Origin of the sequence: Saccharopolyspora sp. ASAGF58 (assembly GCF_012277335.1) — a bacterium.
Taxonomy (GTDB): domain Bacteria; phylum Actinomycetota; class Actinomycetes; order Mycobacteriales; family Pseudonocardiaceae; genus Saccharopolyspora; species Saccharopolyspora hattusasensis.
The window spans coordinates 7681666-7739336 of the sequence record NZ_CP040605.1 but is presented as its reverse complement, the minus strand read 5'-3'; the positions used below and the strand labels follow the sequence as shown (position 1 = coordinate 7739336).

Annotated in this window: 47 protein-coding genes (1 of these 47 running past the window's edge); 35 read left to right on the top strand and 12 right to left on the bottom strand. The window is 68.7% G+C overall.

Annotated features, from left to right (window positions below):
- Window positions 1-148: 148 nt before the first annotated feature.
- The gene (locus tag FDZ84_RS36245; protein WP_168589506.1) at window positions 149-766 is read right to left on the bottom strand and encodes a TetR/AcrR family transcriptional regulator; all 618 of its coding nucleotides are present in this window, start codon (window positions 764-766) and stop codon (window positions 149-151) included.
- A 480-nt stretch (window positions 767-1246) separates the two neighbouring features.
- Here FDZ84_RS36245 and FDZ84_RS36240 point away from each other — a divergent pair, with 480 nt between their 5' ends.
- Both FDZ84_RS36240 and FDZ84_RS36235 read left to right on the top strand, forming a co-directional pair.
- On the top strand, window positions 1247-1441 hold the full coding sequence (locus tag FDZ84_RS36240) for a hypothetical protein (protein WP_246868676.1): 195 nt from the start codon (window positions 1247-1249) through the stop codon (window positions 1439-1441).
- A gap of 79 nt (window positions 1442-1520) precedes the next feature.
- Window positions 1521-2756: a PAS domain S-box protein gene (locus FDZ84_RS36235; RefSeq protein ID WP_168589505.1), complete on the top strand. Its 1236-nt coding sequence runs from the start codon at window positions 1521-1523 to the stop codon at window positions 2754-2756.
- An 8-nt stretch (window positions 2757-2764) separates the two neighbouring features.
- On the opposite strand, the gene FDZ84_RS36230 is transcribed toward FDZ84_RS36235, so the two are convergent.
- The gene (locus FDZ84_RS36230) at window positions 2765-4132 is read right to left on the bottom strand and encodes an NAD(P)/FAD-dependent oxidoreductase (protein ID WP_168589504.1); all 1368 of its coding nucleotides are present in this window, start codon (window positions 4130-4132) and stop codon (window positions 2765-2767) included.
- Window positions 4133-4436: 304 nt separating this feature from the next.
- Window positions 4437-5384 carry an alpha/beta hydrolase gene (locus FDZ84_RS36225; RefSeq protein WP_168589503.1) on the bottom strand — a complete coding sequence of 316 codons (948 nt, stop codon included), beginning with the start codon at window positions 5382-5384 and terminating at the stop codon, window positions 4437-4439.
- Window positions 5385-5785: 401 nt separating this feature from the next.
- Between FDZ84_RS36225 and FDZ84_RS36220 the strand changes: the two genes are divergently transcribed.
- From FDZ84_RS36220 to FDZ84_RS36210, 3 genes are all read left to right on the top strand, one after another.
- The gene (locus tag FDZ84_RS36220) at window positions 5786-7663 is read left to right on the top strand and encodes a 2-oxoacid:acceptor oxidoreductase subunit alpha (protein ID WP_168589502.1); all 1878 of its coding nucleotides are present in this window, start codon (window positions 5786-5788) and stop codon (window positions 7661-7663) included.
- Complete coding sequence (locus FDZ84_RS36215) at window positions 7660-8721, top strand: 2-oxoacid:ferredoxin oxidoreductase subunit beta (RefSeq protein ID WP_168589501.1); 1062 nt, start codon at window positions 7660-7662, stop codon at window positions 8719-8721. The genes FDZ84_RS36220 and FDZ84_RS36215 overlap by 4 nt, the downstream gene beginning before the upstream one ends.
- 203 nt (window positions 8722-8924) lie before the next feature.
- Window positions 8925-9827 carry an endo alpha-1,4 polygalactosaminidase gene (locus FDZ84_RS36210; protein WP_246868675.1) on the top strand — a complete coding sequence of 301 codons (903 nt, stop codon included), beginning with the start codon at window positions 8925-8927 and terminating at the stop codon, window positions 9825-9827.
- Between the two features lie 107 nt (window positions 9828-9934).
- Here FDZ84_RS36210 and FDZ84_RS36205 read toward each other — a convergent pair whose 3' ends face one another.
- Together FDZ84_RS36205 and FDZ84_RS36200 are read right to left on the bottom strand one after the other, a co-directional pair.
- Window positions 9935-10207 (bottom strand): DUF397 domain-containing protein, encoded by a 273-nt coding sequence (locus tag FDZ84_RS36205; RefSeq protein ID WP_168589500.1) that lies wholly within the window; start codon window positions 10205-10207, stop codon window positions 9935-9937.
- A gap of 17 nt (window positions 10208-10224) precedes the next feature.
- Window positions 10225-11079, bottom strand: coding sequence for a helix-turn-helix transcriptional regulator (locus tag FDZ84_RS36200; protein ID WP_168589499.1), 855 nt, complete (start codon window positions 11077-11079; stop codon window positions 10225-10227).
- Between the two features lie 150 nt (window positions 11080-11229).
- Here FDZ84_RS36200 and FDZ84_RS36195 point away from each other — a divergent pair, with 150 nt between their 5' ends.
- The 17 genes from FDZ84_RS36195 to FDZ84_RS36110 all read left to right on the top strand — a co-directional run bounded on the left by FDZ84_RS36195 (window position 11230) and on the right by FDZ84_RS36110 (window position 30947).
- Window positions 11230-11532: a hypothetical protein gene (locus tag FDZ84_RS36195; RefSeq protein WP_168589498.1), complete on the top strand. Its 303-nt coding sequence runs from the start codon at window positions 11230-11232 to the stop codon at window positions 11530-11532.
- Between the two features lie 188 nt (window positions 11533-11720).
- On the top strand, window positions 11721-12929 hold the full coding sequence (locus tag FDZ84_RS36190) for a cytochrome P450 (RefSeq protein WP_168589497.1): 1209 nt from the start codon (window positions 11721-11723) through the stop codon (window positions 12927-12929).
- A 180-nt stretch (window positions 12930-13109) separates the two neighbouring features.
- On the top strand, window positions 13110-14834 hold the full coding sequence (locus FDZ84_RS36185; RefSeq protein WP_210435343.1) for an amidohydrolase: 1725 nt from the start codon (window positions 13110-13112) through the stop codon (window positions 14832-14834).
- 269 nt (window positions 14835-15103) lie between these two features.
- Window positions 15104-15844, top strand: coding sequence for a polysaccharide deacetylase family protein (locus tag FDZ84_RS36180; RefSeq protein WP_168589496.1), 741 nt, complete (start codon window positions 15104-15106; stop codon window positions 15842-15844).
- Between the two features lie 218 nt (window positions 15845-16062).
- Complete coding sequence (locus FDZ84_RS36175) at window positions 16063-17409, top strand: nucleotide sugar dehydrogenase (protein ID WP_168589495.1); 1347 nt, start codon at window positions 16063-16065, stop codon at window positions 17407-17409.
- A gap of 14 nt (window positions 17410-17423) precedes the next feature.
- Window positions 17424-18746, top strand: coding sequence for a carboxylate--amine ligase (locus FDZ84_RS36170; protein ID WP_168589494.1), 1323 nt, complete (start codon window positions 17424-17426; stop codon window positions 18744-18746).
- On the top strand, window positions 18743-19966 hold the full coding sequence (locus tag FDZ84_RS36165) for an NAD(P)-binding domain-containing protein (protein ID WP_210435342.1): 1224 nt from the start codon (window positions 18743-18745) through the stop codon (window positions 19964-19966). The genes FDZ84_RS36170 and FDZ84_RS36165 overlap by 4 nt, the downstream gene beginning before the upstream one ends.
- On the top strand, window positions 19963-21297 hold the full coding sequence (locus FDZ84_RS36160) for a sugar transferase (RefSeq protein WP_246868674.1): 1335 nt from the start codon (window positions 19963-19965) through the stop codon (window positions 21295-21297). The genes FDZ84_RS36165 and FDZ84_RS36160 overlap by 4 nt, the downstream gene beginning before the upstream one ends.
- Before the next feature lie 26 nt (window positions 21298-21323).
- Window positions 21324-22436, top strand: coding sequence for a glycosyltransferase (locus FDZ84_RS36155; protein ID WP_168589492.1), 1113 nt, complete (start codon window positions 21324-21326; stop codon window positions 22434-22436).
- Window positions 22436-23410, top strand: a complete 975-nt coding sequence (locus FDZ84_RS36150) for an NAD-dependent epimerase/dehydratase family protein (RefSeq protein ID WP_168589491.1) — start codon at window positions 22436-22438, stop codon at window positions 23408-23410. Before FDZ84_RS36155 ends, FDZ84_RS36150 begins: the two co-directional genes overlap by 1 nt.
- 15 nt (window positions 23411-23425) lie before the next feature.
- Entirely contained in the window at window positions 23426-24634 is a 1209-nt protein-coding gene (locus tag FDZ84_RS36145; protein ID WP_168589490.1) for a glycosyl hydrolase family 18 protein, read from the top strand.
- A gap of 34 nt (window positions 24635-24668) precedes the next feature.
- Window positions 24669-26024: a glycosyltransferase family 2 protein gene (locus tag FDZ84_RS36140; RefSeq protein ID WP_168589489.1), complete on the top strand. Its 1356-nt coding sequence runs from the start codon at window positions 24669-24671 to the stop codon at window positions 26022-26024.
- Between the two features lie 142 nt (window positions 26025-26166).
- Window positions 26167-26925 (top strand): response regulator transcription factor, encoded by a 759-nt coding sequence (locus FDZ84_RS36135; protein WP_246868673.1) that lies wholly within the window; start codon window positions 26167-26169, stop codon window positions 26923-26925.
- Between the two features lie 26 nt (window positions 26926-26951).
- Complete coding sequence (locus FDZ84_RS36130) at window positions 26952-28097, top strand: glycosyltransferase (protein WP_168589488.1); 1146 nt, start codon at window positions 26952-26954, stop codon at window positions 28095-28097.
- Window positions 28098-28335: 238 nt separating this feature from the next.
- Window positions 28336-28914, top strand: a complete 579-nt coding sequence (locus tag FDZ84_RS36125) for a HAMP domain-containing sensor histidine kinase (protein WP_168589487.1) — start codon at window positions 28336-28338, stop codon at window positions 28912-28914.
- A 17-nt stretch (window positions 28915-28931) separates the two neighbouring features.
- Window positions 28932-29582, top strand: a complete 651-nt coding sequence (locus FDZ84_RS36120) for a response regulator transcription factor (protein WP_168589486.1) — start codon at window positions 28932-28934, stop codon at window positions 29580-29582.
- A 432-nt stretch (window positions 29583-30014) separates the two neighbouring features.
- Window positions 30015-30947, top strand: a complete 933-nt coding sequence (locus FDZ84_RS36110; RefSeq protein WP_246868672.1) for an alpha/beta hydrolase-fold protein — start codon at window positions 30015-30017, stop codon at window positions 30945-30947.
- Between the two features lie 73 nt (window positions 30948-31020).
- On the opposite strand, the gene FDZ84_RS36105 is transcribed toward FDZ84_RS36110, so the two are convergent.
- The 3 genes from FDZ84_RS36105 to FDZ84_RS36095 form a co-directional block, all read right to left on the bottom strand.
- Window positions 31021-31860, bottom strand: coding sequence for an alpha/beta fold hydrolase (locus tag FDZ84_RS36105; RefSeq protein ID WP_168589485.1), 840 nt, complete (start codon window positions 31858-31860; stop codon window positions 31021-31023).
- 66 nt (window positions 31861-31926) lie between these two features.
- Entirely contained in the window at window positions 31927-32178 is a 252-nt protein-coding gene (locus tag FDZ84_RS36100; RefSeq protein ID WP_168589484.1) for a DUF397 domain-containing protein, read from the bottom strand.
- Window positions 32179-32195: 17 nt separating this feature from the next.
- A complete protein-coding gene (locus tag FDZ84_RS36095) occupies window positions 32196-33041 on the bottom strand; it encodes a helix-turn-helix transcriptional regulator (RefSeq protein ID WP_168589483.1) in 846 nt (281 codons plus the stop codon).
- Window positions 33042-33208: 167 nt separating this feature from the next.
- On the opposite strand from FDZ84_RS36095, the gene FDZ84_RS36090 reads away from it, so the two are divergent.
- A complete protein-coding gene (locus FDZ84_RS36090) occupies window positions 33209-33478 on the top strand; it encodes a hypothetical protein (protein ID WP_168589482.1) in 270 nt (89 codons plus the stop codon).
- Window positions 33479-33526: 48 nt separating this feature from the next.
- Here FDZ84_RS36090 and FDZ84_RS36085 read toward each other — a convergent pair whose 3' ends face one another.
- Together FDZ84_RS36085 and FDZ84_RS36080 are read right to left on the bottom strand one after the other, a co-directional pair.
- Complete coding sequence (locus FDZ84_RS36085; protein ID WP_168589481.1) at window positions 33527-34555, bottom strand: aldose 1-epimerase family protein; 1029 nt, start codon at window positions 34553-34555, stop codon at window positions 33527-33529.
- Window positions 34556-34719: 164 nt separating this feature from the next.
- The gene (locus tag FDZ84_RS36080) at window positions 34720-36546 is read right to left on the bottom strand and encodes a glycoside hydrolase family 2 protein (RefSeq protein WP_210435340.1); all 1827 of its coding nucleotides are present in this window, start codon (window positions 36544-36546) and stop codon (window positions 34720-34722) included.
- A 987-nt stretch (window positions 36547-37533) separates the two neighbouring features.
- Between FDZ84_RS36080 and FDZ84_RS36075 the strand changes: the two genes are divergently transcribed.
- The 12 genes from FDZ84_RS36075 (at window position 37534) to FDZ84_RS40400 (ending at window position 55016) form a co-directional block, all read left to right on the top strand.
- A complete protein-coding gene (locus tag FDZ84_RS36075) occupies window positions 37534-39237 on the top strand; it encodes a class I SAM-dependent methyltransferase (protein ID WP_168589480.1) in 1704 nt (567 codons plus the stop codon).
- A gap of 182 nt (window positions 39238-39419) precedes the next feature.
- Window positions 39420-40622 carry a methionine adenosyltransferase gene (gene metK, locus FDZ84_RS36070; RefSeq protein WP_168589479.1) on the top strand — a complete coding sequence of 401 codons (1203 nt, stop codon included), beginning with the start codon at window positions 39420-39422 and terminating at the stop codon, window positions 40620-40622.
- A 135-nt stretch (window positions 40623-40757) separates the two neighbouring features.
- Window positions 40758-41732, top strand: a complete 975-nt coding sequence (locus tag FDZ84_RS36065) for a carbohydrate kinase family protein (RefSeq protein WP_168589478.1) — start codon at window positions 40758-40760, stop codon at window positions 41730-41732.
- Between the two features lie 19 nt (window positions 41733-41751).
- Window positions 41752-45318 carry a methionine synthase gene (gene metH, locus FDZ84_RS36060; RefSeq protein ID WP_168589477.1) on the top strand — a complete coding sequence of 1189 codons (3567 nt, stop codon included), beginning with the start codon at window positions 41752-41754 and terminating at the stop codon, window positions 45316-45318.
- Between the two features lie 39 nt (window positions 45319-45357).
- Window positions 45358-46818 (top strand): adenosylhomocysteinase, encoded by a 1461-nt coding sequence (gene ahcY, locus FDZ84_RS36055; RefSeq protein WP_168589476.1) that lies wholly within the window; start codon window positions 45358-45360, stop codon window positions 46816-46818.
- Window positions 46819-47202: 384 nt separating this feature from the next.
- Complete coding sequence (locus FDZ84_RS36050) at window positions 47203-48081, top strand: mycobacterial-type methylenetetrahydrofolate reductase (RefSeq protein WP_168589475.1); 879 nt, start codon at window positions 47203-47205, stop codon at window positions 48079-48081.
- A gap of 782 nt (window positions 48082-48863) precedes the next feature.
- Window positions 48864-50186, top strand: coding sequence for a wax ester/triacylglycerol synthase family O-acyltransferase (locus tag FDZ84_RS36045; protein ID WP_168589474.1), 1323 nt, complete (start codon window positions 48864-48866; stop codon window positions 50184-50186).
- A gap of 70 nt (window positions 50187-50256) precedes the next feature.
- Window positions 50257-51696, top strand: coding sequence for a carboxylesterase/lipase family protein (locus tag FDZ84_RS36040; RefSeq protein WP_246868671.1), 1440 nt, complete (start codon window positions 50257-50259; stop codon window positions 51694-51696).
- Between the two features lie 813 nt (window positions 51697-52509).
- The gene (locus FDZ84_RS36035; protein WP_168589472.1) at window positions 52510-53289 is read left to right on the top strand and encodes an MBL fold metallo-hydrolase; all 780 of its coding nucleotides are present in this window, start codon (window positions 52510-52512) and stop codon (window positions 53287-53289) included.
- 111 nt (window positions 53290-53400) lie between these two features.
- Complete coding sequence (locus tag FDZ84_RS36030) at window positions 53401-54627, top strand: RNA-guided endonuclease TnpB family protein (protein ID WP_210435339.1); 1227 nt, start codon at window positions 53401-53403, stop codon at window positions 54625-54627.
- Between the two features lie 23 nt (window positions 54628-54650).
- Window positions 54651-54869, top strand: coding sequence for a hypothetical protein (locus tag FDZ84_RS38360; protein ID WP_210435338.1), 219 nt, complete (start codon window positions 54651-54653; stop codon window positions 54867-54869).
- Between the two features lie 27 nt (window positions 54870-54896).
- A complete protein-coding gene (locus tag FDZ84_RS40400; protein WP_210435337.1) occupies window positions 54897-55016 on the top strand; it encodes an FAD-binding oxidoreductase in 120 nt (39 codons plus the stop codon).
- 84 nt (window positions 55017-55100) lie between these two features.
- Here the strand turns inward: FDZ84_RS40400 and FDZ84_RS36020 are convergent, their stop codons facing one another.
- A complete protein-coding gene (locus FDZ84_RS36020) occupies window positions 55101-57284 on the bottom strand; it encodes a thiamine pyrophosphate-dependent enzyme (protein WP_168589470.1) in 2184 nt (727 codons plus the stop codon).
- 98 nt (window positions 57285-57382) lie between these two features.
- A protein-coding gene (locus FDZ84_RS36015; protein ID WP_168589469.1) for a LysR family transcriptional regulator crosses the window boundary here: on the bottom strand, window positions 57383-57671 show its end. Its footprint extends 635 nt past the window's final position; the window shows 289 of its 924 coding nt (coding positions 636-924); its start codon lies off the right edge, out of view; its stop codon occupies window positions 57383-57385.

Sequence of the window (57671 nt, the reverse complement as noted above, 5' to 3'; positions counted from 1 at the left end):
TGCTGGTAGAGGTGTTGAGGATGCGGCCAGCCCGGACATCCCGGCGCGGCGCGAGCTCGCGGGCGGCTGCCAGCTGCTCGTCGCCGAGCGGGCCCTGCGGGCTGAAGCAGTCCGAAGAACGGTCAGGTTTCGCCGTCCCGCGCCGGAGCTAGGCGCCCACGATGCGCAACGCGATGGTGACGTAGCGGTCGGCCAGTTCGGCCGGTCCCACATCGCTTTCCGGGTCATACCACTGCGGGATCGCGTTGCAGGCGGCCTGGATCGCGAGGCGGGCCTCGACGGGGTGCTCGCAGGAGAAGGCCCCGCGCCGCACGCCATCGTCGATGATGTCCTGGAACAGCCGGGTCGCCGACTCGCGCAGCGCTGCGAGCCGCCGCGCGTGCTCGTGCTCCAGGTTCCGGATCTCCCGCACCGCGATGGTGCTTTCCACCCGCCGCCGCACCCGGTAGTCCACCGTGGCGCGCACGATCGCGCGTAGCCGCTCGACCGGATCGTCGCCGCAGTCGCGAAGAGCCGCGTCGCAGGCCTGCACGTAATCGTTGACGCTGTCCTCGAGCAGCCCGGCGAACAGCTCCTGCTTGCTGGAATGCCAGTAGTACAGCGCGGACAGGCTCAATCCGGCCCGCTTGGCGATGTCGCGGATGGATGCGCCGTGGTATCCGCGCTCGGCGAAGATCTCGCGCGCCGCGACGGAGAGCGCGTCGCCGCCCTGGCCGCGCGGAATGGCGGAGCCGTTGTGGGCCGAGGATTCGGATGCCGCCGTCACACCGACAGAATACGGGGTGCTGCCGGGGATCGGGCATGGTGCGGGGAACGGGATGTGGCTGGCACGGTACGTGCCAGTGATTCTGCCACCGCGTCTACCCGTCCGGCCTCGCATCGCGACGACGGCACTGTGCCCGCGCCGTCCGTCCACAGTGGTCGCCGACCCCGGAATTCGGGCTTGCGCTTCTCGCGGAAGGCCTGCATGGCATCGGCGGGCCAAGAACAGCCGTGAGTGTTTTTGGGTGCTATGGCACCCACAAACGCTCACGGGGGACACCCGGGCAACACCAGCACGACTGTTCGGGAGATCACCGGATCAGTCCGGCTTCGAGGGCGTCATGCGGCTGGGCCGCGCGCTGGTCGGCCTGCTGGAGGAGGCCGACCAGGTGCGCATCACCGCCGCAAACGGCACCGATCCTTCGCCGCGCGGCACGAGGCCATCTACTGCCAGGGCGCCGCGTCGCAGTGGTCCGCCCACCGGGTGCGCGCGGAGTTCGACGAGTTCGACTGGACCCGGTCCGGGCGGGTCAACTTCACCGGCGAGATGATCTACCCCTGGCTGTTCGAACACGACCCGTCGCTGGTGCGGCTGCGGGAGGCCGCCGAGCTGCTGGCGAGTACGAGCACGACGGCGTCAAGGCCTCGCCGGCGGTGCTGGACCGGCTGCTGGCGATGAACCGCGGCGACGCCTGACACGCGAGGCGGACCACCGGGCCGATGCGTGCCGGGGTCCGGCCCGCTATGGTTCGGTTCTCATGTCCCCCTCGGAGCCGAACTTCGCCGCTGGCGTGCCCTGGCTGCGCGTCTTCGACCAGGCGGCGTCTGCGATGGCGATCCTCGACTTGCAGGGCCACTACCGGTACGTCAACGAAGCCATGTGCCGGATGCTCGGCTACCGCAGGGAGGATCTGGAGGGCCTGGACTACCGGGCCGTCACGCACCCCGACGACATCGACCCGGAGGGGCCGGTGGAGTCCCCGGACCTTCTGGAGAAGCGCTACATCCGCTCCGATGGCAGCGTCATCTGGGCGTCGGTGGCGCGGTCGTTCATCCGGGACAGCCACGGCCGGGCAATCCACTTCCTGTCGCAGATCCAGGACATCACCCGGCGCCGGGAGGCGGAGCTGCTCTGGCAGCGCAGCTTCGCCAACGCGCCGATCGGCATGGCGGTGCTGGACCTCAAGGGCGCGTGGACGGAGGTCAACGACACGCTCTGTGGCATGCTCGGCTACACGCGCGAGGAGATGCTGTCGATGGCGTTCGCCGACGTCACCTACGAGGACGACGAGGAGCAGGGCATGGTCGCTCTCGACGAACTCATCGAGGGCAACCGGGACAGCATCAGCATCGAGAAGCGCTACCGGCACAAGAACGGCCACCCGATCTGGATGCTGATCCGGGCGACCACCGTGCCGGGCGCTGACGGCGCGCCGGCGTTCGTCGTCAGCCAGTACGAGGACATCGGCGAGCAACGCCTGGTGGACGCCCACCTCGCGCACCTGGCGCTGCACGACCCGCTGACCGGGCTGGCGAACCGGGCGCTGCTGGCCGACCGGCTCGACCACGGTCTGCAGCAGCTGGCGCGCGACGACGGCGTGCTGGTGGTGGTGCTGGCCGATCTGGACCAGCTCAAGCCGGTCAACGACCGCTTCGGGCACGCGCTGGGCGATCAGCTGCTGATCGCCACCGCGCGCGAGCTGCAGCTGGCGGTGCGGGCCGGTGACACCGTCGCCCGCATCGGTGGCGACGAGTTCGTCGTGGTCAGCCTGCTGCCGGACGAGGACGCCGCGCGGTCGCTGCGGGACCGCGTGGAGCAGCACCTGAACACCGATGTGAAGGTGCACGGAGCCCGAATGCGGCTGCGCGCCAGCGTCGGCTACACCACCACTTCCGACCCTGCTGTCGCGCCGGACATGCTGCTGCACAGCGCCGACCGCGACATGTACGCCAGCAAGCGCCGCCGCCGGGAGGGGCACGGCGGCGGCCGCTGACCGGCCCGTCAGGCGTCCAGTCCGTCGAGGGTCGCCTCGATCGCCCGGTGGAACGTCGGGTAGGCGAAGATCATCTCGCGCAGGCGCTGCACCGGGACCTCGGCGTGCACGGCCACGGCCAGCGCGCCGATGATCTCACCGCCGGCGGGCGCGACCACGGTGGCGCCGACCAGCACGCCCCGTTCGGCGTCGGCGACGAGCTTGATGATCCCCTCGTTGTCGATCTTGTGGATCCAGCCGCGCGTCGACGCGGAGATCTGGGTGGTGGCGGTGCGCACCGCGATTTCCTGCTTCCGGGCCCGGGATTCGGTCAGCCCGACGGTGGCGACCTCGGGGTCGGTGAAGATGACAGAGGGCATCGCGCGGTAGTCGGCGACCTCGCTGCCCTGACCGAGGATGTCGGCAGCCGCGATCCGGGACTGATAGACCGAGGTGTGCGTGAAGGCGCCTCGACCGGTGATGTCGCCGATCGCCCAAACGCCGTCGGCGGCCCGCATGCGGCCGTCGACCGGGATGCTCCTGGCCTGGTCGTCCAACCCGACGGCCGCGACCCCCAGCGCGCGCAGGTCGGTGCCCCGACCGGTGGCGACCAGCAGGCGCTCGGCGGTCAGCACCTCTCCCGAATCCAGGTGCACCTGGAACTGGTCGTCGTACTTGACGCGGTCGACCGCGCAGCCGGTGCGTATTCGTACGCCGTCGGCGCGCAGCGCCTCCGTGACCACCTCGGAGGCCTCTGGTTCGGCCACCGACAGCAGCCGCGGATGCATCTCCAGAACCGTCACCGCGGTGCCGAACCGGGCGAAGACCTGCGTGAACTCCAGCCCGACCGGGCCGCCGCCGAGCACCAGCAGCGACTCCGGCGCGCTGGTCGCGGGCACCGCGTTGCGGTTTGTCCAATACGGGCTCTCGGCGAGCCCGTCGATCGGCGGGACCACCGGATCGGTGCCGGGGTTGAGCACGATGCCGCGGCTGGCCCGGAATACCTGGCCGTCGACGGTGACCTCGCCGGGCGCGCTGATCCGGCCGACGCCGCGCACCAGCCGGCCGCCGGTGTCCTCGAAGCGCCGCACCGCGACCTCGTCGTTCCAGTCGGTGGTCGCCTCGTCGCGGATCCGCTTCGCGACCGGCGTCCAGTCCGGCCGCACGGTCGCCTGCCCGGCGAGTTCGGGCACCCGGCGCGCCTCGCCGAGGGCGTCGGCGGCCCGCACCATCATCTTGGTCGGGATGCAGGCGAAGTACGGGCACTCGCCGCCGACCAGCCGCGATTCGACCCCGACCACGTCCAGGCCCGCGCTCGCCAGCCGTCCCGCCACGTCCTCGCCGCCCGGCCCCAAGCCGATGACCACGACGTCGACCTCTTCGACCACCGCGTCCACCTCCTCGTTCGCTGTCGACTACCAGCCCAGCACCGCAGGTCGGGGCGCGCACCTCGAACTCCGATCGGGCGGGCCCGGTGCCGGGGGGTTCTCCGGTGTGGACGGATCGCGCGGGTGTCAGGCCCAGGTCAGCGCCTCGCCGATGGGCTTGCGGGTCAGGTCCGGGACCATCGTGTGCAGCGCGGTGATGAACATGCCGCAGGCGATCCCGGCGCTCTCGATGCCTCGCGCGGCACCGGGTCGGAACCGACGAACCGCACGCTGCGCCGGGCGTCGAGGTGTTCGAACAGATTCTGCCGCGCGGTCACTTCTCCTCCGATTTCAGGACTTCTCGCAGCACGCGGTACGCCTCGGCCATCGCTTCACCGGCGGGCCGCAGCAGGTCGACGCCGCCGGTGAAGCCGTGGAACAGGCCCGGGCAGTGCTGGGTGCTGGTGGGCACGCCCGCCGCTTGCAGGCGCTCGGCGTAGCGCTGGCCCTCGGTGCGCAGCGGGTCGCGGCCGGCGGTCAGGACGTGCGCGGGCGGCAGCCCGGAGAGGTCGGCGGCGCGCAGTGGGGAGGCGTGCGGGTGGTCGCGGTCGGCTGAGTCGGGTACGTACTGGTCCCAGAACCACATCATGTGGCTCGTCATGACCAGGCAGTCCGGGCCGCTGTCCACATAGGATTCGGTGGTGAAGTCATGGTCGGTGACCGGGTAGACGAGCAGCTGGAAGCCGATGTCCGGGCCACCGTTCTCGTTGGCCCGCAGCGACGTCACCGCGGCCAGGTTGCCGCCGGCGCTGTCCCCGGCGACCGCGAGGCGGGCCGGGTCGCCGCCGAGCTCCACGGCGTGTTCGGCGGCCCATTGCGTTGCGGCGTAAGCATCATCGGCGGCTGCCGGGTAGCGGTGTTCCGGGGCGCGCCGGTAGTGCACGGCGATGACGATCGCCCCGGTGCCGTTGGCCATCGAGCGGGCGACGCCGTCGTGGCTTTCCAGATCGCCGAGAACCCAGCCGCCGCCGTGGAAGTACACGACCACCGGCATCGGCTCGCCGCCGGCTCGCGGCCAGTAGATGCGCACCGGGATCTGCACGCCGGGCGGGCCGGGGATGAGCCGGTCTTCGACCTTCGCCACCAGTTGGCGGGGCCGCGCCGCCGTGCCCTCGGACATCATCGCGCGGGCTTGCGCGGCGTCGGTGACCGCGCCGCCGAGGTCGGGGAAGTACTCCTGCATGAGCGCGACGAACGGCTCGGCCTCCGGATGCAACGGCATGTTTCCTCCAGCGCAGTGGATCGTCGCAGTAAACCGAGGATGCCGCGCGGAAGGTATCGGCCGTTCCGGGGAAACGCGCTTCCACATCATGAGAAACCAGAAGAGTGGCAGGTATCACATGAGTTTCCGGCTGATCGGTATGGTCGAGCTCACATGTCCGGGTTTTCGCGTCGTGCCTGGTTGTGGGCGCCGCGTTCCGGGTAGTTCGATACAGGTGTCGCCACCTGCGGCCGAATGCGGAACTCGATCGTTTCGGTGAAGATCGCGGTGGTTCGGGGGATTCGTGCGGGCGCGTGCGGAAAGTGTGGGCGTGGAGCCCTGGTCGTGATCGGAATAAGAACCGGGGCTGTATCGTTCGCCACAGTATGAACGTTGCCTGCAGGTGAAGGGGAACGGGCCAATTGAGTACGACGAACGGGCACCGGTCGAACGGCACCCGGAAGCTGAACCGGGTGGTGATCCGGTTCGCTGGTGACTCCGGCGACGGCATGCAGCTGACCGGAGACCGGTTCACCTCGGAGGCCGCGGCCTTCGGGAACGACCTGGCAACGCTGCCGAACTTCCCGGCCGAGATCCGGGCCCCCGCCGGAACCCTGCCCGGTGTGTCCAGCTTCCAGCTGCACTTCGCCGATTACGACATCCTCACCCCCGGCGACCGGCCGGACGTGCTGGTGGCGATGAACCCGGCGGCGCTGAAGGCCAACATCGGCGATCTGCCGCACGGCGGCATCCTGATCGTCAACACCGACGAGTTCAGCAAGCGCAACCTCTCGAAGGTCGGCTACGACGCCAACCCGCTGGAAAGCGGCGAACTGGAGCGCTACGCGGTGCACCAGGTCGCGATGGCCACCCTCACCCAGGGCGCGCTCGAAGGCAGCGGGCTGGGCAAGAAGGACGCCGAGCGCTGCAAGAACATGTTCGCCCTCGGCCTGCTGTCGTGGATGTACCACCGGCCCACCGAGGGCACCGAGCGGTTCCTGCGGGAGAAGTTCGCGAAGAAGCCGCAGATCGCCGAGGCCAACATCCTGGCGTTCCGGGCGGGCTGGAACTACGGCGAGACCACCGAGGCCTTCGCGGTCACCTACGAGGTCGCGCCCGCCAAGCTGCCCACCGGGACCTACCGGCAGATCACCGGCAACACCGCGCTCGCCTACGGCATCGTCGCAGCGGGGCAGCGCAGCGGGCTGCCGGTGTTCCTCGGCACCTACCCGATCACGCCCGCCTCGGACGTGCTGCACGAGCTGGCCAAGCACAAGAACTTCGGCGTCACGACCTTCCAGGCGGAGGACGAGATCGCCGGCGTCGGCGCGGCGCTGGGCGCCTCCTTCGGCGGTGCGCTGGGCGTGACCACCACGTCCGGGCCGGGACTGGCACTGAAGTCCGAGACCATCGGCCTGGCGGTGACGCTGGAACTGCCGCTGCTGGTGTGCGACATCCAGCGCGGCGGGCCGTCCACCGGGCTGCCCACCAAGACCGAGCAGGCGGACCTGCTGCAGGCGCTCTACGGCCGCAACGGCGAGTCGCCGGTGCCGGTGATCGCCCCGTGCTCGCCGGCGGACTGCTTCGAGGCCGCTCTGGATGCCGCGCGAATCGCGCTGGCCTACCGGACCCCGGTGCTGCTGCTGTCCGACGGCGCGATCGCCAACGGCTCCGAGCCGTGGCTCATCCCGAATGTCGACCAGCTGCCCGACCTGCGGGTCGAGTTCGCCACCGAGCCCAACGCCCCGGACGGCTCCGGGGAGTTCTGGCCCTACGTGCGCGACCCCGAGACCCTGGCCCGCGAGTGGGCCGTGCCGGGCACCCCCGGGTTGGAGCACCGCGTCGGCGGCCTGGAGAAGGCCGACGGCAAGGGCAACATCTCCTACGACCCGGACAACCACGACAAGATGGTCCGGCTGCGCCAGGCCAAGATCGACGGCGTTCAGGTTCCGGACATCACCGTCGACGACCCCGTCGGCGACGCCCGCGTGCTGGTGCTCGGCTGGGGCTCGTCGTTCGGGCCGATCGGCGCCGCCTGCCGCCGGGTGCGCGCGCAGGGCATGTCGATCGCCCAGGCCCACCTGCGCTACCTGAACCCGATGCCGGGAAACCTCGGCGACGTCTTGCGGAGTTACGACAAGGTGATCATCCCGGAGATGAACCTCGGCCAGCTGGCGATGCTGCTACGCGCCCGCTACCTGGTAGACGTGCAGTCCTACACGAAGGTCGCCGGACTCCCGTTCCGGGCCGAGGAGCTGCAGAACGTGCTCACCGAAGTTGTGCAGGGGGTGCCCGCGTGACCACCACCGATCTGGGAATCCCGGTCCTCGGCGGGCTGGCCGGCGTGCCGACCACTGACGAGCCGCAGAAGGCGAAGGACTTCAAGTCCGACCAGGAAGTCCGCTGGTGCCCGGGGTGCGGCGACTACGTCGTGCTCAACGCGGTGCAGGGCTTCCTGCCGTCGCTGGGGCTCAAGCGCGAGAACATCGTGTTCATCTCGGGCATCGGGTGTTCCTCCCGGTTCCCGTACTACATGAACACCTACGGGATGCACTCGATCCACGGCCGCGCGCCGGCGATCGCCACCGGCCTGGCCACCAGCCGACCGGACCTGTCGGTGTGGGTGGTGACCGGTGACGGCGACGCGCTGTCCATCGGCGGCAACCACCTGATCCACGCCCTGCGCCGCAACGTGAACCTGAAGATCCTGCTGTTCAACAACCGGATCTACGGGCTGACAAAGGGCCAGTACTCGCCGACCAGCGAGGTCGGCAAGGTCACCAAGTCGACGCCGGCCGGATCGCTGGACCACCCGTTCAACCCGGTGTCGCTGGCGCTGGGCGCGGAGGCGTCGTTCGTGGCACGGGTGATCGACTCGGACCGTGCGAGCGTGACCGAGACGCTGAAGGCGGCGGCGGAGCACCGCGGCAGCGCGCTGGTGGAGATCTACCAGAACTGCCCGATCTTCAACGACGGCGCGTTCGACGTGCTGAAGGACAACGACGAGAAGCAGCGCCGGATCGTCGCGCTCAAGCACGGCGAGCCGATCGTGTTCGGACCGGAGGACGAGCGCTACGCGGTGATCAACGACCGCGACGGCTTCCGGGTCACCAAGCTGTCCGAAGTGGACGAATCCGACGTGGTGGTCCACGACGCCAACCGCGAAGACCCGTCCTACGCCTTCGCGCTGTCCCGCCTGGGCGGCCAGGACCTCAACCCGGCGGTAACGGGCATCTTCCGAGCGGTGACCCGCCCGACCTACGACGACCTGGCCCGAGCCCAGGTCGAGGAGGCGGTGCAGGCCAAGCCCGCCGACCTCCATTCCCTCCTGACGGGCAACGACTCCTGGACGATCTGACGGTGTGAGGGGCACTCGGTGACCAACTGTTTCGGTCACCGAGTGCCCCTCACACAGCTCGGCCCCAGTCAGCGGGGTGAAGGGCGCCTTCGGGTAATTGAGTTGCCCGAAGGCGCCCTTCGCGCATCACCTGATCTGAATGCCGCCTAGGCTCGGTCGAACATTCCGGTCTTGACTTCGAACCGCCGAATCAGGTCGGGGAGATGTGCGCGAGCATCGTGATGGAGGCAGAGGGCATGAGGTCGGCGGTGCGCTCATCGTTCTGGATGGTCGTCGTGGCGGTGACCGCCACCGCTGGATGCTCGCTCCCTTCGGGCTCGGCCGAAGAGCCGCGTGCACTCGAGACCGCCCCGGAGGTGGCAGATTCCGATGCCGCGCGGGAGTTTCCTACAGCTGCGGCGGTCGACTACCAGCTGGGTGGTGCTTATCCTCCGCCCGCCGGCGTCGGGGTGGTCGTCCGGGACAGCACCGCCCGACCCGCTCCGGGCGTCTACAACATCTGCTATGTGAACGGGTTCCAAACGCAGCCGGCGGAACGTGAGCTGTGGCTGCGTGATCGTCGCGACCTGGTCCTGTTCGGCGACGACGGTCTTCCGGTCGTCGACGAAAAATGGCCGGACGAGCTCATCGTCGACACCTCGACGGCGGACAGGCGCCGTCAGCTGGCCGAAATCCAGGACCGAACGATCAAGGCATGTTCGGCGGCGGGTTTCGACGCCGTGGAGATCGACAACCTGGATTCCTACAGCCGCTCGGAAGGAGCGCTCACGGTCGAGGACAATCTGGCGTTCGCGGCAGAACTCGCGCGAGTCGCCCACGGCGCCGGTCTGCTCATCGGCCAGAAGAACTCCGCAGAGCTGGGCAGCCAGGCCGAAGAGCAGGCGGGCTTCGATTTCGCCGTGGCCGAGGAGTGCTTGCAGTACAACGAATGCGCCGTGTACACCGCCGTTCACGGTGATCGAGTCATCGGCATCGAGTACACGGACAATCTCGCGGAACCACCAGCGGAGACGTGTGCCCGGCCGGATCGACTGAAGGCTACGGTGATCCGCGATCGGCAACTCGTCGCGATCGGCGACGAGGGGTACTTCTACTTCCAGTGCTGAGCGCCGCTCGCCGCCGAGCACCAGGTAAGCTCCCGTGAGTCTTTTGGGCTGCTATGGCTGCTGCTATGGCTGCCCAAAAGACTCACGGCCCCGAGCTGGACCGGGCGTTACGGCCGATCGAAGCTTCCGGCCTTGAGCTTGCCGATGAAGCCGTTCCATAACTCCCGGTCGAACGCGAGGATCGGGCCGCTGCCGTGTTGCTTGGAGTCTCGTACTCCGGTCACGCCGGGGGTCGAAGCGACCTCTACGCAAGCGTTCTCGCCCTGAGAGCAGGTGGACTTTCTCCAACTGGTTGCTGAAGCCACTTCGACGCAGGCGTTCGCCTCGTTGCTGTAGGTGCTTTTGCGCCAGCGGGCGCTCGTGAAGTCTGGCGCGGCCATGCCGTGACTCCTTGTCTCTAACTCCAATGCTCCCGGAGTTCCATGATCCGCTGGACCGAAGACTCCGGGCTGAGCGCTCTTTCCGTCAGGCGCTCGAAAGCCAGCGTATATACTTGGATCTCTGCGTCATCCTCCATGTAGAGGCCGTCGTGCAGATTCTCCAGGTACACGCCCTGGACGTCGTCCGGTCCGGAAGTCACCAGGTGGTAAGCGCATCCGAGTCCGGGATAGGCGCCCACGTCGATCGGAAGGAGCTGGAGGGTCACGTTGGGCAGCTCGTTCCGGGCAAGCAGGTGCTCAAGCTGGTTTCGCATGACCTCGGAGCCGCCGATCGGCAGGCGCAGGGCCGACTCGTGGACGATCGCGTGGTAGCCCAGCGGGCTTTCCGCGTCCAGTCTGGCTTGACGTTCCTGGCGAAGCTGCCGACGTGCGTTCAGCAGTTCTTCGTGCGAGCCCTTGACTGCTTCTCGGAGGATCGCCTCGTAGTACTCGGCGGTTTGCAGAAGTCCGGGCACGAGATGGATCTCGAATATTTGCAGGCGCGTCGCCACTTCCTCGACTTCGAGGTAGTCCTCGAAGTCCCCTCGAACCGCGTCGGGTGCGTAGGTGTTCCACCAGCCGGTCTCAAGCGAAGCGACCGCCAGTTGGACCAAGCCGTCGCGTTCTGCTTCTTCGACGCCGAGCACTGTGCCGATGGCGATGATCTCGGCGGGGCCCGCGATGGTGTCGGCGCGTTCGTAGCGGCTGAGCTTGGGCACCGACCAGTGCAGCGGCTTGGCCACTTCTTCCTGCGTCGCGCCCTTCGACCTGCGCCAATCGCGTAGCGTGCGAGCGACTCTCCGCTGCCGGACGTTCGCGACGTTCTGTGCCACCCGACACCTCCGTTTGGCACCCGTTGCTGGTGATCAGCCGATACGCCGTGCGCAGCCTACCGTGCGTCCGTTCGGCGGATCGTGTGAACGGCGAGCCTGATCGAGTGCGTCTCCTTGTCGAGATGAAAATTATCGCTCACGATAGTTTTCATGACCGCTGGCGCGGGCTGCGCTGTCGGCGACATCGCTTCAAATGCGCCAGTTCGAACTCGTTTCGCAGCAGTTAAGGAAGAAAGGTCGGGCATGGGTCAGTTTCAGGTTGCTGCATGGGTCAGGATCGAGGACTGCTCGATGGACTACGCGGTCTTCGGCGATGAGGTGGAGTTCCGCGTCGGCGGGCAGTTGGACGGCATAGACATCGTCTTCACCGAGACAGGTCTGGAAAGGCTTGTGACGCAAAGGGAACGTGCTCTTCGCGAGCTTCGGACGAATCAGGGCGACGTCGGGGAGTGACCGCTGTTGCGGGGACGTGGGCGGGAACGGTCGTTGGTGCGACGGTTTCCGCTCATGACTCGTGCGGGCACTGGATCGGGGGTTTCGGGCGGCGTGGGGAGCAGGTCGGGGTGACTCTGAGGTCGTCGTGTCGGGAACGTGTGGCGGTCATTCGTGCTGGGTCGGCCGCCTCGTGGAGGAGGCCACGTATGAGCGGTGTGCAGCCGGGCTCCGATCGTGTCGCGCACTTGTGGCCCGTCGACGACCTCGACGGGCTCGCCTTCGATCCGTTCCTCACCAGGCTCCTCGCCGAGGAGCCGGTCGCTCGGATCCGGCTCCGCTTCGGCGAGGGCGACGCTTGGCTGGTCACCCGGCACGAGGACGTCAGGGCCGTCGCCTCGCATCCCGGGTTCAGCCGCGCCGCCACCGTCGATCGGCCCATCACCAGTATGACTCCGCACGTCGTCGGGCTCCCCGGCGGTATCGGACGCACCGATCCACCCGATCACACCCGCCTGCGGCGGCTGCTCTCGCAGAGCTTCACTCCGCGCCGGGTGGAAGCGATCCGGCCGCGGGCGGAGCGGATCGCCGACGAACTGCTCCAGCGCGCGGCCGCGCAAGGCCCACCCGCGGACCTCGTCGGCTCTTTCAGCGGACCACTGTCCACACAGGTCATCAGCGAGCTCATGGGCGTGCCCCGCCTGGACTGGCCGCAGATGCATTCCTGGCGGCAGATCTTGTTGTCCAGCAACCATTCCCGCGCCGAAGCGGACGCCGTCAAGGCCGAGCTCCGCCAGTACTTCACCGATCTGGCCGAACGCCTCCGGAGGAAGCCGGGCGATGACGTGTTCAGCGGCCTGGTCGCGGCGCGGGTGGCAGGCGAGCTCAGCCAGCCCGAGCTGATCTCCCTGGCCGTCATCTTGCAGCTCAACGGCATGGACGCGGTCCGCAACAACGGCTCCAACATGATCTACGCGTTGCTCAGCCACCCCGAGCAGCAGGCGCTGCTCGTCGATGGATCGGTGCCGCAGGCGGTCGAGGAGCTGTTCCGGTACGTGCCGCACCGCAACGGTGTCGGCCTCCCGCGCATCGCCACGGAGGACATCCGCCTCGGCGATGTCACCATCGCCGAGGGCGAGGCCATGTACGTCTCCTACCTCGCGGCCAACCGCGATCCAGAGATCTTCGCCGAACCGCACAGCTTGGACGTCGAACGCGGCGACAATCCGCACCTGGCTTTCGGGCACGGCACCCACTTCTGCGCCGGAGCCGCGCTCGCCCGGATGGAAGCCCAGGTCATGATCTCCAGCCTGCTGCGGCACTTCCCGCAACTGCGCTTGGCGTGCCGTCCCGAGGAGATGCGCTGGCGTCGCGGAACGATCAACCGCGGCCCCGAGTCCCTGCCCGTCGCCTGGTGATCCGGGCCGACGGGTCGTGAGTGGCGAAGCCGGTTCTTACCGGCTTCGCCACTCACGAGCGGCTGAGCACAAGCATTGGTGGTGCATCGCCCCTCCACTGGTTCATTGACTGCCCAAGGGCTTTCGAATTACGTTCGCCTGGCAGGTGATCAACCGAGCGCGACCAACGGAGGTTCGGCGATGTGTCAGGAGTACTGTCGGCCTTCCCCACGGCTCCGGATCTCCCGCGCGCAGTTCCTGAAGCTGGCCGGGCTGGCCGCCGCCGGAGCGGCGGTCACCGCTGGTTGCGCGAGCGGTGGCACCGGCGCGGGGTCGCCGGGTGGGCGGAAGCTGATCGACAACGTGCGGGGCTTCACGCTGACCGCGGACGGGCCGCGCGCGTTCGGCAGCCTGCTGATCGAGGCGGACGGCCGAGTCGGCGGGCTCGACGTGGGTAGCGCCGGTGGAGCGGAGCGCATCGACGGGCGCGGTCGCGTGCTGATCCCCGGCCTGCACGACGCGCACGGGCACTTCGGGCAGCTCGGTGCCAATGTCTCGCAGCTCAACCTCGCCGGGACGAAGTCCCTGCAAGAGGCGATGCAGGCGCTCAAGACCTTCGCCGCGCAGCACCCGGAACGGCAGTGGATCCTCGGGCGCGGCTGGAACGACGTGATCTGGGGACTCGGCCGGCTGCCGTCGGCGGCGGACCTGGACCCGGTGGTGCCCGACCGGCCGGTGTGGCTGATCCGGGTCGACGGGCACGCCGGGGTGGCGAACTCGGCCGCGTTGCGGCAGGTCGCCGTCACCCGCGACACCCAGACCCCGCCCGGCGGCGAGATCGTGCGCGGGGCCGACGGCGCGCCGACCGGGGCCTTCGTCGATGCGGCGCAGGACCTCGTCGAACAGCACCTGCCGAAGCCGACGATCGAGGACATCAAGCAGAACTTCCTCGCCGCGCAGCGCAAGCTCAACGAGGTCGGGCTCACCTCGGTCGGTGATGCGGGCACCGGAGCCGCCGAACTCGCGGTGCTGCACCAGCTCGCGAACTCCGGCGAGCTGACCATCCGCACCAACTCGTTCCTGACCTACGACGCCTTCCACGAGCTCGGCGCGAAGGCGCGCACCGACTCCGTCGCCAACGACATGCTGCGCGTCCGCACCGTCAAGCTTTACATCGACGGCGCGCTCGGCAGCCACGGCGCCGCCATGCTCCGGCCCTACGACGACGATCCGGGCAACTCCGGGCTGCCGCAGCTGGACGCCACGGAGCTGAAGAGCCGCGTTACGCAGGTGATGCGGGACGGCTTCCAGGTCGCCACGCACGCCATCGGCGACGCTGGGAACCGAATGGTGCTCGACGCCTACGAAGCGGCCATGGCCGAAGTCGGCGGCGGCATGCGGCACCGCATCGAGCATGCGCAAGTCCTTGCGGTAGAAGACATTCCGCGACTTCGGGCACGCGGCATCATCGCCTCGATGCAGCCGGTGCACGCCACCGACGACATGAACATGGCCGAGAAGCGAGTCGGACACCGCCGCATCGCGGGTGCCTACGCGTGGCGGACCATGCTCGACCAGGGCATCACCATCGCCGCCGGCTCGGATTTCCCGGTGTCCTCGGAAAATCCCTTCGACGGCCTGCACGCCGCGGTCACCCGCACCGACCGCGACGGTCAGCCCGTCGGCGGGTGGTACCCGGAGCAGTCGATGAGCCCGGAGGAGGCGTTGCGCTCGTTCACCCTCGATGCCGCGTTCGCCGCGCACCAGGAACGGGTGCTCGGCGGTCTGGAGCCGGGCAAGTGGGCGGACTTCGTCATCCTCGACCAGGACCCGCTGGACCCGCCGTCTGGCCGGGCCCGCTGGCAGACCAAGACCCTGCAGACCTGGGTGGGAGGCCGCCGCGTCGGCGAGTACGGAGCGCTCTGATCTGCCAATTTCGCGAGAAATCGCGCCGACCCGGAGTGACGCCGAGCGTCACGCTCCGTGTCCTCCCCGGCCCGTTTTCCCAGGTGGCGTGCGATTTCGCGAGAAATTTACCGTCACCCGGGTGAACGTCAATTTCTCACGAAATTGCACTCCCTCCTGGTGACAATCCTGCTGATGCGGTAGTGGGCTTACCGCAGTGGCCGGATCCAGGTGCGCCGCCGTGCGCCTAGCGTTCTGCGGCACCTGCTGCCGAAGAAAGCGGCCACGTCATGACGCAGACCATTAGCAATTGGGTCCGGACCGGTACCGAACGTCCGTTCCCGTACGTGTTGATGTACCACTCGGTGGCCACCTATGCCCGCGATCCGTACCTGGTGACCGTCGACCCGCAGCGCTTCGACCGCCAGCTGCGCTGGTTGCGCCGCAACGGACTGCGCGGGGTGTCGATGCGCGAGCTGATGTGGGCGCGCCGGACCGGGAACGGACGCGGTTTGGTCGGGTTGACCTTCGACGACGGCTACACGGATTTCGTCCACAATGTACAGCCATCGTTGTTGAAGCACGGTTTCACCGCGACCGTTTTCGTGATCGCCGGGCGGCCCGGCGGGCACAACGCCTGGGACGCCGACGGCCCGCGCAAGCGGTTGTTGACCGCCGAGGAGATCCGCGAGGTCGCCGACGCGGGGATGGAGGTCGGCTCGCACGGGATGCTGCACCAGCGGATGTCCGAACTGGACGATGGCGAGCTGCTCGTGGAGGTGGCCGAGAGCCGAGAGCTGCTGGGCGAACTCACCGGCCAGGACGTCAGCGGATTCTGCTACCCGTACGGCGATGTCGACCTGCGGGTGATGAACACGGTCGAGGCGGCCGGGTACGACTACGCCTGCGCGATCTGGCGTTCGCCGCTGTCCAGCCGGCACGCCCTGCCGCGCACTTATGTGGGGGACCGGGACGGCTCGCTGCGACTGCTGGCGAAGCGACTGCGCCACGAGCTGAAGATCAAACGCTAGGTGGCTCGTTCGAGAACCGCCGATTTCGCGCGAAATCGCCGCTCGCCACGCCTGCAAGGTGACGATTTCGCGCGAAATCGCCGTGCCTCCGCGCCGCCGGACGGGACTGATCCGCGGGCCTCGTCAGGATTCGGTAAGCGAGCTCCCCCCGCTGTGGGAGAACCGGTCGGTAACAAGGTGCGAGAGTGCTTTGAGCACGGCGAACTGGGGGAGGAACCGTGACTGAACATCCGCTTGCGTTGGCGGTCAACGGCCGGGAGCGCCTGTTGGCGGACCGGCTGATCGCGTTCGAGCCGAGGCTGCCCGAACGCACCGAATCGGTGGTCGTCGTCGGGTTGGGCTACGTGGGACTGCCCACCGCGTGCGCGCTGCAGTCGCCGACGGCGCGGGTCATCGGCTTCGACATCAGCGAGGACCGCTTGCAAGCCATCAAGGCCGGCGAGGTGGACATGCCCGAGCTGGAGCGGCGCGCGTTGGCTGCTTCACTGGCCGCGGGCGACCTGCAGCTGTCCTGCGATCCGTCGGTGCTCGCCGGCGCGGACGCGGTGATCGTGTGCGTGCCGACGCCGGTCGACACCGCGCACCAGCCGGACCTGACCGCCTTGCGGGCGGCCTGCGAGACCGTGGTCTCGTTCGCCCGCCGAGGTCAGACGATCATCCTGACCTCGACGACGTTCGCGGGCACCACCCGGCAGCTGCTGGTCGAGCCGCTGGAGCAGCGGGGCATGCGGGTGGGCACCGACGTGCACGTCGCGTTCAGCCCGGAGCGCATCGACCCCGGCAACTTCGACCACGTGCAACGGGAGACCCCGCGCGTCGTCGGAGGCGTCACGCCGCGGTGCGCCGACCGGGCCGCCGAGGTCGTGTCGCGGATGACCGATTCGGTGTACCTGGTGAGCTCGCCGGAGGCCGCCGAGCTCACCAAGCTCTACGAGAACATCTTCCGCGCGGTGAACCTGGCGCTGGCCAACGAGATGGCCGACGCGTGCTCGGCGCTCGGCCTGGACCCGATCGAGGTGACCATCGCGGCCGGGACCAAGCCGTACGGGTTCCTGGGTAGCTTCCCGGGGCCCGGCGTTGGTGGGCACTGCATCCCGTGCGACCCGTACTACCTGCTGTGGCAGCTGCGGCGGGAGGGCATTTCGGCGCCGCTCATCGAGCAGGCGATGCGTTCGATCGACCAGCGGCCAGGCCAGGTGGTGCAGCGCGTGGTGGAGATGCTCGCCGACGCGGGCATCGACCACTCCGGGGCCCGGGTGGTGGTCGCCGGAGTCAGCTACAAGGCGGGTGTGCGGGACCTCCGCGAGTCCCCGGCGCTGCCGATCCTCGCCGGGCTGCGCCGGATCGGGATCGACGTGCACTACTTCGACCCGCTGCTGTCGGAGATCACCCTGGCCGACGGCACCCGGATGGTCAGCGAGCCGGCGCCGCGCGGCCGGGACTGGGACGTCACCGTGCTGCACACCCTGCACCCCGGCGTCGACTATGGCTGGGCGCGAAACTGCCCGCGGGTTCTCGACGCGACCTACCAGTTCGACGCCGTGCCGCACCGGCGCGTGCTGTGACGGGGGTGGCGCCGATGCTCCCATTCGACACGTCCACGCCCGCGGTGGTGTTCAAACTCGATCCGAACGTCATGCACCACGGCGGACTCGGGGTGATCCGCAGCCTCGGCCGGGCCGGGGTGCCGGTGTACGCCGTGCAGGAGGATTCCCTGGCGCCGGCGGCGCATTCCCGCTACCTGCGCGGGCGTTGGCTGTGGAGCCCGGATCCGGCGGAGACCGACCGGATCCGCGACGGGCTCGCGGAGCTGGCCGATCGGATCGGCCGGCCGTCGGTGCTGATCCCTACCGACGACGCGGCCGCGATCTTCCTGGCCGAGCACGGTGATCCGCTGCGGCCGTTCTTCCGGTTCGCCCAGCTGGCCCGCGGTCTCCCGCGCCAGCTGGCCGGGAAGTACTCGATGTTCCAGCTGTGCCGCCAACTGGATGTACCTTGCGCAGAGGCGACGCTGGTCGGCGCGTGGGACGAGGCGTTGGAATTCGCGGCCGAGGTGGGGTATCCGCTGGTGGCGAAGCTCTCCGCGCCGTGGCTCGGGACGCCGGGCGAGGTGCGCAGCACCACGATCGTCGGCGATGAGGAGGAGCTGGCCGAGCTCTACGGCCGCTGCGGGGACGCCGCCGTCGGCGGCCTGATGCTGCAGGAGTTCATCCCGGGCGGGCCGGGTGACGACTGGTTCTTCCACGGCTACTGCGACGCCGCGTCGGTGTGTCGCCCGGCCTTCACCGGCGTCAAGGAGCGCTCCTATCCCGCGCACGCGGGGCTGACCAGTCTCGGGCGCTGCGTGGAGAACGAGGCTCTGCTGAAGGAATCCGCGAAACTGCTGGAGCAGTTGGCGTTCAGCGGCATCGTGGACCTCGATTTCCGTTGGGACGCCCGCGACCGGCGCTACAAGCTGCTGGACTTCAACCCGCGGCTGGGCGCCCAGTTCCGGTTGTTCCGCGACGACGCGGGCGTGGACGTCGTGCTCGCGTCCTACCTGGACCTCACGGGGCAAGAGGTCCCGGAGGGTCGGCAGCCGGTCGGCAGGCGGTTCCTGGTGGAGAACTACGACCCGATCGCGGCCCTGGGGTACTTGCGGCGCGGCGAATTGGGGTTGCGGTCCTGGGCGTCGTCGGTGCGCGGCGTGCACGAGACCGCCTGGTTCGCCCGCGACGACCTGCTGCCGTTCGTCCTGATGTGCCTCTGGATGGTCTGCCGCGCGGTTGCCCGGCCGTGGCCGTTGCACCGCCGCACCCGCCATCCGGAGCTCGCCGAGCCCCAGTACGTCCCGGGGCGCAACCACGCCCTGGGGAAACCGACCAGACGCCGCCGCAAGCGGCTGTTCGAGGAGTGCAGATGAGCGATCTCGTTGACGTTGCCATCGTTGGTGCCGGGCCATACGGCCTGTCGTTGGCCGCGCACCTGCGCCGGGCCGGCCTGTCCTACCGGCAGTTCGGGTTGCCGATGAACCTCTGGCGCGCCCACATGCCGCGCGGCATGTACCTGAAGTCGCAGGGCTTCGCCTCGAATCTGTCCGACCCGGATGGCACGCACACGCTGCGCAACTTCTGCCTGGAGACCGGGCGCCGCTACGCGGACTACGGCGTGCCGGTGTCGCTGGAGAACTTCGTCGACTACGGCGAGTGGTTCCAGCAGGGCCGCGGCCTGGACGTGGAGGAGGAGCTGGTCGCCGACATCGAGCAGCGGCCGGGCCGGTTCGAGCTGACGTTGAGCAGCGGGGAGCGCGTCGAGGCGAGCCAGGTGGTCGTCGCGGTCGGCGTCGAGTACTTCGCGCGGATCCCGGGAGTGTTCTCCGAACTGCCCGCCGAGCTTTGCACGCACAGCTCGGTGCACGACGACCTGAGCTCCTTCGACGGTCAGGACGTGATCGTCGTGGGCGCCGGGCAGTCCGCGCTGGAGACTGCGGCGCTGCTGCACGAGAACGGCGCCAACGCGCGGCTGGTGGCGCGCGCGCCGGGCATCGCGTGGAACGGGAAGCCGCTGCTACCGGATCGTCCGCTGTGGAGCCGGATGCGTGAGCCGGAGGCCGGGCTCGGTTCGGGGCTGTCCACCTGGTTCTACTCCGAGCACCCGAAGGTGTTCCGGCACCTGCCCAGGGCAACCAGGATCTACCGGGCGCGCACCGCGCTCGGGCCGGCCGGGGGCTGGTGGCTGCGCGAGCGGGTCGAGGGCCGCTTCCCGGTGCACGTCGGGCACCGGCTGGACTGGGCCAAGGCCACCGGCGACCAGGTGCGGCTGGGGGTGCGCGTCGGCGGCGAGGTCCGCGCGTTCACCGCGGACCACGTCATCTGCGCCACCGGCTACCCGCCGGAGATCACCCGGCTGCCGATGCTGTCGGCCGGGCTGCGGTCGGCCATCCGCACGATCGACGGAACGCCGCGCGTCGGCAAGGACTTCGAGTCGTCGGTGCCGGGCCTGTACTTCGCCGGGCCGCTGGTGGCGCCGAGCCACGGGCCGGTCATGCGCTTCGTCTACGGCGCCGACTACGCGGTTCGGATGATGACCGCCCGGATCGACGCGACCACGGCGCGGCCGGTGGTCGTCGGGGGTGCCGGATGAGCGTGACCGATCCCGCCGTGGCGCAGCCGTGGCCGCTTGCCGCTAGCGGCCACGGGCTGCGGATGCCGCGGCAGGTCGGGGGCTGGGTGCTGCCAGCGGTCGACATCGCGGTGCTGGTGGTGCTGATCCCGGTGGTCGGCGTGCACTGGCTGCTCGGTGCGGGGTTCGCGCTGGCGGCGCTGGTGGTGCTGGCCGCGCAGGGCCAGCACCGGCTGCGGATCTGCCTGCGGGTGTCGGACCAGCTGCCGCAGCTCGCGGTCGCGGCCGGTGCACCGCTGGTGGTGCTGCTGCCATGGCACTCCGGCGATGCGCTGCTCCTGATGGGCGCTTCGGGGTTGGCCGGCCTGCTCGTGGCTCGCGGTGGCTTGTACTCGGTGCTGCGCGGCGGCTATCGGCGCGGGCTGCTGAACGAGCCGACGCTGATCGTCGGATCCGACGCGCCGGCCGGGGAAATCGCCGAGCTGGCGGCCGAGCATCCCGAGTTCGGGCTGCGGCCCCGGTCGCTCGCCCAGCCTAGCGGGCTGGCGGAAATCCTCGCCACGCAGCGCATCACGCGGGTGATCGTGTGCGCAGAAGACTCGTACCTGGTCACCCTGATCCGCGCTTGCCGCCCGCTGCCGGCGGATGTCTGCGTCGTGCCCCGGCTGCACGAGCTGGGCATGGCGCTGCCGCGCGCCAGCATGGACGAGATCTGGGGCGTGCCGCTGATCCCGCTGCGCCGCTTCGGCCACAGCCGGGCGGGTGCGCTGGTCAAGCGCGCCTCCGACGTAGTCCTCAGTGGACTGATGTTGTTCGTGTCGGGACCGCTGCTGCTCGCACTGGCGGCGCTGGTCGCGGTCAGCGGTGGCGGGAGGACGTTCTTCCGCCAGCTGCGCGTGACGCGGACCGGGCGGACCAGCGAGGTCGTCAAGCTCCGCACCGTCAACGGCGATCTGGGGGAGCACTGGGCGGTGACGGCCGACCAGTGCACCGCGCTCGGACGTTGGCTGCGCGGCACGCACCTCGACGAGCTTCCGCAGCTGGTCAACGTGCTGCGCGGCGACATGTCGCTGGTGGGGCCCCGCCCGGAGCGGCCGTACTACGCGGTGCGGTTCGGGCGGGAGATCCCGCGCTACGCCGACCGGCACCGGATGCGCGGCGGAATGACCGGCTGGGCGCAGGTGCAAGGCCTGCACGGCGACACATCCATCCCGGACCGGGCGCGGTTCGACAACCAGTACATCGAGTACTGGTCGCCGTGGTGGGACGCCGTGATCGTGGCGCGCACGGCCGCGATCGTCCTGCGGGCGGCCGGAACCCGACGCCAACGCCCGCGCCGCTGCGAGAAATGACTCGGAAGACCAATTGGGGGGAAGCAATGAAGGTATTGCACGTGATCACCGGGCTCGGTGTCGGCGGTGCCGAGCTGCAGCTGCGGTCGATCCTGCAGCACACCAAGCACGACGCCGACGTGGTTTCGCTGTACAACCCGGGTGATGTGGCCCGGATGATCACCGGCGACGGGGTGCGGGTGCGCGACCTCGGCATGACCCGCAACACCCAGGTCGGCGCCGTGCTGCGGCTGCGCGACGTGATCCGCGAAGGCCGCTACGACGTGGTGCACACCCACCTGTACCGGGCGTGCGTGTACGGGCGGCTCGCCGCCCGGCTGGCCGGCACCAAGGTGGTGGTTTCCACCGAGCACTCCATCGGCGAGACCCACCTGGAGCGCCGCCGCATGACCTTCGGGGTCCGGGCGCTCTACCTGGGCACCGACCTGTGCTCGGACGCCACCATCGCGGTGTCCGAAACCGTCGCGGAGCGGTTGCGCAACTGGGGCATGCCCGCGCGCAAGATCACCGTCATCCCCAACGGCGTCGACTTCGGCCGGGTCGAGTTCGACGGGGCCGCGCGCGCCCGGGTGCGCCGCGAGCACGGGATCAGCGACGAAGCCTACGTGGTCGGCGTGCTCGGTCGCCTGGACCCGAACAAGCGCTTCAACCTGGTGATCGACTCGATGGCCCCGATGCTGGGCCAGGAGACCAAGCTGCTGATCGTCGGCGACGGGCCGGACCGGGCGCGGCTGGAGGCACTGGCCCGCGAGCACGGCGTCGCCAAGCACGTGATCTTCGCCGGGCAGCGGCACGACGTCGCCGCGATGCTGTCCGCGCTGGACCTTTTCATCGCCTCTTCCGAGCAGGAGACCTTCGGCCTGTCCGTGCTGGAGGCGATGGCCAACGGCATCCCGGTGCTCTACACCACCTGCCCGGCGCTGATCGGCATCGAGACCGACCGGGCCCGTCAGGTGCCCGGCAACGCGGAGCGGATGCGCGCGGAGATCGCCTCCGAGATCCTGGCCGCCCGGCCGCGCGCCGACGAGCCCGCGATCCGCCGGGCCTACGGCATCGAGGCGGTCACCGACCGCCTCGACGACCTGTACGCGCGGCTGTGGCAGCGGCGCGGCGGCGCCGTACCGGTGGGGAGGTCGTGATGCGCGCAATGGTCACCGGCGCAGCCGGTTTCATCGGATCCCACCTGGTCGAACGGCTGCTCGCGGACGGCCACCAGGTGGTCGGGCTCGACGACCTGAGCACCGGGCGTGTCGAGAACCTCCCGGTCGGCGACCCGAACCTGCGGATGGTGCAGGGCAGCATCCTGGACGCGTCCCTGGTCGATGAGGTGATGGCCGACGCGGACGTGGTGTTCCACCTGGCCGCCGCCGTCGGCGCGTTCGTCATCCAGGAACGCACCCTGCATGGGCTGCTGACCAACATCCACGGCACAGAGAACGTGCTGGACGCCGCCCTGCGGCACGACGCGCGGGTGCTGGTCGCCTCCACCAGCGAGATCTACGGCAAGAACGACAAGGTCGGGCTTTCCGAGGGCGACGACCGGATCATCGGCTCGCCGCTGAAATCGCGCTGGACCTACTCCGAGGCCAAGGCCATCGACGAGAGCATCACCCACAACTACGTGCGGGAGCTCGGGCTCAGGGCGGTCATCGTGCGGTTGTTCAACACCGTCGGGCCGCGGCAGAGCGGCCGGTACGGCATGGTCATCCCGCGGCTGGTCGCGCAGGCGCTGCAGGGCCGACCGGTGACGATCTTCGGCACGGGCAAGCAGATCCGCTGCTTCTGCCACGTCGCCGACGTGGTGCCTGCGCTGGTGCGGCTGGCGCTGCTGGACCGGGCGCAGGGCATGGCGGTCAACCTCGGCAACACCGAGCAGGTGTCCATCGAGGAGCTCGCCGCCCGGATCATCGCGATGACCGACTCGTCCAGCGGCACCATCCAGGTCCCCTACGAGGAGGCGTACGGGCCGGGGTACGAGGACCTGCAACGTCGAGTCCCGGACTGCTCCCGCGCGCGCGAGCTGATCGACTTCCGGCCGGAGCGCACGCTCGACGACATCGTCCGCGATGTGATCGACGAGCAGGTGCGAGCCGGGCAGCCCGTGACGGCTTGAGGTGCGGAGGGCGACATGCGGCAGAAGACCGATACGATGCGCCGGCTCATGGAATGGGCCCGGCCCGCGGCGAGCGCGCGAGAGCCCCGCGGATCCCAACCATCCACATCGGACACCCCCGCCGACCGGGTCCGGGCCTTCAGCCGGCTGGGCGGGTCGATCTGGTTCCTGGCGCTGATCGCGGTGGCGGTGGTGCTCGTCGTGATGACGCTGATGCCGCGCGGCGGAGGACCACCGCTGCCCGGCTCGCTGGCCGTCGCATCGCTACCGTTCTGGAACCTCAACAACGGCACGTCGATGGTGACCCAGAACCGGCAGGCGGTCAACGAGGTTTCGCCCTGGATCTACGGGCTGAGCCAGGACGGCCGGCTGGCCAACCAGTACCCCCCGGAGCAGACCGCCGAGGTCGACAGGCAGATCGGGCAGCTGCGCGCGGCGGGTATCCCGATCGTGCCGTCGCTGGCGAACATCACCGACGGCAAATGGGCCTACGAACCGGTCGCCAAGATGCTGCACGACCCGGCGAAGCGGCGCGCCCACATCGACGAGATCGTCGAGCTCGTCAAGCGCGAGGACTACTCGGGCATCGACATCGACTACGAGAACCTGCGCGCCGGCGACCGGCAGGTCTTCACCGACTTCATCACCGAACTGGGCAAGGCCCTGGATGATGAGGGGAAGACGTTGGCGGTGGCGGTGTTCGCGAAGGCCACTGACGCCGGATACGACGAGCGCAACGTCGCGCAAGACTACGCCGCGATCGGCAGGGCGGCCGACGAGGTCCGGCTGATGGGCTACGACTACCACTGGGGCACCTCGCCGCCCGGCCCGGTCGCGCCGATCACTTGGGTCCGGGAAACGCTGAACTACGCCAAGACCCAGATCCCGCCGGAGCGGATCGTGCTCGGCGTGCCGCTGTACGGCTACGACTGGGTGGACGGCAACGGCACCGCGGTGACCTGGCTGCAGGCCTTCCGGCTGTCCACCGAGCACCGGGCGAAGGTCAACTACGACGGGCTGACGCAGTCGCCGTGGTTCCGCTACACCGACGAGCAGGGGCGGGAGCACGAGGTGTGGTTCGAGAACGCCGCCAGCTCCAAGGCGAAGTTCGAAGCGGCGCGGGGCTCCGGCATTCGCGGCGTCTACCTGTGGATGTTCGGCTACGAGGACACCGAAACGTGGCGGGAGCTGCGGCAGAGCCTACCGCTCGACGGCGCGCAATGACACCGTCCGCGATTCGTCTACTTTGGAGAGTTGGATGATTCCTTGGTGGGTGCTGGCCATCGCGGTGTTCGGCACCAACTTCACGCTGTGGGGCTTGATCGGGCTGATGCGCCTGCTCGACTCCTCGACGCAGCGCTGGTGGCAGCAACGGGGCACGACGTCGGTGTCCGGCCAGCGCGTCGTGGTCGGCCGGGACCGGCAGCACCGCCATCACCCGCCGACGCGGGTGGGCGTCGCGGACGTGGCGGTGCTGATGCCGGCCCACAACGAGGAACGCGTCATCGTCGACAGCATCCAGGCGATCACCGCCCTCGTGCCGCCGGAGAACGTGCACGTGGTCTCCGACGGCTCGACCGACCGCACGGTGGAACTCGCCGAAGAGTGCGGGGTGCACGTGATCAGCACGGCGCGCAACGTCGGCAAGGCCGGCGCGCTGCAGGAGGCGATCCGCCGGTTCGGGCTGGTCGATCGCTTCGAGGTCGTGATGCTGCTGGACGCCGACACGCACGTCGAGCCCGGCTACTTCCGGGCGGCGCTGCCGCTGTTCGACGATCCCGCGGTCGTCGCGGTGGCGGGCTGCGTCCGGACGTCGTGGCGGGACCGTGCGCTCGGGCCGATCGGCAAGCTGGTGGCCTTCCACCGGCAGCGGATCTACACCATGACCCAGTACCTGATGAAGTTCGGCCAGACCTGGCGGCGGGTCAACGCCACCCACATCGTGCCCGGCTTCGCCAGCATGTACCGCGCCGAGGTGCTGCCGCGCATCGAGGTCAACCCGCCGGGGCTGGTCATCGAGGACTTCAACATGACCTTCGAGGTGTACCAGAAACGGCTGGGGAAGGTCGGTTTCACGCCGTCGGCGGTGGCGGCCACCCAGGACCCGGGCAACTTCAAGGACTACGTGAAGCAGTGCAAGCGCTGGTCGCTCGGCCTGTGGCAGACGGTCCGGCTGCACCCGCCGCGGGCCAACCTGTTCAGCCTGATGCTGGCGCTGCTGCTGCTGGAGATGTTGGCCAGCAGCTTCATGCTGGTGCTGTTGCCCTTCGTGGCGCTGGCGCTGATCGTGCCCCTGCTGTTCGACGGGTTGCTCGCGGTGCCGGTCGTGGACGAGGTGCACGACTTCGTCGCCGGTTTCGCGACGCTGCCGACGCTGTTCTTCGGTGTGGTGGTCCCGGATCTGGTGCTGACGTGCATAGTAGCGGTGTTGCAGCGGCAGCCGAGGTTCCTGCTGTTCGCATGCTTCTTCCTGGCGCTACGAGTGCTGGACGCGGGTATCGCACTGTCTGCGATACCCGCGGCGTGGCTGTCGAAGTCCTCTGGACGGTGGCGCAGCCCCGGCCGCCGCACCATCGACGCGCCCGTCACCCCGCGCACGACCCCGACCAAGTGAAGGGTGGAGGGCATCGAAGGAGTTCCTCAACGCCCCATCTCAAGACCTCCCGGAGCAAGTGGTGTCGCAATTTCCATTGAAATCGAAGCTTCGATTTCAATGGAAATTGCGGGACTCCGCGGCGGCAGACACGGACGGGGCAATGGTGCGCTTCACGCGGGAGGGTGTTCTCGTGCAGCTGGGGGAGGTCTCGTCGGCCCGGTGGCGTCACGCTGGGGCTGTGGATGTGGTGCGGCTGCTCATGGTGGACGACCACCTCATGCTGGCCGAGGCTCTCAGCGCCCGGCTGGCGGAGGTGCCCGACCTGTGGGTCGTGGGGCACTGCCAGACCAGCGACCCGCGACTGCCCGACGTGGTGCGGCAGTCCCGACCGGACGTGATCACGGTAGACGTGGAACCGGTCGGTGCCGGGCGCCTGGTGCGGCGCTTGCGGGAAGCCCGGCCCGCCGCGGGAATCGTGGTGCTGACCGGGAGCCGCGATGCCCGGCAGGCCGTCGACGCCGCACGGGCCGGTGCGGCGGCCTGGGTGCCGAAGGAACGCGGCGTCGAGGGTCTCACCGAGGTGCTGCGCGGGGTGCCCCGCGGGCACAGCTGGTACCCGCCGGAACTGCTCGGCGCCGTGCTGCGCGGACTGCGCGAGGACGCCGTGCGAGCGGGGCAGCGCAACGGGCCGCTGGACGTGCTCAGCGACCGCGAGCGGGACGTGCTCGCCGGCATGGTCGCCGGTAAGAGGGGCGCGCAGATCGCCGAGGACCTGATGATCTCCACCGAGACCGTCCGCACCCACACCCGCAGCATCCTGGCCAAGCTCCGGGTGCACAGCCAGCTGGAGGCGGTCAGCGTCGCCTGCGCCGCCGGACTGCGCGTGGATGGCGAAGCGGACGGGACCACCGAGCGGTGAGCGCGGAGCCGTTGCGGGTGGCCACGATGATCACGCGCCTGGAAGGCGGCGCCGGGGTGATGGCCCTGCGCGGGGCCAAGGCGCTGGATCCGGCCACGCACCGGGTCGCGGTGATCACGGGGTCCGGCCGGCTGCTGGCCGACGCCGAGGCCGCCGGGCTGGAGGTGATCGTGGAGCCCGCGCTGCGCGCGCCCATCTCGCCGGGCCACGACCTGCTCGCCCTGCACCGCCTGACGGCGTTGCTGAAACGGCGCCGCTTCGACATCGTGCACACCCACTGTTCGAAGGCTGGTGCGGTTGGCCGGATCGCGGCGCGCCGGGCCGGCGCCGACCGGATCGTGCACACCTACCACGGGTTCCCGTTCCACCAGTTCCAGAGCGGGTTGCGGCGCCGCGGCTACGTCGAGATCGAACGCGTCCTCGGGCGGTTCACCGACCTCGCCCTGTGCGTGGGCACCGGAGTGGCGGTCGAGGCGCTGCGGCGCGGGCTGATCGCCCCGGATCGCATCCGCACCATCGGCGTGGCCGTCGAGCACGAGGTGCCGATGCGCACCGAGCGGACCAGGCAGCGCGCCCGGCAGGAGCTCGGGCTGGCACCGACGGACGTCGTGGTCGGCGCGGTGGGGCGGCTGACCTTCCAGAAGTCGCCGGAGGACTTCGTCACCGCGCTGCGCCTGCTGGACCGACCCGGCGTGGTCGGGGTGTGGATCGGCGGCGGCGAGCTGACCGAGCGGATGCGCGCGCAGATAGCCGCGAGCGGGGCTCGCGTCGTACTGGCGGGCGAGCGCGACGACGTCGCGGAACTGCTGCCCGCATTCGACGTGTTCGCGTTGCCCAGCCGGTACGAGGGCCTGCCGCTGGCGGTCGTGGAGGCGATGGTGTGCGGCGTGCCGGTGGTGGCCACCACCGTCAACGCCGTCAGCGATGTGGTTGCCCCCGGTGAGACCGGGCTGCTGGTGCCGCCCCGGCGCCCCGAACTGCTGGCCGCGGCGGTGGCGCACCTGCTGGACTCGCCCGACGTAGCCGACCGGCTCGCCGCGACGGCCCGCACCCGGTTGGACGACCGCTACCGGATCGCGACGCTCGCCGACGCACTCGTCGGGGCGTACGGAACCCGCTCCAGAAAACGGGTTTCGGAACATCCTGCGCAGCCTGTTGGTGACCGACGGTAGCGGGGTTACCGCGAGAACAGTACTTCCCCACGCCTGTCGTGCGGACGCCTGCTGCACGTGGAGTAGTCGGGGTCCCCTTCGGGTAGCAGGTGCAACGCCGCGCCCGCCGCATCCGATTTGTCAGGTAGCACAGACTGCCGTTTGGGGGAGAGGAGTCGCGGTGCACACGATTACCGATTCGGCGAGGGCGCCTGGACATCAGCGGACGCGGGGTCCAGGTTCGCGAGGTGGCACGGAGTTGCACAGCCTGCTGCACGATCTCGGGCACGGTCTTGCGACGCTGTCCTATCTCGCGGACGGGTTGCGCGGCGACCCGGCGCTGCCCGGCGATGCGGCGCACCGGCTGCAACTGATGGAACTGGAGCTGGACCGGCTGCTTGAGCTGGTGGCCCTGCGGGCCGGGCAGCCAAGCGAGGAGCTCTTCGCGCCGCGCGAATTGCTGACCCAGCTCGTCGCGGTGAAATCGTTGTCCGGGAAGGCCGAGATCTCGCTGCACGCCGACGAGGACGTCTGGATGCGCACCGACCAGACGCTGCTGTGGCGGATGGTGTCGAACCTGCTGGACAACGCGGTGCGCGCCGCCGGGCGCGGCGGCCGGGTCGCGGTGGCGGTTCGCCGCGGCGAGCTCGGCGAGGTGCGAATCGAGATCACCGACGACGGGCCGGGTTTCGGCGACGGACCGCAGGGCGCGTCATCGCTCGGGTTGGGCATCGTGCTGGCGCTGGCGCAGCGCTGCGGGGCCGACCTGCAGATCGACTCGGAGCCATGCCGGGGCACGTGTGCCGTGCTGGTGTTCCCGTCCGGCTGCGCGGCCTGAGCGGGGGGAACGAGAACATGGTCGATCTGGTACTCGGCGACGATCACGTGATCTTCGTCGATGCGCTGGTCGCGACGCTGCCGCGGCACGGTTGCGACGTCGTGGGAACCGCCCACGACGTGCCAGGCGTCGTCGAGGCGGTCCGCGAACACCAGCCCGATATCTGCCTGCTGGACCGCTACTTCGGCGACGGCGACGGGCTGGACGCGATCGGCGAGATCCTCAACGCAGGCGGGAGAACGAGGCTCCTGGTGCTCACCGCCGACGGTGACGTCCGGGGCATGCGCGATGCGCTGGCCAAGGGGGCGGCAGGGTACGTGAACAAGATGTGCGGGCTGTCGGTGCTGGCCGGGGCGATCCGCGGGGTCATGGACGGCGAGGCCGTGGTCGAGCTGGCGGCCTCGCGAGCGCCCCGCCAGGCCGGCACCACAGACGCCCTGCGGCTGGCGTCGCACCTGACCGCGCGGGAAAGGCAATGCCTGCGGCTGCTCGTCGCCGGCGCGCACACGACGGCGATGGCCAAGCAACTGGGGGTGGCGCCGACGACGGTGCGAACGCACGTGCAGTCGGTGCTGACCAAGCTCGGGGTGCACTCCAGGCTGGAGGCGGCGTCGTTCGCGATGCGCCACGGCTTGCTCGACGACGAGCGGATGCTCGTCGCGGGTTGATGACTGGGGGTCCGTGAGTCCCTTTGGACCCACGTCCGAAGGGACTCACGGTCGGCTCCCACCCAGGCCCCCGAGCCACCTGGTGGTTGGCGATTTCGCGCGAAATCGCCGTTCGGCACGCCTGGTGGTTGGCGATTTCGCGCGAAATCGCCAGGCATTGCAGCACGGCCGTCCAGTCCGCAGCGGGCTCGGCCAGGCTCGTTATGCTCGCCGCCGTCCCGGGCTCGTCGATGCCCGCCCGCTGGAGTTCGGCTTCCAGGATCCGGTAGCGGGAGTTCGCGCAGATCACCGTGGTGACTCGAGGCTCTCGCGGGCCTGCGTCCACAGCGCCTGGACGGTGTAGGCGGCGCTGCTGTCGGGCCGGAAGTTGATCAGCGCGCGGTCTGGGCAGGCGTCCACCCACGCGAAACGGTTTCGGAAACAGGTCCTAAGGTGTCGAACTGGACCAACCGGACCGTGGAGGGTGACGTGGTGCGCGAACGGATCTCCCGCCACCTGCTGATGGCGGTGCTGCTGGTCGTCGCGGGCCTGGCCGGCTGCGCAGCGCCGCAGCCGCACGACACGTCGTCACCGGCCCCGGCGGTGGAGCCGACACTGTCCGAACAGGACATTCCGGTGATTCGCACCGAGTACGTGTACTCCGACCACCGCCAGGCCCCGGTGCAGCTTTACCTCGCGTACCCGGGTGCGCTGGAGTCCACTGCGGACCTCCCGATGGTGCTCTACCTGCACGGCCGCGACGGCGTCCACCCGACCCCGATCCCGTACGACACGCTCGCGTCGCTGGAACGGCTGTACCGCGAGGACTCCATCCCCGCGTTCGGCTTCGCCGTCGTCGACGGTGGCTACAACCCGTACTGGAACGACGGATCGGCCAACGGCGACCTCGCCGCCCTGCTCCACGACGAACTCCCGCGCTGGCTGCAGGAGCGCGGCATGGGTGACCTCGACGGCCGACCCTTCGCGGTCGCGGGTATTTCCACCGGCGGCTTCGGCGCGCTGAACTACGCCGCCGACCGCAACCTGGCCGGTCACCCGGTCGCGGCGGTCGCGGCGGTCGCCCCGGCCCTGCAGGTGAGCTGGGAAGGCATGCGGGAGAAGGAAGCCTTCGCCACCGAGGAGGACTGGTCCGCAGTGGACCCGCTGCGCCGCCTGGGAGATCTCGGCGACGTGCCGGTCGGCGTGTGGACCGGAGACGAGGACCCGTTCCTGGAGGGCATCAACCGCCTGGTCGACGAATACCCCCACACGCCGGTGGTTTCGGTCCTCCCGGGCGGCCACGACCCGTCGGTCTTCGAAGCCATCGGCCCCGACTTCGTCACCTTCCTCGCCTACGCGCTGGGCAGCCTCGACGCCGACGAGTAGTCGGCTTCGGCTGCGCCCGGGCGGCCGCTGGTCAAGCGACCGCGCTGTATGTCAAGCAGCGGTTTCCCGCCGCTCAGTCCTGGTGGGCGACCAGGTGTTGGAGGAGGAGCCGGGTGAGGGTTTCCGGGGCTTCTTCCGGGATCCAGTGCGAGATTTCTTCCAGCATCTCGAAGCGGTAGGGGCCCGTGACGTGCTCGGCGGTGGCCAGCGCCGCCGTTGAGCCGATCGCAACGTCCTCGGTGCTCCACACGTACAGCGTCGGCACGGTGATCGGGCCGATCTTGTGGTTCTCGAAGCGGTGCGCGCGGTACCAGTTCAGCGCCGCCGTCAACGCGCCCGGTTCGGTGAACCGCTGCACGTAGTCGTCGACGTGGTGCTGGGGCACGCCCGGGTAGTAGATCTGCCGCAGCTTCTTGGCGTGGTCGGCCAGCAGGGCCTTCTCCGCGGCGGAGGACCGGTACGCCTGCATGTACGCCGAGCGCTGGTGCTGGTCCTCGTCGGTGCGCATCGCCTCGCCGAACGGGTCCAGGTGTGGCACCGACACCGCGGTCAGCGTGCGGACCCGGTCCGGGTGCTCGGCGGCGGTCGCCCACGCCACGGCGGCGCCCCAGTCGTGGCCGACCAGATCGAAGCGCTGCCAGCCGAAGTGTTCGGCGATCGCCAGGACATCGTCGACGAGCTCTTCCAACCGGTAGTCGGCGACCTGCTCCGGGCGCACACCGGGGGAGTAGCCGCGCTGATCAGGCGCCACCGCGAAGCACTCCGCGCCGCCGAGCACCGACAACTGCTCGCTCCACTGCACCGCCGCCTCCGGGAAGCCGTGCAGCAGCAGCACCGGCCGGCCGTCCTCGGGACCGGCGGTCAGCGCGTCGAACTTCCCGGCAGGAGTCGGAATCTGGATGTACTCGGCCACCCGGTCACTGTACTGGTCACGCTCGTGAGTGGTTGTTCCGGTAAGAACCGGAACAACCACACACCCTCAGCGCAGCGAGTCAACGAACCGAGACCACCGCTCGTCCGGGAAGGCCAGCACGGCGCCGTCGGGGTCCTTCGAGTCCCGCACCCCGACAGCAGCCCCGGAGAAAGCCACCTCGACGCAGTTGGAGGTATCGGTGCTTCGACTGCTCTTGCGCCACGTTGCGTCAAGGAATGCCACCTCAACGCAGTTGGCTTGATCAGTGTTGTAGCTGCTCTTGCGCCAACGGGCGGTTGTCAGATTCAGCGCAGTCATTCCGCGCTCCTCTCGCATCATTCCTCGGCCGCGATCTGGCGAACCAGGTCGGCCGACTCGGCAGGCTTCAATGCCGCACTGAGGATATTGCTCAGCGCAAGGCGGTAGGAAGCAAGATCGGCATCTTCTTCCAAGAACATCCCCGTGCTCTGGTTCTCCACATGCACGAGGTCAGGTTCCCCGTCGAACTCCAGGATCATGAACGAGCCTCGCGCGCCGACGTAGGCGCCAGCCGAGCTTTGCACCACCCGCAAAGTGATGTTCGGACGTTCGGCAAAAGTACCCAGATGGAGCAGTTGCCGATGCATTATCCCATCACCGCCGACGGGACGCCGGAGTACGTTTTCGTCGGCCACGGCGAGGAGTTGCGGCGCACGGGTACGCGTCAGGACCGCCTGCCGAGCCATCCGAGTAGCCACCAGACGGTCGCTCTCTTCGTCGCTGAGCGTGTCGTTGATGCCCTGGATCAACGCGCGGCAGTATTCCGCTGTTTGCAGCAGGCCCGGCACAACCATGTTCTCGAAGTTCTGGATGCGGGTCGGCTTGGCCTCGAAGTCGATCAAGTTCCGCCATAGCTGCGGGAGACCCGCTTGGCGTTGCCACCAGCCCTTCTCGTCGGCTCGGCGCAGCATGTCGAGGATTTCCTGGCGTTTCGTCGCCGAGACCTTGTAGAGGCCGAGCATCGCGGCGACGTCCTCGATCTGCATGCCGCTGCTGGCGGTCTCCATTCGACTGACCTTGCTCACCGACAACCCAAGCGTGCGCGCGACATCGCTGCAACTAAGTTGTGCTTGCTCGCGAAGCCTGCGCAGTTGCGCGGCGACCTGGCGGGAGCGGACAGAGGTGTGACCGTTTCCTGGCATGATCGGAGATCCCCCATTCGGATCCAATGTGGACAATCTCCAGGGTGGCATCGAACGGATCCATGATCAATCACACGAATGCGCACTTGTTTGCAGCTGCCGCAAAGGCGCACTCTCCCGTCACAAGCCCAAGACCAGGGCAAACACGAGAAGAATTCGGGAGAGGCATGAGCGACGAACTCGCGCGGAAGCGGACCGAACTGGACCTGCGGATCATGGCGGAGGCCGCCGAGGAGAAGACCTGGCGCATTCCGCCACAGGGCAACAAAGGGCCGGTCACCGTCGCGCTACGGATTCCCGAGGTGCGGGTCACCGATTCCGCCGGGCGGCACATCCTGATCGGGCCAGAACAAGCCGATCGGCTCGGCTCGAAGCTGAGCAACATCAGCAACTGGCTCCAGGAAGGCGACCAGGACTGGGTCGAGCCGGACGCGTAAGAAGAATGGTTCGTGAGTGGTAGTTCCGGTAAGAACCGGAACGGCCACTCACGAGAAAATGCGGTAACCCCAGGTGCCGCGGTGGGTTTCGCCCGGCCGCAGGGTGATCAGGCCGTCGCCGGTGACGAACGCGTTCGGCGCGCACGTCATCGGCTCCACGGTGATCCCGGCCCGCGCCGGGCGGTCGGTCGACGGGCTGTCGTCGGTGTAGACCTGCAGGTAACCGTGCGTGCGGTCGATCCAGAGCTCCGCGGTCACGCCGTCCGGGCGGGCGAACCGCACCACGGCGCTGCCGTCGGATCCGCGGCGCAGTCCGGTGAACGCGGTGTCCATTTCGGTCGGTCCGATCCGCCGCGGCGACCGGTAGTCGTACTCGGTGCCCTCGACCGGGGCGGTGCCGGTCGGGATCAGCCGGTCATTGACCACGTAGTAGGTGTCCGCGGGCAGCTCGAAGACGATGTCGTCGATGCGGTCCCCGCCGGCGGCGAGGTAGGTGTGGTTGGCGGTGCCGAACGGCGCGGCGCCGTCGCCGACGTTCTTCGCGCTGAGCGTGCTGCGCACCCCGGAATCGTCCACTGTGTACTCGATGCGGAATGCCAGCCGGAATGGGTAGCCGTAGTCCGGCGGCAGCAGGTACTCCAGTACCACGCCGTCGGCGCGGTGCCGCACCGGCTGCCACTCCACGAAGCTCATCAGCCCGTGCAGCGCCGCATCGCGCTTCGGTTCGTTGATCGCGACCTGCAACTCCTCGCCGCCGAAGGTGTAGCGGCCGTGGTCGATGCGATTCGGCCACGGCAGGATCGTCTTGCCCTGGAAGCCCTCGCCGACCTCGTCGGCGGGGTGCGTCAGGAGCATCTCCACGCCGTCGACCTGCCACGACAGCAACGTCGCCGACACCCCGGCGATCACCGCCCGCTGCCGCCCGGAGCGGATCTCGTACAGCCGCCCGTTCGCGGTCTGCCGGCCTCCCGCTCCACCGGAGCCGGATGGCTGCGCGGTGGCGTGGCCGGCGAGGGCGGCGGCGGTCGTCGCGCCCGCAGCGGTGGCGAGCGCGGCCCGCCGGGTGAAGCGTCGCATCCTGAACCTCCTGGGGGGTGGGCAATTTCGTGAGAAATTGACATTCACCCGGGTGACGGGCGATTTCTCACGAAATTGCGCCGGTCCAGGGTGATGAGGCCGAGCGTTGATCACTCGTCGTGATGGCGTCCACTGTGGTCGGTGGCGGTCCCGTCCGCCAGTGGTCACGGCGTACCCGCGTCGATCACCGCGAGGTTGTGCCCGCGGACGACGTCCGGGTTGGGCTTGAGGATCCGCCGGTCGTAGGTGAAGAACCCGTTGACCTCGTTCTCCACGTCCGTGGTCTGGGTGTAGATGGCCGCGGACAGCCCGTTGGTCTCGACAATGCGGGCGAGGTCGCGGCTGACCTCGGCGTAGCGGTCGGTCAGCTCGGCGCGGCTGTTGGTCATCTCGTACGCGCCCGGCTCGCCGGGCCACAGGTGGCCTTCCTCGACCAGCCCCAGCCCGCCGTACTCGCCGTCCACCGACGCCCGCTCGCCGCGCGCCTCCGGGCTGCCCGGACCGACGTAGGTGTGGTCGTCGTAGATGTCGCCCGCGCCGGTGTCGGGCAGCGAGTAGCAGCAGTTCACCCCGCTGTTGGCGTTGACCAGCCGGGTCGGGTCGGTGCGCCGGACCAGCTCGGCGACCTCGGCGGTCTCGAACTCGCCCCAGCCCTCGTTGAACGGCACCCACGCCACGATCGAGGGGACGCTGCGCAGCTGGTCGATCATGGCGGTCAGCTCGTCGCGGAAGTTCGAGCGGGCCTCCTCGCCCGGCGGCGGGTTGCTGCCCGGCGGGTCGGCCAGGTCGATCGGCAGCGACGGCATGTCCTGCCACACCAGCAGGCCCAGCCGGTCGGTCCAGTAGTACCAGCGGGCCGGTTCGACCTTCACGTGCTTGCGGATCATGTTGAACCCGAGCCGCTTGGTTTCGGCGACGTCGAACCGCAGCGCCTCATCGGTCGGCGCGGTGTAGCTCCCGTCCGGCCAGAATCCCTGGTCCAACGGCCCGTGCTGGAACAGGATCCGGCCGTTGAGCGCCATCCGCGGCCGCCCCTGCGAGTCGTCGACCAGCTCGACGGTTCGCAGGCCGCCGTAGCTGCCGACCTCGTCCACGGTGCGGCCGTCGGCGCCGACTAGCCGGACCGTGATGTCGTAGAGGTAGGGGTCGTTAGGGGTCCACAGGTGCGGATCTGCCACCGGCAGCCGCAGGGCCGTGTCGGCCGGGCCGCTGGCGCGCGACACCTCGTTGCCATCGGTGTCGAGGACGACCGCCTCGACCCGTTCCCCGGCGCGCGCCGAAGTCCGGGCGGTCAGGTCGAAACCGCGCAGATCCGGGTTGATGTCGAGCTTGGCGATGTGCGCGTCGGGCACCGGCTCCAACCAGACCGTCTGCCAGATCCCCGATGTCCCGGTGTAGAGGATCCCGCCTGCCTTGTTGCGCTGCTTGCCCACCGGGTAGGGGTTGGCGTCGTTGCGGTCCTCGACGGCCACCACCAGTTCCTGCTTCGCGCCGGGGCGGAGCGCGTCGGTGATGTCGGCGCTGAACTCGGTGTAGCCGCCCTCGTGAACCGCCACGGTCCGGCCGTTGACCGACACCTCGGCCTTCTGGTCCACCCCGCCGAAGTGCAGCAGCAGCCGCTGCCCGGACCAGTCCCGCGGCACCTCGAAGGCCCGCCGGTAGAGCATGTGGTCGTCGTGGCGCTGGATGCCGGAAAGACCGGATTCCGGGGGATAAGGCACCAATATCTGCTCGGTCGCCGCGGTCGGCGGGGTGGCTCCGCCGCCGTAGGACCACAATCCGTTGAGGTTCAGCCAGCGCTCGCGGGTCAGCTGCGGGCGCGGGTACTCGGGGAGGGCGTTGTCCGGGCCGACCTGGTCGGTCCACGGCGTGGTCAGCGGCGGTGGCTTGGGGCGCCACGGGTCGGCGGCCGCGGCGGAATCGGCGGCGGCCGCGGGGACCCCGGAGGCGGTGGCCAACAGCGTGGTGAGCAGCAGGGCGCGCAGCAGCACGATTGCCTCCAGACGGACTTGCCGAAAAGGGGAAGAGCAATCACCATCAACCGGCAACAATGACCATGAACGCACGCACAGTCAACGCGGCCGAAAGAGCGCCCGCAATTCGGAGCAACCGGCATGGATCGGTAGGGCTCGCGAGGTTCCGCAAAAGAACAGGAGCCGTGAGTACTTTCGGGTGCTATGACACCGCAAATCACTCACGGTGCCGCTGCTCGACCCGGCCACCACCTGGCCGCGGGGCTCCGGTGGCACGCGCCAATGGTGCGTGCCACACTTCCCTGGGGCCGGTGCGGCGATGCTTCTTCCGTCGACGCCCCGGCCGGGGGAACGTGGAGCAGGCCTGATGGGGGAGGGCGGTGGGTGGTGGCCGACGAGCGGGATCTCCGGCGGCGCCGAAAATGGCTCGCTTCCGGGATGCGTGCACCGTAACATCCGTGCTCCATCCCGCGATGGAATGACCGAAAAAGAAAAGTCAACCGCCGCGATGCCTAGTTTTAATATTTTCGTCGGCGGTCGCGGTTGTGCAATTTGCGGTTGCTGTGGTACGCGATGCGCGCGTCAGTGTACACAGATCGTTGCCGACTTGCACTTGTGCGATCGTTATCTCTCTTCAAAATGCGCCGAATCGGCGCAGGTGGCGGCGCATTTATTCACCCAGGGTGACAATCCGAACCACGCTATCATAGTATTCCGGTGATTAGCGTCACACGTTTGTATGCTTGCTTTGCGATCTCGTTCGCCTAGTTTGGTTAATCGACGCAGGAATACCGCGTCAGCGCCGGTTGGCAAAGGTGCCGACTGGACGGTGATCGGCGTAGGTGTTGCGGCCTTGAGTGTTTCTCGGCTGCCCACGCCGGTCCAGGTGTTGCCTTTTTCGCAGCGGCGACCCGGCACGGCCACGGGAGGAGCTCGGGGCACGTATTTTTGCGCGCACCCGAGTTTGCGGTGGCGCATGACCAACGTGAGTGGTGGGAGTGAAGAATGGTCAAGAGCGTGGACGACCTTGCCTCGACCGAGCACCAAGGATCTCCGGATACCGCTGATCTGGTGGCCCGCGAGGAGCAGGTGTTCGGCGAGAATCCGCTGGAGGTGCGCGAATCAGACCACTACACGTACGAGTACGTCGGCGGTTTCGTCGAGAAGTGGGATGAGCTGATCGACTGGAAGAAGCGCTACCAGAGCGAGGGTTCGTTCTTCATCGACCAGCTCAAGGCCCGCGGCGTCCGCTCCGTCCTCGACGTGGCCACCGGCACCGGGTTCCACTCCGTGCGGCTGCTGGAGGAGGGCTTCGAGGCGGTCAGCGCCGACGGCAGCCCCCAGATGCTGGCCAAGGCGTTCAGCAACGGGTTGACCTACGGCGGCCACATCCTGCGGGTGGTGCACGCCGACTGGCGCTGGCTGAATCGTGACGTCCACGGCGAATACGACGCGATCATCTGCCTGGGCAACTCGTTCACCCACCTGTTCTCCGAACGGGATCGGCGCAAAGCGCTGGCCGAGTTCTACGCGATGCTCAAGCACGACGGCGTGCTGATCATCGATCAGCGCAATTACGACTCGATTCTGGACAGCGGATTCTCCTCGAAGCACACCTATTACTACGCCGGCGAAGACGTTTCCGCGGAACCCGATTACATCGATGACGGCCTGGCGCGATTCAAGTACACGTTCCCCGATCGATCTGAATTCTTCCTGAACATGTATCCGCTGCGGAAGAACTACATGCGGCGGCTCATGCGCGAAGTCGGTTTCCAGCGGATCGACACCTACGGCGACTTCCAGGAGACCTACCACGACACCGAGCCGGACTTCTTCATACACGTGGCCGAGAAGAAGTACCGCCCGGACGAGGAACTCTCCGACGTGTACTCGACCGCGGTGCACACCGCGCGGGACTACTACAACTCCGAGGACGCGGACAACTTCTACTACCACGTCTGGGGCGGAAACGACATTCACATCGGCCTCTACGAGACCCCGGACGAGAACATCGACGCCGCCTCGCGGCGCACCGTGGAGCGGATGACCGCCAAGGTCCAGATCAGCCCGGGCACCCGCATCCTGGACATCGGCTCCGGCTACGGCGGCGCGGCGCGCTACCTGGCCGGGACCTACGGCTGCAAGGTGTCCTGCCTGAATCTCAGCGAGGTCGAGAACGCCCGAAATATCGAGTTCAACCGCGCCGCCGGGCTGGACGAGTTGATCGAGGTCAAGGACGGTTCCTTCGAGGACATCCCGTTCCAGGACAATGCCTTCGACATCGTCTGGTCGCAGGATGCGATCCTGCACAGCGGCGACCGGGAGCGGGTCCTGGAGGAGGTGACCCGCGTGCTCAAGGGCGGGGGTTCCTTCATCTTCACCGATCCGATGGCCGCCGACGACGCCAAGCTGCGGGACCTCGGGCCGATCCTGGACCGGCTCAACCTGGACACCATGGGCTCGCCCGGCTTCTACCGCCGCGAACTGGCCCGCCTTGGCCTGCAGGACTTCGACTTCGAAGACCTGACCACATACCTGCCGACGCACTACGCGCGGGTGCTGGAGGTCCTGGAGGGCAAGGAAGCGGAGCTCGCCGACCGGATCAGCGACGAGTACCGCATCAAGATGAAGGCCGGTCTGAAGAACTGGGTCGCCGGTGGCAAAGCGGGCAACTTGGCCTGGGGCATCATCCACGCTCGAGCATGAGAGGTGTCCCAGGCGGGTTTGGTCTTCGTCCTTGACGCGGCGCAGCCGTCAAGCCCACGCACGGAATCGGTACCGACCCGCAAGATGAGACTGGAAACAGTTTCGGACCCCCCGGTGCCGTAAATCGCCACTATCGTACGCAAGGATCTAGAGCTGCATCAGCTGTGAGGTGAGGAGCAGTCGTGAGTGAGATCAACCGCAGGTTGTTCACCAGCGAGTCGGTGACCGAGGGACACCCGGACAAGATCTGCGATGCGATCAGCGACGCCGTGCTGGACGCGTTGTTGTCCCAGGACCCGCGGTCGCGGGTCGCGGTGGAGACGATGGTGACCACCGGCCAGGTGCACGTGGCCGGCGAGGTGACCACCGACGCCTACGCGGACATCCCGACGATCGTGCGGGAGAAGATCCTGGAGATCGGCTACGACTCCTCGGCCAAGGGCTTCGACGGTGCCTCCTGCGGCGTGAACGTCGCCATCGGCTCGCAGTCGCCGGACATCGCGCAGGGCGTGGATGTCGCGCACGAGACACGGGTCGAGGGTGTGATCGACGAGATCGCCAAACAGGGCGCCGGCGACCAGGGCCTGATGTTCGGCTACGCCTGCACCGACACCGACGAGCTGATGCCGCTGCCGATCGCGCTGGCGCACCGCCTGTCGCGGCGGCTGACCAAGGTTCGCAAGGACGGCGTGCTGCCGTACCTGCGCCCCGACGGCAAGACCCAGGTGACCATCGAGTACGCCGGCGACCAGCCGGTGCGCCTGGACACCGTGGTGCTCTCCACCCAGCACGCCGCCGACATCGACCTCGAAGGCATGCTGACCGGGGACATCAAGGAGAAGGTCATCGACCCGGAGATCCAGCGGGTCGGCCTGGAGTCCGCCGACAGCCGGCTGCTGGTGAACCCGACCGGCCGGTTCGTCGTCGGTGGCCCGATGGGCGACGCGGGCCTGACCGGCCGGAAGATCATCGTCGACACCTACGGCGGCATGGCCCGCCACGGCGGCGGCGCGTTCTCCGGCAAGGACCCGTCGAAGGTCGACCGCTCCGCCGCCTACGCGATGCGCTGGGTGGCCAAGAACGCGGTCGCGGCGGGCCTGGCGAGCCGCATCGAGGTGCAGGTCGCATACGCGATCGGCAAGGCCGCCCCGGTGGGCCTGTTCGTGGAGACCTTCGGCACCGAGAACGTCGACCCGGTCAAGATCCAGGCGGCGATCAACGACGTCTTCGACCTGCGTCCCGCGGCCATCGTGCGTGACCTGGACCTCCTGCGGCCGATCTACGCCCAGACCGCAGCGTACGGTCACTTCGGGCGCAGCGACGTCGACCTGCCGTGGGAACGCACCGACCGGGCCGAGGCGCTGAAGAGCGCCGCCGGCATCTGACGTTGACCGAAGCCGTGGCGGCGGACTGCGGGGCGTGGCGCGCGCCCCGCAGCCTCCTGTGCCGGCCCGGGTCCAGTAGAGCTTCGTGGTCGGTGCCGCAGCGGCAGCCGACTACCCTGGTGAAGGAGTAATGCAGTGCGGATTGCGGTGACCGGTTCGATCGCCACCGACCATCTGATGTCCTACCCCGGTAGGTTCACCGATCAGCTCGTCGCTGATCGCCTCGAGCAGGTGTCGCTGTCGTTCCTGGTCGACGAGCTGGAGGTGCGTCGCGGCGGGATCGCGGCCAACATCACCTTCGGCCTCGGCCAGCTCGGCGTCGGCTCGGCCCTCGTCGGCGCCGTCGGCCGGGACTTCGACGAGTACCGCGCGTGGCTGGAGCGCCACGGAGTGGACACCAACTCGGTGCACGTCTCCGGGACCAAGCACACGGCGCGGTTCCTCTGCACCACCGACACCGACCACAACCAGATCGCCTCGTTCTACGCGGGCGCGATGTCCGAGGCCCGCGAGATCGAGCTCAAGCCGGTCGCCGACCGGCTCGGTGGCCTCGACGTAGTGGTGATCTCCGCCAACGACCCGGACGCGATGCTGCGGCATACCCAGGAGTGCCGGGACCGCGGCTACCGGTTCCTCGCCGACCCGGGCCAGCAGCTCGCCCGCATGGAAGGCGACGACATCCGCAAGCTCGTCGAGGGCGCGGAGTACCTGTTCACCAACGAGTACGAGCACGGCCTGCTGCTGCAGAGCACCGGTTGGACCCACACCGAGGTGCTGGAGCGCGTCGGCATCTGGGTGACCTCGCTCGGCCCGAAGGGCGTGCAGGTGGAGTCCAAGTCGGACCCGACCATCGAGGTCGTGCCGCCGAAGGAGAACCAGAAGGGCGACCCCACCGGCGTCGGCGACGCGCTGCGCGCCGGGTTCCTGGCCGGGCTGACCCACGACTTCGGGCTGGAGCGCTCGCTGCAGCTCGGCTGCACGCTGGCGACCGTTTCGCTGGAGACCGACGGCCCCCAGGAGTACGAGGTGGAGCGCGACTCGTTCGTCGCCCGCATCGCCGAGGCGTACGGCGACGCCGCCGCGGCCGAGGTCCAGCCGAAGCTTCGCTGAGAACGGGAGTAGCAGGCACATGCCAGACCGGCAGAACGATCCGAGCGGGTTCCTCACCGCCCTCGGCGAACGCGTCCTCGTCGCCGACGGCGGCATGGGCACCGCGCTGCAGGCGTTCGACCTGACGTTGGACGACTTCGCCAACCTGGAGGGCTGCAACGAGATCCTGAACGTGACCCGGCCCGACGTGGTGTCCTCGATCTACCGGGGCTACCTCGAGGCCGGCTCGGACGCGATCGAGACCAACACGTTCGGCGCGAACCTGGCCAACCTCAGCGAGTACGACATCCCGGAACGGATCCGGGAGCTGGCGGAGAAGGGCTCGGCGCTGGCCCGCGAGGCCGCCGACGAGTACTCGACGCCGGAGCGGCCGCGGTACGTGCTCGGTTCGGTCGGTCCGGGCACCAAGCTGCCGACGCTGGGCCACGCGCCCTACACCGTGCTGCGCGACGCCTACGTCGAGCAGATGCTGGGCATGCTCGACGGCGGCATCGACGTGGTGCTGGTGGAAACCTCGCAGGACCTGCTGCAGACCAAGGCCGCGATCGTGGCCGCGAAGCGGGCGATGGCCCAGGCCGGTCGCCAGCTGCCGATCATCGCTCAGGTCACCGTGGAGACCACGGGGACGATGCTGGTCGGCTCCGAAATCGGCGCGGCGCTGACCGCGCTGGAACCGCTGGGCATCGACCTGATCGGGATGAACTGCGCGACCGGTCCGGCGGAGATGAGCGAGCACCTGCGGGTGCTGGCGCAGAACTCCCGGATCCCGATCTCGGTGATGCCCAACGCCGGTCTGCCCCAGCTCGGCCCCAATGGCGCGGTGTACCCGCTGCAGCCCGACGAGCTGGCCGACGCGCTGGTCGGGTTCGTCAACGACTTCGGCGCCCGGCTGGTCGGCGGCTGCTGCGGCACCACCACCGAGCACGTGCGCGCGGTGGCCGAGGCCGTCGCGTCGCTGCCGCCGAAGGTGCGCCAGCCCGAGCACATCCCGTCGATCTCGTCGATGTATCAGTCGGTGCCGTTCGAACAGGACGCGTCGATCCTCAACATCGGTGAGCGCACGAACACCAACGGTTCCAAGGCGTTCCGCGTGGCGATGCTGGAAGGTCGTTACGACGACTGCGTGGAGATCGCCAAGGCCCAGACCCGCGAGGGCGCGCACATGCTGGACCTGTGCGTGGACTACGTCGGCCGCGATGGCACGGTCGACATGCGTGAACTGGCGTCGCGCCTGGCGACCTCCTCGACCCTGCCGATCATGGTGGACTCCACGGAGCCGGACGTGATCGAGGCCGGTCTGGATCACCTGGGCGGCCGGTGCGCGGTCAACTCCGTGAACTACGAGGACGGTCACGAGCCGGGCTCGCGGTACGAGCGCGTGATGAGGCTCGTGGTCGAGCACGGTGCCACCGTCGTGGTGACCTGCATCGACGAGGAAGGCCAGGCGCGCACCGCCGAGTGGAAGGTGCGGGTGGCCGAGCGGCTGATCGAGGACATGACCACCAACTGGGGTCTGGAGAAGTCTTCGATCATCATCGACTGCCTGGTCTTCCCGATCACCACCGGCCAGGAAGAGGTCCGCAAGGACGCCATCGAGACGATCAACGCGATCCGGGAGCTCAAGAAGCGCCACCCGGATGTCCAGACGACGCTCGGCTTGTCGAACGTCTCGTTCGGACTCAACCCGGCGGCGCGGCAGGTGCTGAACTCGGTGTTCCTCAACGAATGCCGGGAAGCAGGCCTGGACACCGCGATCCTGAACGCTTCGAAGATCCTGCCGATGAGCAAGATCGATGAGGAGCAGCGGCAGGTCGCGCTCGACCTGGTCTACGACCGGCGCCGCGAGGGATACGACCCGCTGCAGAAGTTGATGGAGCTCTTCGAGGGCAAGACCGCGAAGTCCAGCAGCGCCTCGCGCGCCGAGGAGCTGGCGAAGCTGCCGCTGTTCGAGCGCCTGGAGCGGCGGATAGTCGATGGCGAGCGCAACGGGCTCGAGGCGGATCTGGACGCGGCGATGGCCGAGAAGCCGCCGCTGGAGATCATCAACGAGAACCTGCTGGCCGGCATGAAGGTCGTGGGCGAGCTGTTCGGCTCAGGGCAGATGCAGCTGCCGTTCGTGCTGCAGTCCGCCGAGGTGATGAAGGCCGCGGTCGCCCACCTCGAACCGCACATGGAGAAGGACGACTCCGGCGGCAAGGGCAAGCTGCTGCTGGCCACGGTCAAGGGCGATGTGCACGACATCGGCAAGAACCTGGTCGACATCATCGTGTCCAACAACGGCTACGACGTGGTCAACATCGGCATCAAGCAGCCGATCAGCGCCATCGTGGAAGCCGCCGAGGAGCACAAGGTCGACGCCATCGGCATGTCCGGGCTGCTGGTGAAGTCGACCGTGATCATGAAGGAGAACCTGGAGGAGCTCAACTCCAAGGGGATGTCCCAGAAGTACCCGGTGATGCTGGGCGGGGCGGCGCTCACCAGGTCCTATGTGGAGAACGACCTGGACGAGGTCTACCAGGGCGATGTGCGCTACGCGAAGGACGCCTTCGAAGGCCTGCACCTGATGGACCGCATCATGGCCGTCAAGCGCGGTGACGCGCCTGCCGACGATGCGGCCGAGCGGGAGAAGAAGGCCGAACGCAAGGCTCGCCGCGAGCGGTCGCTGCGCATCGCCGAGAAGCGCAAGGCCGAGCACGGGCCGGAGCCGGAGTACACCGACACCACGCGGTCCGATGTGGACGCGAGCGCACCGGTGCCGACGCCGCCGTTCTGGGGCTCGAAGGTGGTCAAGGGCGTCGCGGTCGCCGACTACCTGGCGCTGCTGGACGAGCGGGCCACGTTCTTCGGCCAGTGGGGCCTGCGCGGAGCGAAGAAGGGCGAGGGACCGTCCTACGAGGAACTCGTCGAGTCCGAGGGCCGGCCGCGGCTGCGGCACTGGATCGACGAGCTGTCCACCGCGGGCATCCTGCAGCACGCGGCCGTGGTCTACGGCTACTTCCCGTGCGTGACCGAGGGGAACGACCTCGTCGTGCTGGACAAGGAAGAGCCGGACGCCCCGGAGCGGCACCGGTTCTTCTTCCCCCGGCAGAAGCGCGACCGGCGGCTGTGCCTGGCGGACTTCTTCCGGTCGCGGGAGCAGGCCGAGCAGACCGGCCAGGTGGACGTGCTGCCTATGCAGCTGGTCACCATGGGCCAGCCGATCGCCGACTTCGCCAACGAGCTGTTCGCCAAGAACGCCTACCGGGACTACCTGGAGGTGCACGGCATGGGCGTGCAGCTCACCGAAGCGCTGGCCGAGTACTGGCACCGCCGCGTCCGGCGGGAGCTTCTGTGGTCCTCGGGCGGTTCGGTGGCCGAAGAGGACCCGGCCGACGTGCAGGAGTACTTCAAGCTCGGCTACCGCGGCGCGCGGTACTCCTTCGGCTACGGCGCCTGCCCGGACATCGAGGACCGGGCGAAGATCGTCGACCTGTTAGCGGCCGAGCGCATCGGCGTGGTGCTCTCGGAGGAGTTCCAGCTGCACCCCGAGCAGTCCACCGACGCGATCATCGCCCACCATCCAGAGGCGAAGTACTTCAACACCTGATTCCTGCCTGTCCGAATCCGGAAGTAGAGAAAGGTAGTCATGAGCGTCGAGTTGCAGAAGGTCAACGGCCTGGAGTTCGCTGTCCGGGATCTGGGGTTGGCTGAGGCCGGGCGGCATCAGATCCGGTTGGCTGAGCATGAGATGCCGGGTTTGATGGCGACGCGTGAGGAGTTCGCGGCCTCGCAGCCGTTGAGGGGTGCGCGGATCGCGGGTTCGTTGCACATGACGGTGCAGACGGCGGTGTTGATCGAGACGCTGGTCGCGCTGGGTGCCGAGGTTCGGTGGGTGTCGTGCAACATCTTCTCGACCCAGGACGAGGCCGCCGCTGCGGTGGTGGTGGGTCCGGACGGGACGCCGGAGGCGCCTGCGGGTGTGTCGGTGTTCGCGTGGAAGGGTGAGTCGCTGGAGGAGTACTGGTGGTGCACCGACCAGTTGTTCCAGTTCGGTGGTGGTGAGGGTCCGAACATGATCCTCGATGATGGTGGTGACGCCACGCTGTTGGTGCACAAGGGTGTGGAGTTCGAGGCTGCCGGGGTGGTGCCGCAGGCTGGAGATGATGACCCGGAGGAGTACAAGGTCATCCTGGAGACGCTGCGTGCCAGCGTCGCCGTGGACGGCAAGCGGTTCACGAAGATCGCCCGTGAGGTCAAGGGTGTGACCGAGGAGACCACGACCGGTGTGCACCGGCTGTATGAGCTGGCCAAGACCGGGGATCTCTTGTTCCCGGCGATCAATGTCAATGACTCGGTGACGAAGTCGAAGTTCGACAACAAGTACGGGTGCCGGCACTCGCTGATCGATGGCATCAACCGTGCCACGGATGTGCTCATCGGCGGCAAGGTCGCGGTGGTGTGTGGTTACGGCGACGTGGGTAAGGGCTCGGCGGAGTCGCTGCGGGGCCAGGGTGCGCGGGTGATCGTGACCGAGATCGACCCGATCTGCGCGTTGCAGGCGGTGATGGACGGTTATCAGGTGACCACGCTGGAAGATGTCGTGGAGATCGCTGACATCTTCGTCACGACGACGGGGAACTTCGACATCATCACCGCCGAGCACATGGGGCGGATGAAGCACCAGGCGATCGTGGGCAACATCGGTCATTTCGACAACGAGATCGATATGGCGGGGTTGGAGAAAACGCCTGGTGTCCGCAAGCAGGAGATCAAGCCGCAGGTCCACGAGTACGTGTTCGAGGACGGGCATTCGATCATTGTGTTGTCGGAGGGCCGGTTGCTGAACCTGGGCAACGCCACCGGGCACCCCAGCTTCGTGATGTCGAACTCCTTCACCAACCAGACGATCGCGCAGATCGAGTTGTTCACCAAGCCGGGGGAGTACGACAGGCAGGTGTATGTGCTGCCCAAGCACCTGGACGAGAAGGTGGCCCGCCTGCACCTGGACGCTCTGGGTGTGAAGCTGACCAAGCTCTCCAAGGAGCAGGCCGCCTACATCGGTGTCGACGTCGACGGCCCCTACAAGCCCGACCACTACCGCTACTGATCGAACTCCCCGGTACCGCTTCGCTTTCGCGCAGCGGTACCGGGTCGCAACGGCGGCTCTCCTCGGCCGGGGGAGCCGCCGGACATCCGCCCCGGCGCTGAAACCGCGCTCCGCGCAACCGGTTTCGCCCATAGGATTCGCCGACCGGCGAAAGCGCGTACCCGGCCGGGGCTCGGCCGCGTCGCTGATCCGAATGCACAGCCTTTTCTGCGAGTGGCTGAACGACGATCCTTTCAGGATAACGCAATTCGCATTTCCGCGAAAGAATCCCCAGTCATCAGAGGAAAAACGGTCCCTGCTCGTCGAGAAGAGCAGTCGCAGGAGTGCATCTCGACCGGGCGCTGCGGTGACCGAAAGCCGACAGAAGGAAAACCTGAGGCCGACATGAACACCATCGCACTCGAACTGGTACCGCCCGCCCTCGACGGTGGCGTGCAGATGGCCGTCGCGGAAGGTCGCAAGGTCGCCGGGCTCAGCCGCGCCGCCGGGCTGGCCGGTCACATCAAGCACGTGATGATCCCCGGCATCATCCAGGAGGACGGGGACCGGCCGGTCGACTTCCGGGAGAAGATGGACACCATCGACTTCTGGCGGACGATCGAGCCCGAACTGGGCGGCATGCGCGGGCTGTGCACGCAGGTCACCGCTTTCCACGACGAGCAGCAGCTGACCGAGCGCCTGCACAACCTGCGCGACGCGGGCATGGACGGCATCGCGTTCGTCGGGGTACCGCGCAACATGGCCGACGGCGAGGGGCCCGGCGTCGCGCCCACCGACGCCCTGGCCAAGTTCCAGGACGTGGTGCCGCACCGCGGTTCGATCTTGATCCCGACCCGGGACGGCGAGCAGGGCCGGTTCGGCTTCAAGTGCGAGCGCGGCGCCACCTACGGCATGACCCAGCTCCTCTACTCCGACGCGATCGTCCGGTTCCTCGCTGAGTTCGCCCGGACCACGCCGCACCGCCCGGAGATCCTGCTGTCCTTCGGGTTCATCCCTGGTGTGGAGAGCAGGAAGAATCTGATCCAGTGGCTCATCCAGGACCCGGGCAACCCGGCCGTGGCCGCCGAGCAGGAATTCGTGGCGCAGACCGCGGAGCTGGGCTTCGAGCAGCGTAAGCAGCGGGTCGTGGACCTCTACAAGCGGGTCATCGACGGGGTGCACGACCTCGGCTTCCCGCTCAGCGTCCACCTGGAAGCGCCCTACGGCTACAACAAGGCGGCCTTCGAGACCTTCGCGGCCATGCTCGACCACTGGGCGCCGTGAGCTGACCTCGCGCGACCGGGAACCGCTGTCCCCGAGCGGGGCGGCGGTTCTCGCGTTCCGGGTCCGGCAGCTGGGTGAGTTCGCTCACCGCGCGACGTCGTGCTCCGCGCGCGGCGAGCGCGCAGTGTCATCGAATCCGGTCCGCCGCGCCGTCGCGGGCGGCCGCCATGCATACTTATGGGTGACCCGGAGCGTTTGATCGGTACCTATCGGAGCGATCAAGGCTTGCATCGTGCTCGTCGCTGCCGGCGGTCCTCGTTTTCATCCGTCCTCGTTTTGGTTTAAAGTCGACGCATTCGCGGCTCGGTCGGCTCCATTCAGTCGATCCGGCCGCAATCGGTCCAAGGGGAGCGGCGATTTCGCGCGAAATCGTCATCCGGCACGCGTGGGATGTGACGGTTTCGCGCGAAATCGCCACCCACCCCGGACCGCGCGCGCCGGCCGCAAGCGTTGCCGCGGCGGTGCCCGGCGTCGTCGGGCGTTGCCCGCCGTGACAGGAAGGACCACGTCAGTGCCGTTGTCGCCAGCACCTCCAGGCCCTGCCCGCCCCGTCGGCGACGGCCCCGGTTTCGAGTCCGGGCGGCCCGTAGAAGACGAATCATTTTCCGCTTCGTCGGGGCGGTCATTCGATTCGCTCGCGGATCAGATCACCTCCCGGGTCTGCCGATCGCTGGGAATTTCCGGGGTGGAAACAATTCCGTAACCAGGCCGGTGAACTATTCCCATTCCGGCCCGGATTGTTTCCGGCAAGCTGTTCTCGAATCGCGTGGTGAGGTGCGGCGATGATGACGACCGAGGTCAGTGCGCTCGACTGGGCGTTCCTGTGCCTGGAGCGTGAAACCGCGCCGATGCACATCGGTGCGGTCGCGGTGTTCCGGCCGTCGGAACCGGCGGACCGGGTGCGGCTGCTGGCGCTGCTGGCCGAGCGGGCCCAGCGGATCGCGCGGCTGCGGCTGCGGCTCGGCCAGTCGTGGCTACCCGGCCAGGCCCGTTGGGCGGAAGCGCCGGAATTCGACGCGGCCGAGCAGGTGCGCAGCCACCAGGTGCCCTCGCCGGGCGGGCGGCAGGAATTGGCCGAGCTGGTCGCGGAGCTCATCGCGGACCCGCTGGACCGGCGCCGTCCGCTGTGGGAACTGCACCTGATCACCGGGCTGGACGGGGACCGGTTCGCGGTGCTGGTGAAGTTCCACCACGCCCTCGCCGATGGCCGGGAAGCTGTCGAGACGGGTTTGGGGCTGCTCGACGGCTTCACGCCCGAGGCGCCGGAACCGCTGCCCGATCTTGACGGCAGCCCGCTGGACCTGCTCCGCAAACCGCAGCAGCTGTTCGATGCGGTTCGCGGAACCCTGTCGAAGTCCGGTGAAACGCTCGGCATCGCCTCGTCGGTGGTGCGCAGCATGCGGCTGCCGATCCCGGATTCGCCGTTGCGCGCTTCCGCTTCCGCGGCGCGGCGGGTGGCGCTGATCCCGATCGGCCTCGCTGACCTGCGGCGGATCCGCGCCCGGCATGGCGGCACCACCAACGACGTCGTGCTCGCGGTGCTCGCCGGGGCGTTCCGCCGGTGGCTGGCCGCGCGCGGGCACCCGGCCGACAAGCTGCCGCTGCGGGCGCTGATCCCGGTCAGCCGTCGTCGCGGCGAAAACGCGCGAGGGAACAACCAGCTGTCCGGCTACCTGTGCGATCTGCCGGTGGGGGAGCCGGACCCGGTGGCGCGGCTGCAGGCGATCCGGGCCGCGATGGGTCGCAACAAGAGCGCGGGTCCGCTGCGCGGGCCGGGAGCGTTCCCGGTGCTTGCCGGGCGGGTCCCGCAGATCGTGCACCAGGTGGCCGCGCCGCTGGCCGGGCAAGGTGCCGCGCTGCTGTTCGACACCGTGATCACCAACGTGCCGCTGCCGGGTTGCCGGGCCGCCCTGGGAGGGGCGGAGTTGGCGGAGCTGTACCCGGTGGCCCCGCTGGTGGCCGGGCACGCGCTGGCGATCGCGGTCTCGCAGTACCGCGACACCGTGCACGTGGGCGTGCACGCCAATCGCGCGGCGTTGCCGGACCTGGAGAAGCTCGGCGAAGCGCTGCCGTTCGCGGTGGCCGAACTCGACGACCGGTCGTGAACCGGGCACTACGTCGATCGGGCAACACGGCCGCGCTTTCGCTGGTTTTATGGGGGGCATGGATCTTGTGGTGCGGACCGAACAGGGCGCGGTGCGGGGAACCGCGAACGAAGACTTGAGCATTTTCAGGGGGATTCCGTACGCGGCACCGCTGGACGGGGCGCGTCGGTTCCAGGCGCCTGTTGCCCCGCAGCGGTGGGAAGGGGTGCGGGACGCGTTGGAGTTCAGCGCGTCGGTGCCGCAACCGGCGGTGATCCCCGGGTTCCCATCGCCGTGGAACCCCGGTGACAGCACCGACTGCCTGAGCGTCAACGTGTGGACCCCGGATCGCGGCGGCGGCCTGCCGGTCATGGTCTGGTTCCACGGCGGGGCCTATCTGGGCGGTACGGCCGCCGACTACGATCCGGCGTTGTTCGCGCAGGCCGGGGTCGTCGCGGTGACGGTGAACTACCGGGTCGGTTATGAGGGCTTCGGTTGGGTTGCCGACGCGCCGTCCAACCGCGGCATCCTGGACCAGCTCGCGGCGTTGCGCTGGGTGCGCGACAACATCGCCGCGTTCGGCGGCAACCCGGGCAATGTGACGATCTTCGGCGAGTCCGCGGGCGCGACCTCGGTGGCCACGCTGATCGGGGGAGCGGCCCGGAGCGGGTTGTTCCGCCGCGCGATCGCGCAGAGCGTCGGCTCGCTGTACTGCGCCGAGGACGAGGCGCGCAAGCTCAGCGAGCTCATCGTCGGTCCGCTCGGTGTCCCGGCCACCGCCGAGGAGCTGGCGGCGGTGCCGTCGGAGGCGATCCACGCGGCGCAGCTGCCCGTGATGGCGGAGCAGAACGAGAACCGCGCGGACTGGACGAATTCCACGCCGTACGCGGTGATCCTCGACGGGGAGGTGCTCGACGACCTGCCGTGGGTCGCGCTGCGCGCCGGCGCGGGCCGCGACGTGGATCTGATCAGCGGATACACCGCCGACGAAGCCCGAATGTTCACAGTGGACCTTCCCGCGGAGGTCAAGGACCCGGTGCTGATGGCGCAGCGACTGCGGCTGGATCCGTCGGTGGTGGGCCGGTACCGCGCCGGGTATCCGGGGATCGAGGATGCCGAGCTGTTCTCGCTGATGCTCAGCGATCAGCTGTTCCGGATGCCGTCGCTGTGGAGCGCTGAAGCGCACGCCGCGGCTGGCGGCCGCAGCTACGCCTACGAGTTCGCCTGGTCGAGCCCGGTGCGCGGCGGTGCGTTCGGCGCGCACCACGGGCTGGACGTGCCGTTCACCTTCGGAATCGTTGCGGATGAGCTCGGCAAGTCGATGTTCGGCGGCGAGATCCCGCCGAGCTTCGAGCAGCTGTCCGGCCAGCTGCGCAAGGCGTGGGTTTCGTTCGCGGCGACCGGTGACCCGGGGTGGCCTGCCTACACCGTCGCCGACCGCTCGGCCCGGGTGTGGAACGTGCCGTCGACCGTGGTGGCCGATCCGATCAAGGTATCCCGGGAGATCTGGCAACACGGCTTCCAGGCGTGAGACCCGTGAGCGCTTTTGCGCTGATAGCGGCTGTTCGGGATGTGGTGCGGGTTGTGCAGCGATGGCGGGTACGTCGTTGCTGCCGCCGGGCGGCGCTCGCGTTGGGCGGATGAGGTGAACGGACCGTTTGTCCCGTCTATTGGTGTACCGGCATTGCCACTCACGACCGGACGGGCCCTCGTCGTGAGTGATGGTTCCGGTAAGAGCCGGCATCATCACTCACGACCGGACCGACACCCATCGTGAGTGATGGTTCCGGTAAGAGCCGGCATCATCACTCACGACCGGACCGACACCCATCGTGAGTGGCAATGCTCCGTTCCAAAAAACACCCGGGTGGTTGCGAGATACAGCGCCCGCCACCGACGACGCCCACCACGGCACGCCATGAACTGCCCTTCGGCACGCCGTTCTCCGCTCCTCAGTTCCTGACTCTGGACAAGCCAGAAACCTAGACGGAGCAACGGCGTGCCCCCGTCTCCGGACCCAAGAACCCAGCTCAAAGTTCTTGAACTTCTCCAGCGGCTCCAGCCCGGCCGCCTTCCCGGACGCGGTCGCCTGCGGCGCCGCCGGTTTCCGCAGCGTCAACGACTACGCCCTGAAACACCTCACCGGCAACGACCTGCCCCGCACCGGTGTGATCACGATGGACTTCCCGGGGCGGCGAACTGGTGAACGCCATCATCGCGAAGAACGGGCACTGAGCTCCGACACCGGAGCGGGGCGCGGCCGACGCGGTGCCAGGCACGGCGGAGAATGCACTCGCGGGGTGGAGCTCGTATCGATTCGCCGTGACTGCGAGGTGGGTGCGAAGTGGGGAGCTGGATCGACGTGGCCGACGGCGTGCTCGTGCGCCGCTACGACGAGCTGGACCTCTCGGTCGGCCTCGTCGTGGGAAGCGCACGCTGCTTGGTCATCGACACGGGTGGGGACGCCGGGCAGGGCGCCGAGCTCGCCGCGGCGGTCCGCGAGGTCACGCCGCTGCCCTGGTCGGTGGTCCTGACCCACGCGCACTTCGACCACAGCTTCGGCACCGAGGCGTTCACCCCGTGCCCGGTCTGGGCGCACGACAGGTGCCGCACCCGACTCGTGGCCGCGGGGGAGGGTCAGCGCGAGAAGTGGGCGCGGCACTACCGCGAGCGGGGTGAGCACGAGATCGCCGACCGCATCAACGCCGTGCGGATCGCGCTGCCCGACAACCTGGTCGATGACCGGGCGGTGGTCGACCTCGGCGGGCGTGACGTGGCGCTGCTCCACTTCGGACCGGCGCACACCGACCACGACCTGGTCGTGCACGTGCCGGACGCGGGTGTCGTGTTCGCGGGCGATTTGGTCGAGCACGGTGCACCACCGCAGTTCGGTGACGCATACCCGCAGGAGTGGCCGGCCGCGCTGGACGCCATCCTCGCGCTGGACGCGCCGATCGTGCTGCCCGGGCATGGCGAACCGGTGGACCGCGAGTTCGTGCGGTGCCAGCGCGCCGAGCTGGCGGCCGTGGCCGAGCTGTGCCGGGCGGTGGCGGCGGGGACGCTCACTGCGGAGCAGGCGGTGGCGCGCTCACCTTTCCCCGAGCCGTTCACCGAAGAAACGTAGTGCGGAGGCCCCCGGATTTATCCGTGGGGAGGAAGCACGTCAAGCCGTGATTAACGCGTCCAGCGGTAGCCATCCCAACAGATGATTACTGGTGTCGGCCCGCTGTGTAAAATGATCAGTGTGAGGACGGCGTACAAGGTTCGGGCCTATCCCGGCCCCGAACAGGCGGCCCAGCTGGGCCGCACGTTCGGGTGCGTACGCCTCGTGTGGAACAAGACCCTCGCCGAACGCCACCGCTCCTACCACGCAACCGGCAAAAAGACCTCCTACAAGGAGACCGACGCCGCGCTGACCGCGTGGAAGAAGACCGAAGAACTGGCGTTTCTGTCCGAGGTGTCGTCGGTGCCGTTGCAGCAGACGTTGCGGCACCAGCACACCGCCTACGCGAACTTCTTCGCTGGACGTGCTCGCTACCCGCGCTTCAAGTCGCGTAACGGACGTCGGTCGGCGCACTACACGCGCAGCGCGTTTAGCCTGCGCGATGGAAAGCTGAAGCTGGCCAAGCACAACGCGCCGCTTGAGTATGTGTGGTCCTGGGGTGCAGAGGTTCTTCGGTCTCTGAATCCGACTATGGTGATCGTTTCCCGCGAGTCTGACGGCCGCTGGTACGTGACCTTCGCCGTGGACACCGACGAGCCCGAACACGCCCCGGCTACCGGCCGCGCGGTCGGCGTTGACCTGGGTGTGAAGGACTTCGCTGTCCTGTCCACCGGGGAGAAGATCCCCAACGCTGGGCACGTGGACCGTAGGGCCCGCAACCTTGCCCGTTATCAACGTCAGATGGCCCGCAAGCAGCGCGGTTCAGCGAACTGCCGCAAGGCTAAAGCCAAGGTTGCCCGGGCGCACCGCAAGGTGCGGCACGCGCGGCAGGACTTCCTGCACCGCACCTCAACGGACCTGGTTCGTAACAATGACCTGGTCGCGGTCGAAGACCTCGCGGTGAAGAACATGGTCCGCAACCGAAAACTGGCCAAGGCGATCTCCGATTGCGGGTGGAGCGAGTTCCGGCGCCAGCTCGAATACAAAGCCGAGCGAGCGGGAAAGATCGTCGTTGTCGTTGACCGCTGGTATCCGAGCTCAAAGACCTGCTCGAACTGCGGGCACCTGCTGAAGAACCTGAAACTGTCGGTGCGGCACTGGAGGTGCCCCGACTGCGGCACTCGGCACGACCGGGACCACAACGCCGCGAAGAACATCCTTGCCGCTGGTCGAGCGGTAGCCGGGTGGAAATCCGGCGATGCCTGTGGAGCTGGTGTAAGCCGGGGCGAGCTTGCTCGCGCGCAGTCGGCTACGAAGCAGGAAACCCAACCTGTGAAGGTTGGACTCCCCCGCCTTTAGGCGTGGCGAGGAAGTCAATCTGGATGCCCTCGCGCGCTGACCTGCGGTTGGGCCCGCCGCAGGCGGCGGCCGGGGCGGCGTCCGTGTTGGTCAACGTGGGTGGACTGCGGCGGACAGAGGAGGACGGCATGTCGGGCACGGCGGAGAAGGCGCTTGCGGCGCTGCGAGCGGAACTTCCCGGGCCGGTGCTGCTGACCGACCCCGACTCCGTCGCCCGGTTCGCGCACGACGAGGCCGAGTGAGCCCCGTACGGCAAGTCGCTGGCCGTGGTGCGCGCGACCAGTACCGATGACGTGGTCGCGGTGGTGCGGGTCTGCGCTGGGAACGCCCTCGATCCCACCGGGATCTTCAACCCCGGCAAGGTCTTCGGCGATCCACCGGACAGCTGAGCGTCAGGCAAACCGTTCGACGATGTCAGTGAATTCGTAGTCGTCCTGGCTGAGCCCAAAGCACTCGCGGGCCAGTGGCGAAGGTCAACTCTTCGCCAGTTCCAGCGCCGCCGTCTCGACGGTGTCCTCGTCGAGCAGGACGTGGTTGGCCGCCGCGCCCAGCGGGATGAAGCTGTCCTCGCTGGTGACGCGGCCGATCTGGCCGCGGAACCCGCCGTCGACCAGCGCCGTCACCACCGGCTCGGAAACGCCGCCGCTGCGGCGGGTTTCGTCGACCACCAGCACCCGCCCGGTCGCGCGCGCCGACGCGAGCAGGTCCTCGACCGGCAGCGGCGCCAACCAGCGCAGGTCCAGCACCCGGGCCCCGATGCCGCGCTCCTGAAGCCGCTTCGCGACCCGCAGGCTCATCGGCACCCCGTTGCCGAAGCTGATCAGCGTCAGATCTTCTCCGTCGCCGTACTCCCGGGCGCGGCCGATCGGCACGTGGTGCTCGCCCGGTACCGGGTACGGCGCCAGCCACTCGCCGTCGCTGGATTCGTGCAGGTCACGCATGTGGTACAGCGCGATCGGCTCCAGGAACACGCACAGCCGGCCGTCTTCGTGCGCGGCCGCGACGCAGGTGCGCATCATCGCGGCGGCGTCGTCCGGCCGGGAAGGCGACGCGACCACAACGCCCGGCAGGTCGCGCAGCGCGGCGACGCTGTTGTCGTTGTGGAAATGGCCGCCGAAGCCCTTCTGGTAGCCGTAACCCGCGATGCGCACCACCATCGGGTTCCGGTACTGGCCGTTGGAGAAGAAGCTCAGCGTGCTGCCTTCGCCACGCAGCTGGTCGGCCGCGTTGTGCACGTAGGCGAGGTACTGGATCTCGGGGATCGGCAGCAGCCCGGCGAGCCCCGCGCCGAGCGCCGTGCCCAGGATGCTCTGCTCGTCCAGCAGCGTGTCGAACACCTTGGTGCCGCCGAACTTCTTGCGCAGTCCGCGCGTCACCCCGTACACCCCGCCCTTGCGGGCGACGTCCTCGCCGAAGACCACGACGCGCGGATCGCGGGCCAGCTCTTCGGCCAGCGAACGGTTGATCGCCTGCGCCAGGGTCAGCGGCCCCTCGGACTCCGGGAGCTGATCACCGAAGAACTCCGAGCGCCGCGACGAAACCTCACCCGCCCGGCGCGCGACGACGTCCGGCCGGTCCTGGCAGATCGAGGCCATCACCTCGGCAGCGCTGCCCAGCTTCCGGCGGCCGAGCGCCTCCTCGGCGATACGCGCGACCTCGGCCCGCTTATCCTCGTAGCGCGCGAGCACCTCATCGGGGCGCAGAATCCCGTTGTCCACCAGTGCTTTTGCGGTGGCGCGCAGCGGATCGCGCTGGTAGTCAGCGGTGATCTCGGTGCGCGACCGGTAACCGGACTCCACGTCCGACCCGGCGTGCCCCATCAACCGCACCGTCCGCAGGTGCAGGAACGCCGGGGCGCGGTGCTCGCGGACCCAGTCCGCGGCCTCCCGCGCGACCGCCAGGCAGCGCACCGGGTCGTCGCCGTCGACCTTGAAGTACCGCAGGCCGTTGCGGTCGCCGTAGGTGGATTCGATCCAGCCCTGCGGCGTGCGCACGCTGATCCCGATGCCGTTGTCCTCGCACACCAGCAGCAGCGGCATCGGCAGGCCCTGGAAGGCGCAGTGCAGCGCGGAGTTGATCGCGCCGGTCGCGGTGGAGTGGTTCGCCGAGGCGTCGCCGAAGCTGCACACCACGACGGAATCTGCCGGCCAGGCGGCCGGGACGCCGAGCTTGGCGGCCCGGCCGAGCGAGAAAGCCAGGCCCACCGCGCGCGGCAGGTGCGAGGCGATGGTCGAGGTCTGCGGGATCACGGACAGCTCGGCGTTGCCGAATACCTTGTGCCGACCGGCGGAGATCGGCTCATCGGACGAGGCGACGATGCCCAGCAGCACGTCGCGCAGCGGGTGCTGGCCCGGCACCTGCCGGCCGCGGCGGACGTAGAAGCCGCCGGAGCGGTAGTGCAGCAGCGCCGGGTCCGTGGGCCGCAGCGCGGCGGCGACCGCCGCGTTGGACTCGTGCCCGGACGAGCCGATGCTGTAGAAGCCCTTGCCCTGCGAGCCCAGTTGCCGCGCCTGGAAGTCCAGGTGCCTGCTGCCGGCCTGCGAGTCGAACAGCGCCAGCAGTTCGTCGTCCTGCCCCGACCCGGTCGACGGCCGGGCGGACCAACCGGCCACGGCGGTCCGGAAGAACTCGTCAACGGGTTCGGTCTTGTCGCTCATAGGTCCTCCGTATGGCGAGCGGTTGTGAGTCTGCAACAGGGCTCGGTGCCGTGAGCCCTTCGGGCCGCTACAGCGATTCGCAAGACTCACGGCACCCACTACGCGCCCGGTACCGCGTGCCAGTCGTTGGCCACCTGGGCGCACGACTTGGCCAGGCATTCCAGCGCGATCGGCAGCAGCGGGTTCGTGTTCTGCTTGCGGTACAAGGCCTTCACCCGGCGGTGCGGCTGCCAGCCGGCGATCCGGGAGATGCGCACGTGGTCGTCGGGGATCGCCAGCCCGGGCAGCACCGCCACGCCGAGGTCGCGGGCCACCAGGTCCCGGATCACCGAGTAGTCGTTGCTGCGGAAGGTGATCCGCGGCACGAATCCGGCCGCGGCGGCCAGC

Excerpts from the sequence above, each read along its gene's own strand:
- FDZ84_RS36095 (WP_168589483.1), bottom strand. The coding sequence starts at position 33,041 with ATGCCAGGAAACGGTCACACCTCTGTCCGCTCCCGCCAGGTCGCCGCG.
- FDZ84_RS36140 (WP_168589489.1), top strand. The coding sequence starts at position 24,669 with ATGATTCCTTGGTGGGTGCTGGCCATCGCGGTGTTCGGCACCAACTTC.
- FDZ84_RS38360 (WP_210435338.1), top strand. The coding sequence starts at position 54,651 with ATGCCCTCGCGCGCTGACCTGCGGTTGGGCCCGCCGCAGGCGGCGGCC.
- FDZ84_RS36135 (WP_246868673.1), top strand. The coding sequence starts at position 26,167 with ATGGTGCGCTTCACGCGGGAGGGTGTTCTCGTGCAGCTGGGGGAGGTC.
- FDZ84_RS36150 (WP_168589491.1), top strand. The coding sequence starts at position 22,436 with ATGCGCGCAATGGTCACCGGCGCAGCCGGTTTCATCGGATCCCACCTG.
- FDZ84_RS36185 (WP_210435343.1), top strand. The coding sequence starts at position 13,110 with ATGTGTCAGGAGTACTGTCGGCCTTCCCCACGGCTCCGGATCTCCCGC.
- FDZ84_RS36145 (WP_168589490.1), top strand. The coding sequence starts at position 23,426 with ATGCGGCAGAAGACCGATACGATGCGCCGGCTCATGGAATGGGCCCGG.
- FDZ84_RS36180 (WP_168589496.1), top strand. The coding sequence starts at position 15,104 with ATGACGCAGACCATTAGCAATTGGGTCCGGACCGGTACCGAACGTCCG.
- FDZ84_RS36120 (WP_168589486.1), top strand. The coding sequence starts at position 28,932 with ATGGTCGATCTGGTACTCGGCGACGATCACGTGATCTTCGTCGATGCG.
- FDZ84_RS36190 (WP_168589497.1), top strand. The coding sequence starts at position 11,721 with ATGAGCGGTGTGCAGCCGGGCTCCGATCGTGTCGCGCACTTGTGGCCC.
- FDZ84_RS36210 (WP_246868675.1), top strand. The coding sequence starts at position 8,925 with ATGTGCGCGAGCATCGTGATGGAGGCAGAGGGCATGAGGTCGGCGGTG.
- FDZ84_RS36075 (WP_168589480.1), top strand. The coding sequence starts at position 37,534 with ATGGTCAAGAGCGTGGACGACCTTGCCTCGACCGAGCACCAAGGATCT.
- FDZ84_RS36165 (WP_210435342.1), top strand. The coding sequence starts at position 18,743 with ATGAGCGATCTCGTTGACGTTGCCATCGTTGGTGCCGGGCCATACGGC.
- FDZ84_RS36020 (WP_168589470.1), bottom strand. The coding sequence starts at position 57,284 with ATGAGCGACAAGACCGAACCCGTTGACGAGTTCTTCCGGACCGCCGTG.
- FDZ84_RS36155 (WP_168589492.1), top strand. The coding sequence starts at position 21,324 with ATGAAGGTATTGCACGTGATCACCGGGCTCGGTGTCGGCGGTGCCGAG.
- FDZ84_RS36090 (WP_168589482.1), top strand. The coding sequence starts at position 33,209 with ATGAGCGACGAACTCGCGCGGAAGCGGACCGAACTGGACCTGCGGATC.
- FDZ84_RS36195 (WP_168589498.1), top strand. The coding sequence starts at position 11,230 with ATGACCGCTGGCGCGGGCTGCGCTGTCGGCGACATCGCTTCAAATGCG.
- FDZ84_RS36235 (WP_168589505.1), top strand. The coding sequence starts at position 1,521 with ATGTCCCCCTCGGAGCCGAACTTCGCCGCTGGCGTGCCCTGGCTGCGC.
- FDZ84_RS36100 (WP_168589484.1), bottom strand. The coding sequence starts at position 32,178 with ATGACTGCGCTGAATCTGACAACCGCCCGTTGGCGCAAGAGCAGCTAC.
- metH (WP_168589477.1), top strand. The coding sequence starts at position 41,752 with ATGCCAGACCGGCAGAACGATCCGAGCGGGTTCCTCACCGCCCTCGGC.
- FDZ84_RS36045 (WP_168589474.1), top strand. The coding sequence starts at position 48,864 with ATGATGACGACCGAGGTCAGTGCGCTCGACTGGGCGTTCCTGTGCCTG.
- ahcY (WP_168589476.1), top strand. The coding sequence starts at position 45,358 with ATGAGCGTCGAGTTGCAGAAGGTCAACGGCCTGGAGTTCGCTGTCCGG.
- FDZ84_RS36225 (WP_168589503.1), bottom strand. The coding sequence starts at position 5,384 with ATGCCGTTGCATCCGGAGGCCGAGCCGTTCGTCGCGCTCATGCAGGAG.
- FDZ84_RS36160 (WP_246868674.1), top strand. The coding sequence starts at position 19,963 with ATGAGCGTGACCGATCCCGCCGTGGCGCAGCCGTGGCCGCTTGCCGCT.
- FDZ84_RS36050 (WP_168589475.1), top strand. The coding sequence starts at position 47,203 with ATGAACACCATCGCACTCGAACTGGTACCGCCCGCCCTCGACGGTGGC.
- FDZ84_RS36085 (WP_168589481.1), bottom strand. The coding sequence starts at position 34,555 with ATGCGACGCTTCACCCGGCGGGCCGCGCTCGCCACCGCTGCGGGCGCG.
- FDZ84_RS36205 (WP_168589500.1), bottom strand. The coding sequence starts at position 10,207 with ATGGCCGCGCCAGACTTCACGAGCGCCCGCTGGCGCAAAAGCACCTAC.
- FDZ84_RS36130 (WP_168589488.1), top strand. The coding sequence starts at position 26,952 with ATGATCACGCGCCTGGAAGGCGGCGCCGGGGTGATGGCCCTGCGCGGG.
- FDZ84_RS36170 (WP_168589494.1), top strand. The coding sequence starts at position 17,424 with ATGCTCCCATTCGACACGTCCACGCCCGCGGTGGTGTTCAAACTCGAT.
- FDZ84_RS36030 (WP_210435339.1), top strand. The coding sequence starts at position 53,401 with ATGATCAGTGTGAGGACGGCGTACAAGGTTCGGGCCTATCCCGGCCCC.